We start from the raw sequence: 57,671 nt of genomic DNA, 5'->3' as shown, positions 1-57,671 counted from the left end.
CGGAATTGATCACATTATCTATTCTCCCTTTCCAAATGAATTTCTTGTAGGTAAGGATTTCAACCACATCATTTGTGGTAATATTTTCATCTGAAAGTTTAGGAGCTTTAATCACTAAACAACCTCTATCATCTTGTGAAATATTGATATTGGGTAAGACTTTAAAAGGCCGGGATTTTTTCTTGTTTTTTGAAGGATTTAGCCTTTTTGCCGCAATATGGGTAACAGTTTCAGTCATTCCATACGTTTCATAAACCTTGGTACTGACTTCCTTTACCATTTTTTGAAGCCTGGGAGAAACCGCTCCACCGCCAACAATAAGTTTTTTTATAAGATGCAATCGCCCAACCGAATTATCTAACTGAAACGGTGTCATTGCACAAAAATCGTAACGTTTAAAAACCTGGTCTAATGGATTTGATGAAGGCGGCACCATATCTAATTGCCAACCCAAAACCATGGCGCGAACCAGCATCATTTTCCCGGCAATATAGGTGGCTGGCAAACATAATAAAGCAGTGGTTTTCTCAGGGAGGTCAAAAAATCGCGAAGTTGCAATGGCAGAGTTGATCATCTGCTCTTTTTTGATCCTTATAATTTTTGGTTTCCCGGTAGAGCCAGAAGTTTTTACCTCAACATATTTTGAAGGCTTGATCCAATCTAATAGAAAACTTCCTATTTTCTCTTCAAATGCCTCTCCTTCTTTTATAAAGTTATAGGCCACTAAATGCAGTTCGGCATTGGTATAATGTCGTTTATTCAGCCTAAAATCGGGATGGGTTTCCGGTACTTTATATTTATCTGCCATATTTAAAACCAAATATGTTACATTTCTACATATTGAAAGTTAGCAAATTGTAATGATAAATTTAACTTTCTTCTGAAAGTTTTAAGGTTTCTGGATTTTCTACTTTTCCGAAAAGTTTATTTTTCCAATTACTCCAGCCATATTTTTTAGCCATTATGAAAAGAAAAAGCGGATAAATTATAAATACTGGAATAGCCACATCCCAGAAACCTGCTATGGGCGCAGATACGTCTTTAAATATAGATTCAGTTTGGAAAGCAGTCCAGTCGGCAGTAACCAGTAGCGCCGCAACCAAATTATTGGCGGCATGGAAACCAAGCGCCAGTTCCAGGCCTTCATCCATTAGCGTCATAATTCCCAGCATAAATCCGGTTCCAATGTAGTGTATCATAATTATATCACCCAGCTGGCCTACCTCCGGATTAAAATAATGAAGCCCTCCAAAAATAATAGAAGTTAGAAATAATGGAACCCAGCGATTTTTAGCAAACACACCCAGCCCCTGCATTAAATATCCACGGAACATATATTCTTCGAAGCTGGTTTGCAGCGGAATGAATATAACCGCAATTCCTACTAGAATAAGAAATGAAGTGGGTTCAAAATTTAACTGATAATCTTCCGGATAGAAAAAATAATACCCCAGGGTTGTTAAAATAGTAAAGATGGCGACCAGCGTGAAAGCAAAGAAAAACCGACTCCAGTCTATCTTTTTTCGGGTAGTGGTTAGTGTTTTTAATGGCTGCGAGTGAAGGTATTTTACGTTGAATAAAACCGCCACAAGCCCGGCTGCAAAAGGTAATAATAAAAAAAATAAGGTTATGTTAGAATCGAATACTTTTAAAACTGCAGTTTCGTCCATAGCGGCATCAATACCACCTTCTAAAAAAAGAGCTACAACAAACGGTATTTGGGCTATAAAAACCGCAATCATAATTAAAACTACCCCAATAATGTATCTCCATAATTCATGATGATACCTAAACGCCTGCGCTATATACATTTACTAAAAATTAAATTCCCAGCTCTTCGCCGGATTATATTGAATATTTCCTTTTTCTACCTCTAACGGACTTTGAATGTTATTGGTGTATAAATTTCCGGTGCCAAGTCCCTGGGGCATTTTATTGTTTTTGGTATAAGTAAATTGTGAAATTGCATTTAGCCCCACATTACTCTCTAAAGCGCTGGTGATCCACCAGCCAATATTGTTTTCTTCGGCTAAATCTATCCACTCCTGTGTGCCTTTAAAACCACCGATTAAACTAGGCTTTAAAATAATATATTGTGGTTCTATTGTTTGTAATACTTCCTGCTTTTTCGTTACATCAAAAACACCAATTAGTTCTTCATCTAAAGCAATTGGTAAAGGAGTTTTATGACACAAATTTGCCATCTGTTCCCACTGACCTTGTTTTATGGGTTGCTCAATACTATGTAATTGGAATGCACTTAATCGCTTCAGCTTTTCCAAAGCTTCATTTGGTTTAAAAGCTCCATTGGCATCTACGCGTAATTCTATTTCCCCGGAAGAAAATTCAGATCGAATATATTTTAAAAGTTCCAGTTCGGTTTCAAAATCTATAGCGCCGATTTTCATTTTAATACAATCAAACCCCGCTTCAATTTTCTCCTGAATCTGGGATTTCATAAATGATTTCTCCCCCATCCAAATCAATCCGTTTATAGGTACTGAAGCTTTTCCCTTAGTAAATTCAGAAGGAAATATTTCAAAAGGATTTTCCGCCTTTAAAGATCTAAAAGCCATTTCTACGCCTATTTGGATACTTGGAAATTCTTTTAACTCTGCCCAAAGCATCGTTTCGCCTAAATTAATATTGTTGCAAACCCATTGCAATTTTTCTTCATAATCTGGCCTATCGTCTACGCTTAAGCTTCTAAGAATACCACATTCACCGTACCCGACTTTATCGCCATCGGTGATTTTTAAAAACCAGGTTTCTTTAGTAGTAAGAACGCCCCGCGAAGTTCCGCTGGGGCGTTTGAAATTTAAGATATACTTTTTATAATCTGCCTGCATATATTTTTATTGGGAAAAAAGCCAATACTAAAGTTCCAGGCTCTCTCCTATTTCAAGAAGCATAAGGTCTTTACCTTCATCAAAAAACTTTCTTTTTGCTTCTTCGTGGTCTATTTCAATATAGCCAAAAGTATCATAATGACAACCCAAAACCTTGTCACATTCTACAAAATCACTGGCTACTATCGCATCTTCAACACCCATCGTAAAATTGTCGCCAATTGGGAGGATTGCAAGGTCTAAAGTAGTGCGTTGAGGAATCAATTTCATATCCATAGTGAGCGCAGTATCTCCGGCAATATAAATATTTTTGTGTTCTCCTTCAATTACAAATCCGCCGGGTTGTCCGCCGTATTTTCCATCGGGGAAAGAGCTGGTGTGAATTGCATTTACGTATTTTACTTTTCCGAATTCAAAATCCCAGCTTCCTCCGTGATTCATTGGGTGAACTTCAATACCCTTTTCTTCATAATGGTTAGCAATCTCAAAATTACTAATAATTACAGACCCGGTATTTTTGGCGATTTCTTCAGCATCTAAAGTATGATCCTGATGCGCGTGAGTAAGTAAAATATAATCGGCCTTAATATTTTTGATATTGATCTTATCTTTTGCGAGTTCGTTTCCGGTGATAAACGGATCTACTAAAACGTTGATATCTGCTATTTTAATTCCGAAACAACTTTGTCCGTAATACGTGATTTTCATAACTAAAATTTTAAGTTCGCCCTAATTTAAGGATTCGCTGAAAAAGGTTGGAAATGACCAAATATATAATTTTGTTAAACTTCTACCAGATCTGACCTAAACCAAAAAGTACAGCCGTGGCAAAGGTAGAAAGCGCTAAAATTTTAAGTTCGGGATCAAGTAAAGTAGCATTTTCGTTCTCTACTACCCTTTTAAGATGAAGAATTAAAGGAATAAGAGCCGGTATATAAAGAAAATCGTTTATACTTTCTAAAGTAAGTACGGTAAAAATCACCAGGCAAAGAATAGCACCAAGAATTAGCGCATAATGATAGTTTTTAGCATTTTTAGAACCAAGTTTGACCACGAGGGTATTCTTCCCCGCTTTTTCGTCTGAAATACGGTCCCGCATATTATTAAGGTTTAAAACCCCCATACTCAGAAAACCAATACTGAATGCCGGAAGCAGCACTAACCAATTCCAGTGATTCGCATATAAAAAATAGGAGCCATAAACGGCGACCAAGCCGAAGAAAATAAACACAAAAACATCGCCCAGTCCCCGATAACCGTAAGCCGATTTTCCCACGGTATATTTTATAGCCGCAGCAATTGCACCAACCCCCAGCAGGAAAAAGAATAAGGCATAACCTAATTTTTCCTTTCCGAAAGATGCATAAATAAGCAAAATCGCAAAAAGCAAAGTAACAATTGCGGTAATAACAATTCCCTGAAACATTTCCTTTTGGGAGATAAGTCCGCTTTGAATAGCTCGTTGCGGTCCTACTCTATCCTCATTATCTGTACCCTTTATGCCATCGCCATAATCGTTAGCAAAATTTGAAAGTACCTGCAAACCCAAAGTTGTAGCCAGCGCCAGACTAAAAATACTAATATTAAAAAAGCCCTGTTCTACCGCTATTGTAGTTCCAACAATGATTCCTGAAACCGATAATGGTAAAGTTCTTAACCTGGCAGCGCTAATCCACGAATTTATTTTACCCATTTTAGTTTAAGATCTTAACCATTAATTCTTTAAGTAAATCGCCGTGAGAAATATTTACCGCGCCAACGCCTTTTCCCTTTACATCACTTTCATGAAGCAGGCCAATAACCTGGCTCACCTTTTTCATCGGGTAATTCTTTGCAGCGGCTATATAATCGCCTACAAAATAAGGATGCACTTTAAGCTGTTTGGCAACATTAGCTTTAGATTTATCGGGGAGGCCGTGATATTGCATTATTTGTGAGAAATAAGAAAACAAAAGCGAAATGGTAACTACCATAGGATTGTCTTTCGGGTTTTGCGCGAAGTAATTTACAATGCGGTGTGCCTTTAAGGAATCTCGCATACCTATGGCTTTTCGCAACTCAAAATTATTGAAATCCTTGCTTATTCCTATATTTTGCTCAATAAGTTCGGGCGTAATTTGAGTCCCCTCCGGAGTTATAAGCTGAAGTTTATTTAATTCATTATCAATTTTACCAAGATCTATTCCTAAAAATTCTACCAGCATTTGTGCTGCCTTGGGTGAAATTGTATAGTTTCTTGCCTTCAGAGTTTTCATTATCCAATCGGCTACCTGATTTTCATACAGTCGTTTGCTTTCAAATAAAATCCCGTTTTTCTTCAGGACTTTTGACAGTTTCTTCCTTTTATCAAGGCTTTTGTATTTATAGCAAAAAACCAAAGTAGTGGTAGGCTGCGGATTTTCGGCATAAGCTACCAGGTTTTCAATTGTACGGGAAAGATCCTGGGCTTCTTTTACAATAATAACCTGCCTTTCAGCCATCATTGGGTAGCGCTTGGCATTGCTAATAATTTCGTCTACGCTTGTATCGCGGCCATACATTATAATTTGGTTGAAGCCTTTTTCTTCTTCGGCCAGTAAATTTTGCGCTATAAAATCTGAGATCCTGTCTATATAATAAGGCTCTTCGCCCATTAAAAAGTAAAGCGGCGAAACACTGCCTTTTTGAATATTATTTACAATCTCTTTTGCTTCTTCCATTAACCTGAAGGATTTTTTTAAATTTATACCGAAGCTTGCCGCGCTGTGGTTTTGTTTTTTACTTTTGGCCTATGTTAGCGCTAAATTTTCCAAAGTATAATTTTCGGTTCAAAAATAGTGAAAATAAAATAGCCGTTTTTGATGAACTCCGGAAAAAGTTTGTGGTCTTAACCCCCGAAGAATGGGTGAGACAACACGTGGTTAAATTCCTTACTTTAGATAAAAATTACCCCAAAAACCATATAAACGTTGAAAAGCAACTCAAACTGGGAAAACTCACTAAACGCTATGATGCCGTTGTTTTTTATCCCGACGGAGAAATAAAAGTCGTGGTAGAATGCAAAGCGCCGCATATAAAGATCACCCAGGATGTTTTTGACCAGATCGCACGGTATAACCTCAGCCTGAAAGCCGATTTTTTAATGCTCACCAACGGTTTGCAACATTATTACTGTAAACTGGATTATGAAAAGGAGCGATATGATTTTCTCACTGAAATTCCAGATTATATTTCTACTAAAACTTCTGAAAACCTATGACGACTGCAGTAGTAATACTAAACTGGAACGGGCGCCATTTGCTTCAGCAGTTTCTGCCTTCAATAATCAGTTTTTCTGAAGACGCCAATATTTATGTGGCCGATAATGCTTCAACCGATGATTCAGTAGTATTTGTAAAAGAGAATTTTCCGCAGGTAAAGATTATTCAGAATAAAGAAAACGGCGGCTTCGCCAAAGGATATAATGATGCACTCCACGGTCTATCCGAAGATATTTTCGTGCTGCTAAACAGCGATGTAAAAGTTACCGAAAACTGGTTAAAGCCTATTCTTGCGATTTTTGAGAATGAAACTAAAACAGCTGCTGTTCAACCAAAAATTTTGGACTTCAAGAAAAAAGATCATTTTGAATATGCGGGCGCGGCCGGTGGATATATAGATAAATACGGGTATCCGTTTTGCCGGGGGAGAATTTTTGAGACTTTAGAAGAAGACTACGGTCAGTATAACGACGATGTTCCTGTTTTCTGGGGCAGTGGCGCCTGTTTGGCAATTAGAAATACAGTTTACTGGGAAGCCGGCGCACTCGATGAAGATTTTTTTGCACACCAGGAAGAAATAGATTTATGCTGGAGAATTCATAATTTAGGCTACCAAATAAAATCTTCCGGGATTTCCAGCGTTTACCACGTGGGTGGTGCTACTCTGGATAGTATGAATCCCCGAAAAACTTTTTTCAATTTTAGGAACAGTTTATATATGCTTTTAAAAAACGTGCCTGCGCCAAATGTATATTGGATTTTGATTATTAGAATGATCCTGGATGGAATTGCGGGGATCAGGCTTTTAGCAAATGGGAAATTCTCACATTTGTATGCCATCCTTCAGGCGCATACTTCTTTTTACCGTAACTTTCAAAAAATCTTTAGAAAACGAACAGGAGTTCCAAAAAACCCTGGATATTATCAGGTGAAATCTATTATTTGGTCCTATTTTTGTTTAAGCAAAAAAGAATTTTCTAAATTAAAATAAAGTATTCAAACTTATGTTAAAGCTTCTTTTTCCGCTTTACATTTTTTTGATACTTTTGAATCATCTAACATTAATAACAATTACAAGATTATGAAACGAATTATGCTTTTATCGGCAACCGCCGTTCTTTTGTTCTCCTCTTGCGTATCTAATAAAAAATACGCCGAGCTGGAAGAAAAACAACAACAAACTCAGGATGAACTAAATACCGCGACTATTAAATTAAACGCGTGTTTAGAAGACAAACAAAACCTGAATCAGCAAATTTCAAGACTTAACAACACCAACGCGGCCTTGTTAAACAATGTAGGTGACCTTGCTACCCTTTCTAAGAAAGAAGCTGAAAACCTTGAGCGTTCTCTTGAGAGCATTAAAGAAAAGGATATGGCTATTACCAGAATGCGTGATGCTATTAACAAAAAAGACTCTGTAACTTTAGCTCTTGTAACAAGTTTAAAAGGAGCGTTAGGAAATATGGCTGACGAAGACATTGAGATAAATGTTGAAAAAGGGGTGGTTTACGTTTCTATTTCAGATAAACTTTTATTTGACAGTGGTAGATATAATGTAACCAATCGTGCTAAAGAAGTACTTGGTAAAGTAGCTACTGTAGTGAAAAACAAGCCGGACATCGAGTTTATGGTAGAAGGGCATACTGATGATAAAGCTATCAAAACTTCAATGTTTGAAGATAACTGGGATCTTAGTGTAAAAAGAGCTACTTCTGTAGTAAGAATTCTTCAGGACGAATTTGGTGTAGAGCCAGCTAGAATGACTGCCGCTGGTAGAAGTTACTACGTTCCTGTTGCTTCTAATGATACTGAAGAAGGGCGTGCTAAAAACAGAAGAACAAGAATTGTTGTACTTCCAAAATTAGACCAGTTCTACGGAATGATCGAAGAAGGAATGGAAGCTGCTGAATAAGCTGATTTATTTCCGATATATTATAAGAAAACCCCGCTATTGCGGGGTTTTTTGTTTCTAAAATATTTCTGCGATTAGGATTTCAAGAAACGCAATAATATTTCATTAAATTCTTTCTTATGCGTCATTACCAAGCCATGAGGCGCACCTTTAATTACTTCATAAGTACTATTCTTAATTAACTCCTTACTTTTCTTCCCGGCAAGCTCTATAGGAACAATTTCATCGTCATCTCCGTGAACAATTAAGGTAGGCACATCAAACTCTTTTAGATCTTCCCTAAAATCGGTTAAACCGAAAGAATCTACACAATCTAAGGTTGCTTTAGCCGAAGCTTTACAAGCAATACTCCAGTCATAATGTTTCTGGTCTTCACTAATACGATCTTTATTTTTGTTGAAGTTGTAAAACTTATCACCAAAACCAGCTAAAAAGCCTGCGCGATCTTTTCTAATTTCTTCTTTAAATCCTTCAAAAACTTCTTTGTTGACCCCATCAGGATTATCATCGGTTTTCAACATAAAGGGCGGGACGGCTGAAACCAACGCGGCTTTTTCAATATTCGCGGTTCCGTATTTTCCAATAAAGCGGGCTACTTCTCCTCCACCCATAGAGAAACCTACAAGAATTGTTTTTGAAAGTCCTAATACGGTAATAACATCGTTTAAATCTGAAGCCAAAGTATCGTAATCATAACCTTTCCAAGGTTTATCGCTGTCTCCAAAGCCGCGGCGGTCATAGCTTATACATCTAAACCCTGCATCTACAATTTTCTCTACCTGGTATTCCCACATTCTATGACTTAATGGCCAGCCGTGAATTAGAATCACCGGTTGCCCTTCACCATAATCTTCGTAGAAAAGTTTAATCTTATTTCCTTTCTCTTCGTTTTTAGTCTCTATATAATTCATAGCCTATTTTTTTATTAAGTTATGTACTAAAACGCGCTATAAAAAAGTAAAGCCTGCATTTAGCAGGCTTTTAACGTGTAATCAAAAATTTAAATTAAAAACTACATAATTTCAATGCTTCCTTTTCCTTCTCTTATTACTTCAGGTTCTGAATTTGTAAGATCGATAACAGTTGAAGGGATATTGTCACCATAACCACCATCAATTACCAGGTCTACGAGATGATCCCATTTTTCTTTAATTAATTCAGGATCTGTGGTGTATTCTATAACTTCATCTTCATCGTAAATAGAGGTAGAAACAATCGGATTCCCCAAAGTGGCGACAATACTTTTACAAATCGCATTATCGGGCACCCTAATCCCTACTGTTTTCTTCTTTTTAAAAACATTTGGAAGGTTATTATTTCCGGGTAAAATAAACGTATAAGGGCCGGGAAGATTTCTTTTCAGCACTTTAAAAGTTGCAGAATCTATTTGTTTCACATAATCTGAAAGATTGCTTAAATCTTCACAAATAAAAGAGAAATTAGCCTTTTCAAGTTTTACGCCCTTGATCTGGGCGATTTTTTCTAATGCCGAGGTATTGGTTATATCACACCCAAGACCATAAACAGTATCCGTTGGATAAATTATAAGCCCCCCTTTTCTTAGGACTTCTACTACTTTATTAATATGTTTCTGACTCGGATTTTCGTCATAAATTTTAAGTAATTCAGCCATAATTATAATTTTTTAGTAATTGAGAATTTACAAATTTTCGTGCAGATATTTTTGAAATAGACTAACTAATCTAATTTAGAAACTTCACTTTCCAGCTTCAGCACTTTACTTCCATCCTCCTGTTCTATGAAAAGTGCTTTATTGCCTTCTTCGCCTTTTCGGGTAATTTCAATGCCGGCTATTGTTTTGTTGATTTCCTTGGTGTAAGTTTCAGTGACTTTCCCTTCAGCCTTTCCATTTCCCCATTCCCAACTTACAGTGCTTCCTTCTCTAATCATTTTTTATTTTGAAGTTAAAAAGAAAGCCGCATGAAGCGGCTTTATATAACAGAAGTTTAACGAGTTTAAGAGATCAATTTCAGCTTGGCAAATCTTAAAAGTAATTTTTTAATTCCACCGTTTTCAAAATCAATTTCGGCTTTTTTGTCCTGCCCTACCCCATCTATAGCGAGCACTTTTCCTTTGCCAAAACGCATATGCTCTACCTCATTCCCAACTTCAAGTTTTATTGCATTTGTAGCTTTTTGAGGCTCGGGGCTGGCCGGTTTTAGTTTTCGAAGTTTTCTTAACTGCGATTCACTCGGTTTATGCGCCGGTGGCGGAGTTCCCTTTTTAGGTTTGCTCTGTCTTAATTTACTTTTATCAATATCATCACCAAAAATATCGGTATCAATAAGCGGCTTGTATTTATAATCATCCTGCGGAATCATATAATCCATATACTGCTCGTCTACCTCTTCAATAAACCTACTCGGTTCGGCATCTACCAATTTTCCCCAGCGGTATCGGGACTGAGTATAGGTTAGGTAAGCCTGTTTTTCGGCCCGGGTGAGTGCTACGTAGAATAAACGCCGTTCTTCTTCAAGTTCACTTCGGGTATTCATACTCATTCCTGAAGGAAACAGATCTTCTTCCAACCCAACAATATATACATAGGGAAATTCCAGTCCTTTTGCCAGGTGAATGGTCATTAACGCCACGCGGTCGTCATCACCGGTATCTTTATCCATATCAGTTGCAAGCGCGACATCTTCCAGGAATTCAGCTAAAGAACCATCAGCATCAGCCAGTTCTTTTTGGCCTTCCACAAAATCTTTAATCCCGTTAAGTAATTCTTCTATATTTTCAATCCTAGCAATACCTTCTGGAGTACCATCTTTCTTTAATTCCTGAACCAATCCTGTTTTTTTGGCCACAGTATCTGCAACAGTAAAGGCATCGGCATTTTCGGCTAAAATCGTGAAACTCTTAATCATATTCACGAAATTATTCAGCTTGGTCTGTGTACTTTTATTGATCTTTAGATCCAGATGATCTATATTTTCAATAATTTCAAAAATGGTTTTCCCATATTGATTTCCCGCAATGCTTAACCTATCCATGGTGGTCTGCCCAATTCCTCGAGCCGGATAATTAATTATCCTCTTTAAAGCTTCTTCATCTTTTGGGTTGATCAGTAATCTTAAATAAGACAGGACATCTTTAATTTCTTTACGCTGGTAGAATGAAAGTCCGCCATAAATTCTATACGGAATTTCCTTTTTCCTAAGCGCGTCTTCCATCGCCCTACTTTGCGCGTTGGTTCGATAGAGAATAGCAAAATCGCCATTACTCATCTGATTTTGCATTCGGTTCTCAAATATAGAACTGGCAACAAATCGGCCCTCTTCCCCATCGGTTAGCAAGCGATTCACCACGATTTTTGGCCCTTCATCATTAGCTGTCCAAACTATTTTTTCCAGTTTGGTTTTATTTTTTTCAATTATGGAGTTTGCTGCCTTTACAATATTTTTGGTAGAACGGTAATTTTGCTCTAACCGGTACATTTGTACGTTATCATAATCTTTCTGAAAGTTCAGAATATTGTTGATATTCGCTCCGCGGAATGCATAAATACTCTGCGCATCATCACCTACTACACATATATTCTGAAATTTATCTGAGAGTGCTTTTACAATTAAATACTGCGAATGATTGGTATCCTGGTACTCATCTACCAGAATATATCTAAAACGATTCTGGTATTTATGAAGCACTTCAGGAAAACGATTTAAAAGTTCATTGGTTTTCAGCAAAAGATCATCGAAATCCATCGCGCCAGCTTTAAAACAACGCTCCACATATTCCTGATAGATTTCACCAAGACGTGGCTTTTTAGACATCGCATCGGCCTCTTTCAATTCCGGATTTTGGAAATAAGCTTTTACGGTAATTAAACTATTTTTATAGGAAGAAATACGGCTGTAAACCTGTTTATATTTATAAACGTCTTTATCCAGGCGCATATCTTTAATAATCGCCCTAATCACGCTTTGAGAATCTTGAGTATCGTAAATAGTGAAGTTTGACGGATAGCCTAGTTTATCAGCCTCAAAACGTAAAATCTTAGCAAAAATAGAATGAAAAGTCCCCATCCAAAGATTTTTCGCTTCACTGTTACCCACAATTTTAGCGATACGGGTTTTCATCTCCCGGGCAGCTTTATTGGTAAAGGTGAGCGATAAAATATTAAAAGGATCTACTCCCTGGCTCATAAGGTAAGCAATACGGTAGGTAAGCACCCGGGTTTTCCCAGATCCGGCTCCTGCAATTACAATCATTGCGCCGTCCTTTTGCAATACCGGCGCGCGCTGTGCGTCATTTAATTCGGCTAAATAAGCTTCCAATCTCTTCAGTTTTTTAAATGCGTGAAATTAACCAAAATGATACAATTTATAAACCCGTAAACCTACTTTGTTTTAAACAAACTCAGATTAGCTTTGAGCAATTGTTTAAGTTTTTAATATCTTTAAAATTCTGCAATCCAATTGAGCGCGAAATAAAACTTACTATGAAAAAAATTATATTCAGCCTTCTCGGGCTTTTCAGCTTTAATTTAGCGGCGCAGGAAATTTATCCCGAAATCAATTCCGCGGCCGAAGAGATAGAAGAACAGGTAATTTCCTGGCGAAGGGATTTTCACCAAAATCCTGAACTTTCGAATCGCGAAACCGAAACCGCAAAAAAAATCGCAGCTCATTTAAAAAGTCTTGGAATAGAAACCACCACCGGCATAGCTAAAACCGGAGTAGTAGGAATTCTAAAAGGCGGTAATGAGGGAAAAACTGTCGCTTTAAGAGCCGATATTGACGCACTACCGGTAACCGAAAGAAATGACCTTCCTTTCAAATCTGAAGTGCGCACGGAGTTTTTAGGCTCAGAAACGGGGGTGATGCACGCTTGCGGACACGATACACATATTGCGATTATGATGGGCGTTGCAGAAATACTTTCAAAAAACAAAGACAAGATAAACGGAACGGTAAAATTTATATTTCAACCCGCGGAAGAAGGTCCGCCGCCGGGTGAAGAAGGCGGAGCATCCCTCATGATAAAAGAAGGCGTACTAAAAAATCCGGATGTCGATGCGATTTTCGGACTTCATATAAATTCAGAAACTCCTGTGGGAACTATTAAGTATAAGCCTGAAGGTACTATGGCAGCGGTGGAGCGTTTTGTAATAAATGTCAAAGGAAAACAAACCCACGGTTCAGCGCCCTGGAGTGGTACAGATCCTATTTTAATTTCAGCAAAAATTATCGATGGTTTGCAAACCATAATTAGCAGGGAATCTAAACTCGTTGATGCTGCGGCGGTGATTTCTGTAGGTAAAATCACCAGCGGTATTCGTTTTAATATTATTCCGGAATCCGCTGAAATGATCGGGACGATAAGAACTTTGGATCCTGATATGAAAGCATTAATTCTAAAAAGAATGAACGATATGGTTCCTGCAATTGCTAAAGCTTATGGCGGGGAAGCTACGGTTGAAATTCAGAATAATACCGCGATTACTTATAACGACCCCGAACTTACCAGCAAAATGCTACCGACTTTACAAAAGGTAGCAGGAAAAGAAAATGTGGTTTTGGCCAAAGCAACAACCGGTGGGGAAGATTTCTCTTTCTTCCAGGAAGAAATTCCCGGTTTCTATTATTTCCTGGGTGGAAAACCTTTAGATTCCAATGAACCGGCACCCCACCACACTCCCGACTTTTTCATAGATGAAAGCGGAATGTTAGTCGGGGTAAAAACAATGTCTCAACTGGCTATAGATTACCTAAACCAATAATTTATGGAAAGCATTTTAGATTTTTTAGCGAGCATTCCCTGGTGGGGATGGATTCTTATCGTTATTGTTTTAATTGCTATTAGAGATATTTTTTTCAATCGGGAACATACTATAAAACATAATTTTCCCGTGGTGGGACATTTGCGGTATTTTTTAGAAGGAATTGGTCCGGAATTACGCCAGTATATCGTGGCCAGCAACAGGGAAGAATTACCATTTAACCGGGTAGAACGCGGCTGGATTTATGCCTCTGCGAAAAATGAAAATAATTACGAAGGTTTTGGAACCGATCAGGATATTTTTTCGACGCATTATATTTTTATAAATAACGCGATGATTCCTTATAAACTGGACGAAAAGCATCCGAACAGAATAGACCCAAATTTCATTGCCTGTGCAAAAGTGATGGGCGAATTTAACAAAAGAAAACGTCCGTTTAGACCGGCCTCTATCATCAATGTTTCGGCTATGAGCTTTGGTTCACTTTCAGCTAGGGCAATAGAATCTCTAAACGCAGGTTGTAAAGAAGCCGGGGCCTACCACAATACCGGGGAAGGCGGACTGTCGCAATATCACCAAAAAGGAGCAGACGTGGTTTTTCATTTTGGAACCGGATATTTTGGAGTTCGGGATGAAAAAGGAAACTTTTCTATGGATAGGATGGTGGCGCTTGTAAAAGAGAATCCTCAAATCCGCGCTATTGAAATTAAACTTTCGCAGGGTGCAAAACCTGGAAAAGGCGGCGTGCTGCCTGCTTCAAAAATTACTAAAGAGATTTCTGAAATTAGGCACGTTCCTATGGGGCAGGACATTCTGTCCCCTCCAAATCATTCTGCTTTCGACAATATTCCAGAATTGGTAGATTTTATTGAAGATATCGCTGAAGCGACCGGCCTCCCGGTTGGGATTAAATCGGCCGTTGGTAGGTTAAATCAATGGGAAGAACTCGCAACGCTAATGGCTGAAACGAAAAGGGGACCCGATTTTATTACTATTGACGGTGGCGAAGGCGGAACCGGGGCCGCACCTCCAAGTTTTGCCGATCACGTTTCATTACCTTGGATCTACGCATTTACCGATGTTTACAAAATATTTCTGAATGAAGGGATTACCGATAGAATTGTCTTTATTGGAAGTGGGAAACTCGGGTTCCCCGCAAAAGCCGCAATGGCCTTTGCCCTTGGCGCCGATTGCATAAACGTGGCCCGGGAAGCAATGATGAGTATTGGCTGTATACAGGCGCAGGCCTGCCACAATAACACCTGCCCTACCGGCGTTGCTACACAAAACAAATGGTTGCAGGCGGGAATTAATGTAAAAGACAAAGCACGGCGGGTAAATTACTATTTCACCAAATTTAGAAAAGAGCTTTTAGAAATTACACACGCCTGTGGTTACGAGCATCCGTCACAATTTACTATGGACGATGTGGAGATAAATTTAAGCGATAAGAACCTAGCAAAAACCCTGGCCATCACTTTTGCATATCACAAAGAAAAAGTACCTTTCGGGGGTATTCAAACGCATATGGATAGCCCTCATCTGGGTGGAATTCATAAGCAAAAAGAAGTAACGACCAAAGAAGCCGAAACCGAAGAAACCGCACCCCATAATAAGAACGAATGAACCAGATAGAACTTTCACAAATACTTTTAGCTATTTTACCGGCTTTAATTGTTGGTGTAGTAGCCTTTTATTTTTTTAGTTCCTATAACAAAAATGAAGAAAACAGAAGACGTTTTCTTTTACATAGAGAAAATCAGAAAACTTCGCTTCCTTTAAGATTACAGGCGTACGAAAGAATGACCCTCTTTTTAGAACGTATTTCTCCCGGTAAACTCTTATTCAGGGTAAAACCCAATTCTAATGATAAAGAAGCCTATGAACGAGCCTTAATTAATACAATTGAACAGGAATTTGAACATAACCTGGCGCAGCAAATTTATCTTTCGGTTGAATGTTGGGATTATATTAAAACGGCTAAAAACGCTACTATCGGAATTATTAGAAAAGCTAACCAACAGGAAAGTGTTACTGATTCCGATAAATTAAGAGAGATAATTTTGAAGAATTTAATGGAAAAACAATCTCCAACTGAAGCTGCAATCGCTTACTTAAAAAATGAAGTAAAACGCTTCATTTAGAATAATCCGAAGAAACTTTTGCGTTTGGTTGCCAGGAATTGCATATGTTTTTCCTTGGCGTGGTCGTAACCTTGCTGCCACCATTCCCCCATTAATTTTTTGTTGAAAACCAGTGAGTTTTCAGTCAGTTTTGTAGGAGTGTAATAAGTATTCAGTTTTACTTTTTTGTTTAAAGCGGCCAGCTTCCCTTCTACAATATCGTGGTATTCTACCTGGTCCAGTAAAAATCCAAAAAGGTTGATCATTAACGAAAAAGGATTTTTCCCCAGCACTTTGTTATATTCCATATTTTCGGCTTCAAGGATAATCGCATCAACTTCAGTTGCACCGCGTTTTATGGCTTCACGTATAGGTACCACGCAACCCAAACCACCATCGGCATATTCAAATCCGTCTTTATTGGCAAGGCTCATAAACGGAATATAATTACAACTTATCCAGATCCAGTCGCAAAAATCTTCGTAAGAAAAATCGTTAATCGACTTATATTCTACGCGGTTTTTGGATAAATTGGAAACTGTTACAATTACATCTTCAACCTGGTTTTTAAGCTTATCAAAATCTTCTTCAGAAAAATTTCTTTTTATATGTTTTCTAAGGTTTTGGCTTTCGCCAAAAGTTCTTTTCTTCCGCACAAACTGCCAGAACATATTAAAGTAATTGATGGTCACATACTCCCTTCCTTCTTTTCGTTTAACCACAAAAGGATTAATGCTAAAAATCTTGCGCTGGTTTACGTTGGTGTAGATCTCGTAAACCTTATCTATATTTCCCATCGCGAGATGCGGAATAAGCAAGCTCCCGGTTGAAGTACCAAGAAACAAATCGTATTTCTTGCCCTCCTCCTGAATTAAATATTGAGCAACGCCTCCTGCGAAGGCGCCTTTACTGCCCCCGCCAGATATTACCAGTGCACGCATTAAGGTTCAATTTGATTAATTTCCTCGCTTTTTTCTTCGGCAAATTTATAACCGCTTTTCCACCAGGATTTCATTTGCTTTTCGTCAAAAATAAGGGAATTGGTAGTCAATACCGTAGGCGTGTAGTAAAAATTTATAGTTACATTTTTATTAGCAGCCGCAAACTTCCCTATTTTAATATTTTGAGATTCGATCCTGTCCAACATAAATCGAAACAAATTAGTGATGAGTCCAAAAACGTTCTTGGAAGGCATTCTATTATAAAAGGTAGCTTCAGTTTGTAAAATAATCGCGTCAATATGGGTAGCGCCTCGTTTTATAGCTTCTTCAATTGGCACCATTGTACCCAACCCACCATCGGCATATTCGCAACCATTTTTCTGTACAAGGCTCATAAAAGGAGTGTAATTACAGGAAATCCAGATCCATTCACAAAACTCCTCGTATTCAAAATCTTTAATCGATTTATATTCTACCGTATTTAAAGAGATATTAGAAACCGTTACCACAATATCCTTCTTAGCGGCCTGTAAACTCAAGAATTCTTCCTTGGTTAAAGTGGCTTCAATAAGTTTTTTAAGGTTTTTACTTTCGCCAAAAGTCTTTTTTCCTTTTAGAAAATTAAGAAGTACGTTTAAGTGATTTATGCTAATTTGATCGTAGCCGTGACGCCTTTTTATAAGAAAAGGGCGATTACTAAAAATACTACTTTGATTTACCGTAGTATAAATTTCTTTTATCTTTTCACACTTATTTAAAGCAAGATGAGAAATAAGTAAACTCCCCGTAGAAGTTCCTAAATATAGTTCGTAATCGCGTTGTAATTCTTCAATTAAATACTGGGCTACCCCACCGGCAAAAGCGCCTTTGCTGCCTCCTCCCGATATTACCAATGCCCTCATTAATTGAGTTTTGTTTGCAAATAATCCAGCTCTTTTTGAGAAAGACTATCCTCTAAAGCTAAGAATTTCTGCTGATATTCTTCGTTTTTAAGCAGCTCATTTAATAACTGCCGTGAATAGTTGCTAAACCTGTAAGTTGGGTGTTGTGTTCCCTGCATCAGGTCCAGCAGATTTTGATTGGTAAAACTATTTATCTGGTATAAATAACCAAAAGCATTTTCCCTAACCGCAATGGGAAAATGAACCGCGGTATAACCCGAAAGTTCGTTATATGTTTCCTGTTGTTTCTCAGGTTCATAATTTGGTGTCACCAGGTTTAAGGTCAGCCAAAGCATACGCACATTTTTATTGGTAAATCCTTCAATTCCTTTGGTTTGATCTAAATAGGTGGAAACTTCCTGGGGAAAATTCATCCATAATTTAAGCAGAGCGGCTTCTTTAGTAACATAGGATTCATCATTGAGCAGAGATTCAAATTTTGATTTTAATTCCTGCGGAATTCTCTCCATACTGGTTGCAATAGCCTGGCGAACATACATGTTGTTTGTTTCAAATGCTTTATTGTAAAGATTTATAGCTCTGGCAGAAGTTTCACCTTCTAATTGATAAACCACTTCCTGACCAGTATAATCGCTTACCGGGAAATCGAGTTCTGCACTTAAAAGTTCTTCCTTTTTTTCTAAAGCTGTTTCCCGAAGAGCCAGAATATTTAAATGATTTTGAATGAATTCTGAATTCTTTAAAGAATTTAAAGCTGCAAAACCCTGAAAAGCGGTTTGGTTTAACCATTTTGCCATAAAATCGGACAGACTTACATTCGCGGCAGATTCAACCTCAGCAATAAAATTCTCGGTTGTAGCGGTTTTGAATTTGTAGCGTTCCAAATAATTTTTCACCGCTTTTTTAAACACCTCATCTCCCACTCGCTCACGCAAAATATGCAAAACCCAGGCTCCTTTTTGATAATAAGTTAACGATGTTGCCCCGGCTTTAGTAACCGGTTCACCTTTTCCGTTATCGCTTATTTCCTTGAGTTTTTCCCCAGATTCATAAAGTTGCCAGTAATAATAATCATCTCCAAAAACCTCACGCTCGGCAAGCAGTGCGTAATAAGTAGAAAATCCCTCATGTAGCCAGTGATCGTTATTCGTTTCAGCAGTCACTAAATTTCCAAACCATTGGTGGGCCAGTTCGTGTGCGTTGACGCTCACGTAATTTCGGTCTGTAAAACCAATAGAATCTGTAATAAAAGCGTGGTCAAAAATAGTGGCTGTGGTATTTTCCATTCCCGAATAAAGAAAATCGCGCACGGGTGCCTGCTTGTAATTTTGCCACGGATAAGCTACCCCAATTTCATCCTCGAGAAAATCGAAAATCTTCTTGGTGTGCCGGTAAGTGGGTTCCATTTTCTCTTTTTCTGAAACCGGCATAAAATATTGCAAAGAAACCCCTGTAGCAGATTTGTTTTCGTCCACCGCGTAATTTCCTGCTGCAAAAGCCAGTAAATAACTGCTCATAGGCTGCTGCATATCAAAATTCCAAACTCTTAAAGAATCATTTATAGATGTGCCGGTGAGTTTTCCGTTGGCCATCAATTCTAAATCCTTCGGAAAATGATAGGTGATATTAAATTCTACTTTTTCCCGCTGATCGTCAAAAGAAGGCAACCAGTTAGAAGTATATTTTCCCTGCCCCTGCGTCCATATTTGTTTTGGCGCCTTTATAGAATCGGTAATATCCCAATTAATAAAATACACCGCTTCCTTTGGTTCTACTGAATATTTCAGTTGAAGGGAATTATTCTCTGAATGGTTTATTTCATTTTTTATCCAAATACGTGCTCGCGAATTCCTGAAGTTTTTTGGTTCCCCGTTCAGCAAAACCTCATCAAAATGCATATTGCGCGCATCAACATAGAAGGAATCGATGCTTTTTAAAATTTTGAACTCGTAATCAATCTCACCCCAAACCTCTTTGTTTGCCGGATTTACAAAAACTTCTGCATCAGCTTTTATAAAATCTATATTTTCAACTTGATTGAGGGAATCTGCAATGGGTGCCTGGCTATAAAAGTTCCAGCTACAACAAAAAAGGAGGGTGATAAAGGAATATTTCATATTTAAAAACTACGGCCCACAAATTACAAAAACTGAAGAAATTTAAACCCGGAAAATTTCAGGTTTAATTTTTAAGTGAAATTCAGCCTAAAAAACCTGATTTTAATATCTTCGTTTGCATGAACGCCAATATTTTGCAAACGCCCATAGATTATCTAAAAGGGGTCGGCCCAAACCGCGCAGATTTACTGCGTAAAGAACTTGGCATTTACACCTACCAGGATCTTTTAAATTTCTTTCCCAATCGTTACCTGGACAAAACCCGTTTTTATAAAATAAACGAGTTGCAAAGAAATTCGGCTGAAGTGCAGGTTGTAGGCAAGATCACCCATATAAGATCTGTAGATCAAAAACGCGGAAAACGTCTGGTCGCCGATTTTATTGATGATACCGGAAAGATGGAACTGGTTTGGTTTCGTGGGCAGAAATGGATTCGGGAAAATTTGAAGATTAATACACCTTATGTTATTTTCGGAAAAACCAATTGGTTCAACGGACTTTTTAGTATGCCTCACCCCGAGATGGAACCGGTTGAAGAATATAAAAAACAACTGCGTACCGCGATGCAACCGGTGTACCCTTCTACCGAAAAACTAGCGAAATCTGGTATTACCAACCGGGTTATCAATAAACTGATGCAACAGCTTTTTATTGAAACCAAAGAGAAATTTTATGAAACGCTTTCAGAAGAAATTACTACCGAATTAAAACTAATCCCAAAGCCTGAAGCTGTCTTTAATATTCATTTTCCGCAGAGCCAGGATTTGCTTACCAAAGCTCAATTTCGGCTCAAGTTTGAAGAACTGTTTTATATTCAGCTGCAATTGCTCATTAAAAATATGCTTCAGAAGCAAAAAATAAAAGGTTTTGTTTTTGAAGAAATCGGCCAAAATTTCAGCGAATTCTATAGCAACCACCTTCCTTTTGAACTTACCGGTGCACAAAAACGGGTGATTAAAGAAATTAGAGCAGATCTTGGAAGCGGCGCACAAATGAACCGTTTGTTACAAGGTGATGTGGGTTCAGGAAAAACTATTGTAGCCTTGATGTCTATGTTTATCGCCCTGGATAATGGCTTCCAGGCCTGTCTTATGGCGCCCACCGAAATCCTTGCAATTCAGCATTATAACGGACTCGTAGAACTCTGCAAAAATCTGGATACTAATATTTTTTTACTTACCGGTTCTTCCAAAACAAAAGCACGGCGTGAAATTCACGAAAAGCTCGAAAATGGCGAAATAGATATCCTTATTGGCACCCATGCTTTGCTGGAAGATAAAGTTCAGTTTAAAAATTTAGGACTGGCCGTTATAGACGAACAACACCGTTTTGGAGTTGCTCAACGGGCTAAATTATGGCGAAAAAATCAGGTGCCACCACACATTCTGGTTATGACTGCGACACCAATTCCTAGGACTTTAGCTATGAGCCTTTATGGCGATTTGGATATTTCGGTGATAGATGAATTGCCACCGGGCAGAAAACCAATTAAAACCGTTCATCGATACGATAGTAACCGGCTCAAGGTTTTCGCTTTTATAAAAGATGAGATTAAAAAAGGCCGTCAGGTTTATGTGGTCTATCCTTTAATCCAGGAATCTGAAAAAATGGATTACAAAGATTTGATGGACGGTTACGAAAGCATAGCACGCGAATTTCCTGATATGCAAATTTCTATTCTTCACGGCCAGATGAAATCGGACGCTAAAGATTATGAAATGGATCGGTTTGTAAGCGGCGAAACCCAAATTATGGTAGCAACCACAGTTATTGAAGTGGGTGTGAATGTGCCTAATGCAAGTGTTATGATCATTGAAAGCGCCGAACGTTTTGGTCTTTCTCAACTTCACCAGTTGCGGGGTCGTGTAGGCCGTGGTGCTGAACAGAGTTTTTGTATTTTAATGACAGGTCATAAATTATCTAATGATAGCAAAACCAGGCTGGAAACAATGACCGCAACCAACGACGGATTTGAAATTGCAGAAGTCGATTTAAAATTACGCGGTCCCGGCGATATTATGGGTACGCAGCAAAGTGGCGTTTTAAACCTGAAAATCGCAGATATTGTAAAAGACAACCAGATATTAAAATCTGCTCGCTATCACGCCATGAAGATCTTAAAAGAAGACCCTAACCTCTCTATGAAAAAGAACAAAGTGCTTCGTTTTACTTACGGGCAGGTGGCAAAACATAAAAATATCTGGAATTATATTAGTTAGGCTTAAGATTCCCTAAAAATATGATGAATTTGATCCCTAATTCTTAATTCTCCAGTCACCTAAAATAAGGCATAAAATTAAAATTTGAAATTATGCCAAAACTATTCGTAATACTATCTTTGCGAACTGAAAATATTGAGACATGAAAATTTCATATAACTGGCTTAAACAATTTATTAAACTTCCTGAAGATGCTGAAAAAACGGGAGAATTACTTACCGATCTGGGCCTTGAGATAGAAGGTTTACAGCCTTTTCAAAGCATTAAAGGTGGTCTTGAAGGTATAGTTGTTGGTCATGTACTGGAATGTAAAAGTCATCCAAATGCTGACAAATTACAACTCACCAACGTAGATCTTGGTAATGGCGAACAGGTACAAATTGTTTGCGGCGCACCAAATATTGCCGCAGGACAAAAAGTTCCTGTAGCAACAATTGGCACTACGCTTTATGATGAAAAAGGTGAAGCCTGGCCAATTAAGAAAGGAAAAATTAGAGGTGAAGCCAGTTACGGAATGATTTGTTCTGAAAAAGAACTTGGACTCGGCCAAAGCCACGAAGGAATTATGGTAATGCAAGACGATCTAATTCCCGGAACTCCCGTAGCAGAAATTTTTGATGTTGAAAACGACCAGGTTTTTGAAATTGGCCTTACTCCAAACCGCGCCGATGCTATGAGCCACTGGGGCGTTGCCAGAGATCTAAAAGCAGGTTACACCCAACAGGGGAAGAATTTAGAACTTATTACTCCTTCAGTTAGTAGTTTTCATGTAGATAACAGGAGCTTAAAAATCCAGATTCAGGTAGAAGATTCGGCGCTGGCACCAAGATATTGCGGCGTTACCATATCAGGTCTTAAAGTTGAAGAATCACCAAAATGGCTTCAGAATAGATTAAAAGCAATAGGTCTTGGCCCAAAAAACAACGTGGTAGATGCTACCAATTACGTGATGCACGAGCTTGGGCAGCCTTTACACGCATTTGATGCCGGTAAAATTGCCGGTAATGAAATCAATGTAAAAACCTTGGAAAAAGGAACGAAATTTACCACTTTAGATGAAGTAGAGAGAGAGCTTCACGAAGAAGATTTAATGATTTGTGATGCCGAAAAACCGCTTTGTATAGCAGGAGTTTTTGGCGGTGCTACCAGCGGGGTCACCCAGGCAACCACCCAGATTTTCCTGGAAAGTGCCTATTTCAATCCGGTGAGCGTAAGAAAAACTGCAAAACGACACGCTTTAAATACCGACGCTTCTTTTAGGTTTGAACGAGGAATTGATCCTAACATTACCGAATATGCTTTAAAACGCGCTGCACTTTTAATTACAGAAATTGCCGGCGGCGAAGTAACCAGTGATATTGATGATCTTTATCCTAAGAAAATTGAAGATTTCCAGGTTTTCCTAACCTTTGATAAAGTGAATAAATTAATTGGGGAAAATCTTGAAGAAGAAACTATAAAATCTATCCTTGCGTCGCTTGAAATTAGGGTAAACAATGTTACCGAAACCGGGATGGGACTTACCATTCCTTCTTATCGTGTAGACGTGCAGCGGGAAGCCGATGTGATAGAGGAGATTTTAAGAGTTTATGGCTATAACAATATTAAATTTGGCGAAAAACTAAATGCTTCAGTTGCTAATTCTTCAAAATATGAAGATTATAAACTTCAAAATATAATTGCCAACCAGTTGGTGGGTCAGGGTTTTTATGAGACTATGGCCAATTCTTTAACAACACCGGCTTATTCTGAATTGAGTGAACAAATTAAAGAATCTCAGAATGTAAAAATGCTAAATCCGTTAAGTCAGGATTTATCTGTTTTGCGACAATCTATGTTGTATTCGGGACTGGAGTCTGTGAGTTATAACATTAACAGGAAACGCAGCGATCTTAAATTATTTGAATTCGGAAAAACCTATCACGATTTCAACGGGAGCCGGGTAGAAAACAAACACCTCTCCATATTTATTAGTGGTAACCGAAATGCCGAACGTTGGAATTCAGTTTCAGCCAAAACAGATTTCTTTTTATTGAAAGGAGTAATTCAGTCAATTTTTCAAAGATTTGGGATTGAAAATTTAAAGCCTTCCGCAGTAAAATCTGATGTGTTTTCTGAAGGACTTATATTTTCTTCAGCAAAGAACAACCTGATTTCTTTTGGAGTGATTCGCAAAAAGGTATTAAAGCATTTTGATATTGAACAGGAAGTACTTTATGCCGATATTAACTGGGATGCTTTATTGGAAGTCGTAAAAACCAGGAAAACCAATTTTAGCACAATTCCTAAATATCCTGCCGTGAGACGTGATTTTGCCTTATTGCTGGATAATAATATTTCTTACGATCAAATTGAGGAAATCGCTTTAAAAACGGAGAAAAAACTTTTAAAGGAAGTTGATCTTTTTGATGTCTACCAGGGAAAAAATCTTCCTGAAGGCAAGAAAAGTTATGCAGTGAGTTTTAAGTTTCAGGACGAAAATAAAACCCTTACCGATAAGCAGGTAGATAAAATGATGAAAAAACTTCAGCAAAAGTTTGAAGATGAACTTCAGGCTGAATTGAGGTAATTATATATAAAATTGGCTGTTTGAATCCATTAGGTAACGTCACTCTGAACTTGTTTCCGAGTCTAACTTAAATCTAATTACAACCTGAAATAAATTCAGGTTGACGTGCTACAAGATTGAAATTAAACAGCCAATTTTTATCTTCAGCTTAAAAATTATGGAAACTTTTTAAAGATTTCGTCTACATAATTTCTTAGATCTCTTTCTAATCGTCTTGACCCAATTTCCTCATCGGCTGTTCCACGCCATAAGATTTGATTGGTTCTGCGGTCTATAAAATCTATAACGATAGACTTTTCTTTATAAGGTAATTGTTTAACGGCATCATCGGCCCCAATACGCTGAATCGTAAAATAATTCTCGTAGGTGTAATCTTCATAATATGGCCCTATATAAAGTCCCGGGCGATAATATGAAAAATTGGTGTACACAGGATTCGCGTTCACATCTACCTTTTCATCAAACATAGTGTGCACATAAATCAACACATCCGGTTGACGGTTATCTATTGCAAAATCCTCGCTGGACATATTATTATTTATGGTAGAGATAATAACTTCGTGCACGCGATCATTATCATAATCCCGATTCAAAATAGTGTCCTGATTTGGCAAATAAGAATAGGTGTCGTAGTTTTTTAATTTCCTGGCAGAATCTTTAGAGATATTGCTTCCAGAGCCACATGACATCAGAAAAGCAGCTGCAGTAATTGTGGTAATAAAAAGTTTTAATTTCTTCATAGGTTTCAATTTTGAATGAAAATAAGTCTTCCTTTATTCTTAGAAAAAGGATATTTCCTAATTGATATTTAATTAACAAACAAGAGCGGCCATTTAGACCGCTCTTAAGTTTTCTTTTTTAATAACAATTTATTTCCCAGGTAATACTACAGTATCAATTACGTGAATAACTCCGTTTGACTGGTTTACATTCGCAATGGTTACCGTTGCAACATTTCCTGAGGCATCTTTCAGTTTCACTTTTCCATCTTCCATCATAGCATAGAGTTTTCCTCCGCTTACGGTTTCAAAAGTAGCTTTTCCGTCAGCTTCTTTAATTGCTGCTACCACATCGTCAGCACTAAAGTTACCGGCTATTACGTGGTAAGTAAGTACTGCTTGTAGTTTTTCTTTATTCTCCGGTTTCAATAGCGCTTCCACAGTTCCGGCAGGCAATTTTTCAAAAGCTGCATTGGTAGGAGCAAAAACGGTGAAGGGACCATCACCCTGTAAAGTTTCTACCAAACCGGCAGCTTTTACCGCAGCTACCAAAGTTGTATGATCACTAGATTGTGATGCGTTTTCCACAATATTTTTGCGGGGGGACATTTCTGCTCCGCCGACCATTGTTGATCCGTTTTGGGCCATTAAAGTCCCTCCAATAAATAGGAAACAAAGAATTCCCAGGTGTTTTAATTTTCTCATAATAATTATTTTTTAAGTGTTTAATTAGATGAAAAGAACTCTATCATTTTTTTTAGAGACCTCTTAATCTAATTTTTGTCTAATTTAATTCTATTTTAGTTAAACAGTTTTTAAATTTAACCAATTATGATAGCTTTAACATCAACTCAGTGAAAAAATGGATTGGATGAATCATCTTAATTACTTAATTTAGTGATAGATGCTAAAGAAAAAGAAAATGAAGTTGAAGTTAGCCTTGCGCCGCACTAATCTGGAAGAGCAGTTATATAAATCCCGAAAACAAAGAATTTCTTCCGAAAATGTTTTGCAACAGGTACAGGAAATTTTTGAGCAGGAAGCTGTAAAAGCCGATAAAATTCTCGAAGAAATTCACAGCGGAAGTGCCGGAAATAACAATTTTAATCTTGATTTATTAGAAAGCAATAGAATTTTTCACCTTTCAGATATTGAAAAGCTTTGTATTGATTATCGATTGCGATTCTTAGACAGCGGTTATTTTAAAGGTGAAATTCCTTATGAAGCCGTGAGCAGGATTAAGGCTATTGAAAAAGAACAACAAATTAGCCTGAAAGGTTTTAAAATAGTTGCGCCGTCTAAGCTTTTTAAACTCGAAAATGCTGATGATCCCTTGCTTTTTGCTCCTATGGGGAACGATTATTTTTACCTGATTCACAAATGGGGCAATGACCTGCATCCTCTTAGAAAATTATTAATGTGGCCGTTTAGACATCTTGAGAATTTTATTGGTTCCCTGCTGGTGCTAAGCTTTATACTCGCACTCTTAATTCCTGACGGACTTTTCTCGCCACAGCAAACCACAACCCAATTTTTTATGATTTTCTTCTTTGTTTTTAAATGGGTGGCAGGGCTTGCCATTTTCTACGGATTTAAAAAAGGAAAGAATTTTAGTTCCGCAATCTGGCGAAGTAAATATTATAACGCGTAGAACGTTAAACTCAGTATAAAATACCCTGTAAGCTATATTGTTCTTCGTATTTTAGATAGGACTAAAAACTATTAAATATGAGTTCAGACGAATCTTACGAAAGAGTATATACGGGTTCGGAACCCAACGTACAATATTTACAGGAATTATTTGATAAAGCCAACATTTCTTCCCGGGTTAGAAACGATTTTGATTCAGGATTACGGGCCGGGTTTGGCGGTGGCTTGCGAGGGCAGGTACAACTTTTTGTAGTTAAAAATCATTATGATGAAGCTTTAAAAATTGCTAAAACCACTTTCCCAAAAGACTTTAAAGATGAGTAACCTCAAAGAAGGAGGAAGACGTAATAAATGGTATTTAATACTGGGAATTCTATTTCTGGTTTATGGAGTTTACCGGCTCTATTCGCACCTAACCGCAGAGGAAACCGATAATTTTGGTTCGGTGCTTGCAGTAGGTTTTATTGTTTTTGGGCTCTATGATCTATTCCGGTATTTCAGAAAAGTTTAAAGAGAATCAAACTGAATCACGTAGTATTCATTAAAAAGAGAGGTGGTCTGAAAAAATAAAGCCTCATTCTGAATTCATTTCAGAATCCAAGATGTTGATAATAAAAACATGTTAGAAGCTGAAACCAGTTCAGCTTGACGAAACTAGACTTTTGAGAGCACCTATTTTTTTATTTTAATCAATTTTCCTTACCAGCTAATCACTGCGCTTGCCCAGGTGAATCCGCTACCAAAGGCTGCCAGCACCACTATATCTTCATTTTTAATTTTTCCCTGCTCCCAGGCTTCGCATAGAGCAATAGGAATAGATGCCGCAGTAGTGTTACCATATTTCTGAATATTATTATGAACCTGCTCGTCACTGAGTTTAAATTTTTGCTGGACGTATTGTGAAATACGCAAATTCGCCTGGTGTGGGATCAACATATCAATATCCTTTACTTCGAGCCCGTTGGCTTTTAAGCCTTCCATGATTACTTCAGAAAAACGCTGAATGGCATTTTTGAAAACAAACTGCCCATTCATATAAGGATAATAAGGAATATCGTCTCCCTGAGGATTTTCAGCAATAATTTCAGGAACCCAGTGCTCTGTACTTGGGCCTTTTAAAGAAAGTTCTAAAGCGTGTTTTCCTTCAGAATGTAAATGGGTAGAAAGAATTCCTTCACCATTATGGTCGCTTCGGGTTAAAACCACTGCTCCTGCTCCATCGCCAAAAATCACAGAAACGGATCGGCCACGAGTGGTAAAATCGAGTCCACCGCTGTGGTTCTCACTTCCAATAACCAGCACGTTTTTATACATTCCGGTTTTAATAAATTGATCGGCAGTAGAAAGCGCATAGATAAATCCGCTGCACTGATTTCTCACATCTAAAGCCGGGCAGGTTTCTATATCTAACATTTCCTGAACCTGTACACCACAACCTGGGAAATAATAGTCTGGGCTCAGGGTTGCAAAAACTATCAGGTCGATATCGTCTTTATCAATTTTAGCACGTTCAATAGCAATTCTAGCCGCTTTTACGCCCATTATTGCCGTAGAATTTCCATCGCCTTTTTTAATATGTCGGCGTTCTTTGATACCGGTTCTTTCCTGAATCCATTCGTCGTTGGTATCCATTCTTTGAGCCAAATCATCATTCGTAACAACATTTTCTGGCACGTAACTCCCAACTCCGGCTATTTTAGATTGATACATATTCTATTGTTTAGTATATTTAGACCTTATTCAATTTCAATTTAAGCATTTAATAAAAAATGGGTTCGCAATATACTAAAGATTAGCATGACTGCGATTAAGACGCATTTTTATTTTCATTTCCTAAAACCACAATTTTATGAGAAAAATTATTTTAAGCATTTTTAGCCTTTTTAGCCTTTTGCTAAGTTTTCCGGCGCTTTTTGCCCAGGAAAATTTAACCTATCAAAAACCACCACAGGAGATCCTGGATTTGGTAGATGTACCTTTAGCGCCTTCGACAATTTTAGATAGTGATGGCGAAATGATGATTTTTTTATATCGCGATCAATATAAATCTATTGCTGAACTGAGCGAACAAGAATTAAGACTGGGCGGATTAAGAATTAATCCTGTAACTAATATTAGCAGCCGTGCTACTTATTTTAATAATCTGGAAGTAAAACCCATAGATGCTGAAACACCAATGCAGGTCACAGGACTTCCGGAAAATCCGCGTTTATCTAATTTTAGCTGGTCTCCAGATGAATCTAAAATTGCTTTTACCCACACCACCAATACCGGCGTAGAACTTTGGGTTTTGGAAGTGGAAAATGCACAGGCGCGAAAACTAACCGAAGCCAACCTCAACGCGAATATGCGGAATGTGGTTAACTGGTTTAAAGACAATGCTTCGGTTTTAGTAAAAATGCTTCCGGAAGATCGTAAAGATCTAATTGATACTGAAACCGCTGTTCCTACCGGGCCAACAATTTCTGTGAGCGACGGGAAAGAAGCGCAAAACCGTACATACCAGGATTTGCTTAAAAATCCTAACGATGAATATAACTTTGAACAATTAGCGCGTTCAGAATTGGTGAAAGTAAATTTAGACGGCACTTCAGAAAAATGGATGGACGCTAAAATGTACAGCAGCGTTTCCTTCTCTCCCAACGGTGAATATGTAATGGTGAATCACATTAAAAAACCGTTTTCATATTTAGTTCCTTATTACAGATTTCCTTCAGAAACAAACATTTATACACTTTCCGGCGAGCTGGTAAACCAGGTAAATGATGAGCCTTTATTAGAAGATCTACCCCAAGGTTTTATGTCTACTCAAACCGGTAGAAGAAGTGTGCAATGGAGAAACGACAAACCGGCCACATTGGTTTACGTAAAAGCTTTAGATGAAGGTGATCCTGAAATTGAAGTAGATTACAGGGATGAAGTTTATATATTAGAAGCTCCTTTCGAAGGCGAAGGAAAATCAATGTTTAAAACTAAAGATCGTTTTTCTGGTATTACCTGGGGGAACGATGAAATTGCTTTAGTCGATGACTACTGGTGGAATACAAGAAATACCCGAACCTATGTATTTAATCCGTCCGATGCTTCAGAAGAACCTGAAGTGATTTTTGACAGAAATTACCAGGATCGTTACAGTGACCCCGGAAGATTTGTAACCACTAAAAATGAATACGGTCAAAACGTACTGAAATTAGACGGGGAAGATGCATTTTTACTTGGTGCAGGTTATACCGAAGAAGGGCAGTTTCCATTTGCCGATAAAATTGATCTAGAAGATGGTGAAACCGAACGTTTATATCGATCTGAATACAACGATAAAAAAGAAACTCTTGTTGAAGCTTTAGATATTGAAGACGGTGAAATTCTGGTAAGAATAGAATCGGCAACCGAATATCCAAATTATTATATTCGGGATATAGACGATAATGAAGATCTTACACAAATCACTTCTTTTGAAAACCCTTTTAAAAGTCTTGAAAACGTAAGTAAAGAAGTAATTACTTACGAGCGTGAAGATGGCCTGGAACTAAACGGGACCCTGTATCTTCCTGCAGGTTTCGATAAAGAAAACCCCGAAGAACATCCTATGATCGTTTGGGCCTATCCTAGAGAATACAAGGATAAAAATTCGGCATCTCAGAATACATCTAACGCTAATGATTTTACCTATCCTTATTATGGTTCTCCAATCTACTGGGTTAACCGTGGTTATGTGGTGTTGGATGACGCATCCTTTCCAATTATTGGAGAAGGCGAAGAAGAACCAAACGATAGTTTTAGAAAACAATTGGTTGCTAACGGAAAAGCTGCCATTGACGCTGTTGCAGAAAAAGGCTATGTTGATCGTGACCGTGTTGCGGTTGGCGGGCACAGTTACGGTGCCTTTATGACTGCTAACCTGTTATCACATTCTGATCTTTTTGCTGCGGGAATTGCCAGAAGTGGTGCTTATAACAGAACGCTAACCCCCTTTGGTTTCCAGAGTGAAGAAAGAAATTATTGGGAAGCACCGGAGGTGTATTACAATATGTCTCCTTTTATGCACGCTGAAAAAATGAAAACTCCGTTGTTGTTAATTCACGGGGAGGCCGATAACAACTCAGGAACTTACCCAATGCAAAGTGAGCGCTATTTTAATGCGCTTAAAGGTCTTGGAGCAACCGCACGTTTGGTAATGTTACCAAAAGAAAGCCACGGTTACAGCGCCAAAGAATCTGTTTTACACGTGCTTTGGGAACAGGACCAATGGTTGGAGAAATATGTAAAAAATAAAGAAGAATCTGGAGACATTGAAACTTCCGCAGAATTGAAAGATTAAATTCTAAGTTGTAATAAGCTTATTTAGGCTGTTTGAGAGGTGTTTTTATCCGTCAGGCTGAACTTGTTTCAGCTTCTAACATGAGTACAGTAATCAACTTGTTAGATCCTGAAATAAATTCAGGATGACGTTTTTAAAAACTTTTCAAACAGCCTTTTTATTTTAAATGTCCTTAGTTTTTAAAACAGGAAAAGCGCCATTACCAGGGACGGTAATAACGCTTTTCCACAACCTAACCAATAAATAAAACCAACAATTATGACATATAATCGCGGAACTTGTTCACCTCGATCTTAGCCTCAAGATCGTGTAATAAATTATATAGACCGAAAAATGTTCTGTTGATGTAAAGGAAATGTTTGCTCCCCCGGTTTCCGTTCATTTTTCGCAATTCGGTATCTTTACTGTATTTTTCGCTCAATGCTGTTATTGAATTCCAAAATGTTTCATCGGCAAAATCAAAAGTTTCTTCGTGAAACGGACTCGTAAATAAATTCAGCATTTGATAAAATAATTCTGAAAAATATTTGATTTCCCGCTCAGAATCATCTTTCCTTAATATTTCCAATTCAAATAATTTCTCGTTGAAAAATTCAGGATTATTAATATTTTCTTTTTTTGCCAGTTCAAAATAAGGCACATAGAAATCTTCAGGAACCTGCTTTATGCAACCAAAATCTATGGCGATAAGATTAGCATTTTTATCAATCAGGAAGTTTCCCGGGTGAGGATCGGCATGTACTTCTTTTAAGCCATGCATTTGATACATATAAAAGTCCCAAAGCGCCTGCCCTACTTTATTTGCTTTCTCCTGATCCTTATTTTCCTTAGCAAATTCACTAAGGTGCTTACCGTCCATCCAATCCATAGTGATAATTCGCTCACTAGATAGATCTTCGTAATATCTCGGAAACTTCAGGTTTGGAATATGCGCACAGGCTTCAGAAATTTCTTTACTCTGTTTTACTTCCAAAATATAATCAGTTTCCTCTAAAAGTTTTCCTTCAACTTCTTTAAAATACTTAGCGGAATCCTTACCCTGAAGGTTAAACATCCTGGTAGCAATAGGTTTTACCATTGCAAGGTCTGAACTTATACTATCTGCTACGCCGGGATATTGGATTTTCACAGCAAGTTTTTTCCCATCTTTTTCGGCTCTGTGAACCTGACCAATACTGGCCGCATTCACAGATTCTGAAGCAAATTTATCGTACAATTCTTCAGGGTAGGCTCCGTTATATTTCTTAAAAGTTTTTCTTACCAAAGGTGCAGATAGCGGTGGCACACTAAATTGCGCCAGGCTGAACTTCTCTACATAGGCGTTTGGCAAAAGGCTCTTTTCCATTGAAAGCATTTGAGCTACTTTAAGCGCGCTCCCTTTCAGGCTCTTAAGGCCATCGTAAATATCATCGGCATTGCTTTGGTCTAATTCATCGCGGGTAAGTTCAGAATCAAAAGCTCTTTTACTGTAATATTTAAGGTAATTGCCTCCTAACTTCACCCCGGTTTGCACCAGTTTCGAAGTTCGGCCAATTTTGCCCGTTGGGATGTTATCTATTGTTTTCATGGTAATTGGGGTAGACTTTATTAAGCCATTTTTTCTTTCCAGAGGAATTTTCCTAAATCTATAACCCTTTCCAGCGGGGTATTATCAAACACATCAAAAACAGTATTAACCGATTTTTCTATTGCAACATCGGTGCTTTCAAATTGGGGAGAATTATCATCCATCCAAAATTTCATTAAAAACATCAATTGTACCCAGGTGGCTTCAGAAAATACTTTTTCTGACTGTTGTAATGCTGAGATCGCCTTATCCGAATTTCCATCCTGAATAAGTTCCGTGGCGAAAGATTTCACGTTTTTTCTCACACCTTTTAATTGCTGAAGATTTTTCAACTGGCTTTCGTGTTCTTTTAATGAGAACAACACATAACTTCTATTTGCGGTAAGCATTTCAAAGAATGTGTAATAGAAAGTGAGCATTTTTTCTCTATTGGAGAAACTTTCAAATTCAGGGCTTTTATTAATCGCATTCATTGTATGCTCATAAAAACGTTCCCAAATTCCTTTTTGCAATCCTTCAAAACTTCCGTAGAAATTATAGAATTCCTCTTCCTTAATCTTATTCTCCTTACAAAACTTATAAACGGTTTTAGGTCTATGCTCTTGCTCCAAAACATAATCCATATACATTGCAATAAGCTTATCCTTGTCTAAAACCTTTTTAGTCGTTGTTTTTTTACTGGTTGTGGCCATAACTTTTATTTGTTTTCCAAAGATAGTATTTTGTTTAAGTTTTAATTCATAATATTAAACAAAATGTTTGTTAAAAATATCTCTGTCTATTAAAATTGCAATTCAGAAGTTTAGACGAGAAAATATTTTATTAATTACAAGCTATGCCAGTTTGTCAGCGGAGTTTTAATGGTATTTTTTTTGACTGTAGGTAAGCAACAATAAATAGTATTAAAAACGAAAATATATGGCAACCGGAAAAATTAATGTCTCTGTAGAGAACATTTTCCCACTGATAAAGAAGTTTCTTTACAGTGATCATGAAATCTTCTTAAGGGAATTGATTTCAAACGCAACAGATGCGACTTTAAAATTAAAACACCTTACCGATATTGGGGAAACCGATGTAAAATACGGTAACCCGGTAATTGAGGTAAAAGTAGACAAGGAAGGAAAAAAACTCCACGTAATAGACCAGGGAGTTGGAATGACCAAAGAAGAAGTTGAGAAATACATCAACGAGGTAGCTTTCTCTGGCGCTGAAGAATTCCTTGAGAAATATAAAGATTCTGCTAAAGACAGCGGAATTATAGGCCATTTTGGACTTGGGTTCTACTCAGCCTTTATGGTCGCTAATAAGGTAGAGATCATTACCAAATCTTACAAAGACGAACCTGCAGCGCATTGGGTTTGTGAAGGAACAACCGAGTTCACTCTTGGAGATTCCGACAAACAAGAACGCGGAACTGAAATCATTCTTCATATAAACGAAGAAGATGAAGAGTTTTTAGAAGAAAACAGGATCCAGGAATTATTGGTGAAGTATAACAAGTTTATGCCAATCCCAATTAAATTTGGAACTAAAGAAGAAACTTTACCTCTTCCGGAAGACGCACCGGAAGATGCTGAAGCGGAAACCAAAACCGTAGATAATATTATCAATAATCCTGAACCGGCCTGGACCAAGCAGCCAACCGATTTGGAGGATAAAGATTATAAGAGTTTTTACCGCGAATTGTACCCAATGCAGTTCGAGGAGCCATTATTCCATATTCACCTTAATGTAGATTATCCGTTTAATCTTACCGGGATTCTTTATTTCCCTAAGATGACGCAGGATATGAATATCCAGAAGGATAAAATTCAGCTTTATCAGAACCAGGTTTATGTAACCGATAATGTTGAAGGAATTGTACCTGAATTTTTAACCATGCTTCGTGGGGTAATTGATTCTCCTGATATCCCGTTGAACGTTTCCCGTTCTTACCTTCAGGCAGATGGGGCTGTGAAAAAGATCTCCAGCTACATTACCCGTAAGGTAGCCGATAAGCTAAAATCTCTTTTCAATAATAATCGTGAGGATTTTGAGCAAAAATGGAACGATATAAAAATCGTTATTGAATACGGAATGCTTTCTGAAGATAAATTCTACGAAAAGGCTCAGAAATTTGCACTTTACCCGACGGTAGAGAATGAATACTTCACTTTTGAAGAACTTCAGGAAAAAATAAAAGACAACCAAACCGACAAAGATGGAAATCTGGTTGTGCTTTATGCTTCTAATAAAGACGAGCAACACAGTTATATCGAAGCTGCAAAAGCCAAAGCTTATAAAGTGCTGTTATTAGATTCTCCAATTATTTCTCACCTGCTTCAGAAGATGGAAGGTGAAAAAGAAAAGATCACTTTTGTTCGTGTAGATTCAGATCAGGTAGATAACCTCATTAAAAAAGACGAAGAGAAGATTTCTAAACTTTCTGAAGAAGAGAAAGAGAAATTAAAAGAAGATTTTGAAAAAGTAATTCCGAAGGAAAAATATACCGTTCAGCTGGAAGCGATGGACAGCGATGCTGCGCCATTGTTAATCACACAACCGGAATTTATGCGCCGTATGAAAGAAATGCAGCAAACCGGTGGCGGTGGAATGTTTGGAATGGGCAATATGCCAGAAATGTATAATCTGGTCGTAAATACCAACCACCCGTTAATTTCTGATATCCTAAATACCAAAACCGAAAAGAAACAGGAACGCTTAATAAAGCATTCTTTAGACCTTGCGAGATTATCTCAGAACCTGCTTAAAGGTGAAGAGCTAACCAATTTCGTAAAACGTAGTTTTGATATGGTAAAATAATTCCCGCATAGGAAATTTCAAAAAGGCCTGAAAAGCTGTTGAATTAGTCATCCTGAACTTGTTTCAGGATCAAAGCTGAACCATTTTTAGGGACAGCTACTAACGATAACAAGACTTTTCAGGCCTTTTATTTTATAATTTTTTGAACTGAAATATGAAGGAATTAACCAGCTTCCTTTAATCTTTAGAGCTTGTCTCTAAATTTGAACTTAGATTGCGTTTTATGGTTTGGTAAAAACGTTCTACATCATAAGGTTTTACAATAATATCGTTCATTCCTGCCGCATAAATTTCATTTCTTACTTCTTCAATTTCTACAGCCGTTAGAGCAACAACTGGGACATTTTTACTGATTTCTCTTATGCGTTTGGTGGTCTCCATACCATTAATCCCCGGCATATTTAGATCCATTAAAATAAGGTCAAAATTTTCAGCGGTAACTCTTTCAATGGCTTCCACCCCATTGCCGACAACCACGCATTCAAAGTTTTGTTTTTCCAAGATTCTTCGTGTTACCACCTGGTTAATCCTATTATCGTCTACTATCAGGATTCTTTGTTTTTCCTTTAGGTTATCTAAATAAACTTCGTGTGCAAACCCGGCTTTTTTTGTTGAAGATTTATCTTCTTTAAGACTTAAGCTAAAACAAAATACCGAGCCTTCTCCTTCTTTACTTTTTAAATGAATTTGAGATTCATATAATTGCAATAAGCGTTTAACAATAGGCAAACCTAAGCCGGTTCCCTGATAATTATAATTTGAAGGTTTAAGTTGCGAAAATTCTTCAAAAATTAATTTTTGTTTACTTTTTGGAATACCAATTCCATCGTCTTTTACTTCAAAATAAATCACCGCTCTATCTTCTACTTTCGTCTGTAACTCCACATTTATATGAATATTCCCATTTTCGGTAAACTTCACCGCGTTCCCCACCAGGTTCATTAAAATTTGGGAAAGCCTTACGGGATCTCCAATAAGATTTTCCGGTATTTTTTCATCGATATTATAATGAACTTTGTTCTTATTTTGCAGGCGCGTGAATTCAAATGTGTTCACAATACTTAAAATCAATTCTTTAATATTAAATGAAACATTTTCCAGCTTAACCTGTTTAGATTCCATTTTATTCATTTGGAGCACGTCATTAATTAACGCCAAAAGATAATCGGCTGAGAATTTCAGGGATTTTAAATCGCTTTCGTGCTTCTTTAGGCTTTTATCATCCAACAATAACGAGGTAAGCCCAACCACACCATAGAGCGGAGTTCGTAACTCGTGACTTACCGTGGAAAAAAACTGGCTTTTAAGCATAGATAAACGCTCAGCCTCATCTTTGGCTGTAATTAATTCGCTGTTTTTGTTTTTCAGTTGGGAGATTAATTTTTTCCGGGTACTGTTATTTTTAACCAGCAGAATTATAAAAAACAACATCACGATTAACGAAATAATCATGATTATAGAATTTTGCTGAGATTTGGCAATTACTTCATCTTTATACTTTTGTTCTCTTTTCGCTATTTCAAGATTCTCGCGATAGCGTTTAGTCTCAAAACGAGCCTGGGCAGTTTCCATTTGCTCCAGCTTTTCCTTTTCATAAAGTTCAGCATCGTATTCTATGTATTTATCTAAAGCATTGTAAGCTTCCTCAAATTCTTCATTTTTAAACAACGTTTCAGCATAACCGTCATAAGCGGTCACGGCCTCATAATACAGGGAATCTTTTTCAGCAATTTCTATAGCTTTCTCATAATATTCCTTAGATTTTTCGTAATTATTTTTTCCGGAATGATAATTTCCAAAAAGAGAAGCAATTTGACTTAGAATATAGGGGTCTTCAAAATCTTCTATGAGCTTTTGTACTTCTATTAGATAGGGATAGGCTTCATCGTACTCTTCCATATAAAGATGTGTCCATCCTTTATTTATAAGCGGTGTAGCCCTGCTATCTGGATCATCGAGGTTAGAAGCGGCTTTTATGGCTTGATCATAATATGCAAAACCCTGATCAATAGTTTCTTTGTTAGAAGTATACATATTGCCTAGGTTGTTGAAAGCCCACCAAAGCAGCGTATCATTTTTCACAATCTTGGCATACTTAAGGGCATTTTCATAACTTTCTTTAGCCCTTATGGTATCATACAATTCATCATAGGTAATTCCGAGGTTGTTATAACCATGGTAGAGGTGGTAGTAATCCTTTTCTTCCTCGGCGAGCTCAATTAAATTGAGGGAGTAATCGATGGCCTTAGTATATTCATAAGAATACATGGCATCTGTAGATAAGTCCAGGAGTTCCTTAATACTATCAGAGCTTTTACTTTCTTTAGACTGTGAAAAAGCAAGGCTGGATACTAGGAAAATTAGTAAAACAGTAACGTTTTTTATCCTCAATACTATTAATGTTAAGTTCTAACCTATGGGACACAGATCATGTTAAATTTAACGTTTTTTTAATGTTTAACAAACTATTGCTTTTCTTAATTGCATTATTCTTTTAAAACGGTAAAAATTTTATCAAATAGGGTATTTTCTACGTTTCTTGAAAATTTCGTTTAAAATAAATCCAATAATCTTGAGTATCGATCTTTTGCAAAACAGATCTACAATCAATAAAGCGATAAAAATTCCCGATTTATTAGCCTTACTTTTTAAGACAGAAACTGTGGAGAGATAATTCAAAATCAACCTTTCTTTTACAGAAGGCAAATTTTGAGCTATATAACTAAATAAACTACCTCGGACTAAGCCCAAAAAGCTTCATAGTGAGCGCTTTTTTAGTTTTTAGTGCCAGGCATTTGAGCATTTTAACCTCAATTATCCAGTAAAATTAGTAGGTAAATATGTTTCAAGATCGATTAAGTTTGGTTGTAAATTGGGAAGCGAAAATTACTCTATTTTAGTGAATTACACAAGATTATTAATTTCTACCGGCAATATTATTATAATTTTTATACCTCATTAAAATATATTTTTATCTTTAAATTATGCAATATCCCTGGCACCTTTATCTAATGGGCGCGATGTATATCGTGGCCGGAATTATTCACTTTATAAAACCAAAAATGTATATGCGCATTATGCCGCGTTATTTACCGGCGCATAAACCCCTGGTTTTATTAAGCGGACTGGCAGAAATATTTCTGGGGTTTCTCCTCTTTTTCCCTGAAACCAAAGCCCTGGCGATCTACGGAATAATTTTAATGCTCGTAATTTTTCTACTCGTGCATTTTTATATGCTCTCTTCAAAAAAAGCTGGTGCCGGAATCCCAAAATGGGCTTTAATTTTAAGAATCCCGCTACAATTTTTTCTTATGTACTGGGCCTGGTTCTATTTACAATTTTAAAGATGAAATCTGAAATTTTTAGTCTACCAGATGCAGAACTGCATTATTTCCCCGATTTTCTTAATACGGAAAAAGCCGATTTTCTAGTCGGAAAATTGCTAAAGGAAATCCCCTGGCAGCAGCAAAACATTAAACTCTTCGGAAGGGAAATTCCGCAGCCGCGTTTAACCGCTTTTTTTGCTGAAAAAGGAATTTCTTATACTTATTCAGGATTGCAATTAGAACCGGAAATTTTTTCAGCTGAAATTTTAGAACTCAAACAAAAAACCGAAGAACTTTCAGGGTTTGAATTTAACACCTGTTTGGCAAATCTTTATCGCGATGGAAATGACAGTATGGGCTGGCACGCCGATAATGAAAAGGTTTTAGGCAAAAACCCGGTTATTGCTTCCATAAGTTTAGGTGGCGTTCGTAGTTTTCAGTTTAAACATAAAACCAACAAAAACCTGAAGGAAAAGATTGAACTTCAACACGGTAGCCTTATAATGATGAAAGGTTGTATGCAGCATTTCTGGAAGCATCAGCTCCCAAAGACCAAAAAGAAAGTTTCACCTAGAATTAATCTAACGTTTAGAAAAATTCAATAAAAAAAACCATTGTAGAAGCTAATCCACAATGGCTTGTTTGAATGTTTGAAATCAAATTATCCGTAAATCTCGTTTAATATTTTTGCCAGACGAATTCCGCCTTTTTGTAATTGCTCCAACACGGTTGGTAAATGATGGTACATATATTCGTAACCCAGCTTCTCCCCTGTTTCAACAGAATCGTAAAGCTCGTTAGCCATAGCCCCAGACTCATAAACCCAATCTATAACTTCACCGTCTTCAATAGCTTTAATTTGAGCTCTGCTTAATTGTTTCGTATTTGCTGCAAGCTCAGTATAGCTCATTTGGTAAGAATCTATCATCTGGCTGTCCCAAACGCGGTGAATGTTAGATCCTTGATTATACCAACGCACCTGCACATCGTTTCCCCCTTTATCGGAAGCTCTTCCCACGTGGAATGGTTGGTGAAGGTCACCCACAAAATGAACCAGCATTTTCAAGTAAAACTGCCTGTCTTCTTTTGAGGCATTTTCATCTTTTAATACCTCCTTACATTTCAAAATAGCCTGGTAAAGATCTCCTTTAGGGTTAGCAGTTTCGGTATCATATTGAGTTTGACCTTCAGCCAGGTTCACATAATGCCAGGGACCGTATTGTCTAAAATCGGGATCACTTTTAATATCATCGGCATAATTGGCTACAAAGGCTAAACCCTGGCCGTTTAAGATTTTATCTATCGCTTTTTTAGCTTTTTTATTTAAATAATTTTCAGCGATTTCCCCGGTGGCACGGTGCCCGGTTTTACCCCAGTCATTATCATTAGAAAAGCCGGTGTTCCCTATTAAAACAACCAAAGCAAATAGCAGTAATTTTTTCATTTATTGAAATTTTAAAGTTTAAGGAGGTTAAAGTGAATCTCCTTTAGATTTTCGGCAAATATAGCGAAGCCCATATTTTTAATATGTTAAATTTTTTAATGTTATAAATTAATGTAATATATTTATGATATCATTTTAATATCAACCAATTTTAAATATTATGACTCAGGAAAAAGATCTCAATGCTTCAAACGGCTATATTATGTTGTTTGTATTTTTATTATTATTCTTCGGAAGCATTATCGGTTTCATTATTTTAAGCAATGCGTGGTTTATTTTAGGAATTATTATCTCGCTTTTTATCCTTCCCGGCTTAATCCTGGTAAACCCAAATGGTTCAAGGGTGCTTTTACTGTTTGGAGATTACAAGGGCACTGTAAAAAAGAACGGCCTTTTTTGGGTGAACCCATTTTACACCAAAAAGAAAATTTCCTTACGTGCCAGAAACTTTGACAGCGAACGCCTAAAAGTGAACGACAAACTGGGGAACCCGGTAATGATAAGTACCATCCTGGTTTGGCGGGTTCGTGATACCTACAAAGCTTCTTTTGATGTAGATAATTATGAGAATTTTGTGGTGGTACAAACCGATGCCGCGGTAAGAAAACTTGCCAGTCTTTATCCTTATGATAATTTTGCAGACGAAGGTTTAGACGAAGATATCACCCTGCGCTCCAGCGTAAATGAAGTTAGCGATGCCCTGGAAAAAGAGCTCGAAGAACGCTTACATATTGCCGGAATTGAAGTTTTGGAAGCTCGAATTGGTTACCTGGCTTATGCGAATGAAATCGCCAGCGCTATGCTTAAACGCCAGCAAGCCACGGCAATTGTGGCGGCTCGTCATAAAATTGTTCAGGGTGCCGTGGGTATGGTAGAAATGGCGCTGCACCAGCTAAGTGAAAAAAATCTTGTAGATCTTGATGCCGAACGACGTGCTGCTATGGTAAGCAATCTAATGGTAGTGCTTTGTAGCGACAAAGATGCTACGCCAGTGGTAAACGCCGGAACTTTAAATCATTAGAAGAAACTGTATGAGAAATTTAATACTCAGCTTATTCTTAATTTTCTTCGGAAGTTTTATAGCTTTTCCACAAGAGCAGACATTTACCGAAGAAGAAATTGCTGTGGATAAATTTACCGACGGAACTATCGTTATTCCATCGAGTCTAGAAAATCCTCCATTGTTGATTTTAATACAGGGCTCCGGACCTACTAACCGCGATGGGAATTCTCCAGCGGGGATGAATAATAAAAGTGATTTTGCTAAAAAAATCGCTTATGAACTAGCCGATGAAGGAATTGCAAGTTTCAGGTTTGACAAACGCAGCATAAAAGCAAAGGAATTAAATTTAGATTCAATTTCGTTTAATGATCTCGTAATGGATGTTGAAAATATCTTAATTCATTTTAAAGAAAAAAGAAACTTCAGCCATTTAATTATCGCGGGGCATAGCCAGGGTTCTTTAATAGGAATTTTGGCTGCAAAAGATAATGCCGATGCTTTTATTTCAATTGCCGGCGCGGGAGAAAGTATAGACCATATTCTAGCTGCACAACTTTCGGTACAATTACCGCAGTCTGAAGATGAAATTAAGCAAAGCTTTAAGGAAATTAAAGAAACCGGAAGCACTGATAAATATCCTCAAATATTAGGTTCGCTTTTTACTCCCGAAAACCAGGCTTTTTTAGCTTCGTGGATAAAGTATGATCCTTCGGAAGAAATTGCAAATCTGCAAATTCCTGTTTTGATTATCAATGGAACAAATGATGTCCAGATAAAAGAAGAACAGGCCGAAATGCTACATAAAGCAGCCAAAAATTCCGAATTGGTTTTATTGAAAGATATGAACCATGTTATTAGAGAGGTGAGTTCTAATGATTTGACTAAGAACTATCAAACTTATAACAATCCTGAATTAGCCTTGCATCCCGAAATAATTCCGGTTTTAACCGATTTTATTAAAAACCTGGAAAATAAATAAAATGAGTAATAAAAAAGCATTCGCCCTTAGAGTCGATGAGAAGATGCTGAAAGCCATTGAAAAATGGGCTGCTGATGAATTCAGGAGTACCAATGGGCAGATCGAGTGGATGCTAAATAAAGCCCTAAAAGAAGCAGAACGCCACCCAAAAAATAAAAAAGAAGAAGAATAATGCAATACAAGATCGTTTTCTCAGACATAGATGGAACTTTACTAAACCACGATCGGGAATTATCTCCCACCACAATTTCAACAATAAAAAATTTAAAAGACAAATTACCCTTCGTACTAATTTCAGCACGAATGCCCGCCGCAATGCGTCATTTACAAGCCGATCTTGAAATAAATGAGCAACCCATTATTTGCTATAACGGCGGATTAATTTTGGTTGACGGAGAAGCAATAAGCTCTACCGAAATTCCTTTAAATACCCTTGAAAATCTTGCCGATTTCAATAAAAATATGAACTGTCACTTAAGTTTATATAATAGTGACGAGTGGTATGTTCCGCAATACGACCAGTGGGCCGCAAGAGAAGAAAACAATACCAAAGTTAAACCCGAACTTAGATCTAATCGGGAAGTAATTTCAGATTGGAAGAAGGATAATAAAGGTGCTCACAAAATTATGGCAATGGGAGACGAAGCTCATATTGATAAAATTAAAGATTACTTATCAGAGAATTTCCCTGGACAACTTCATTTATACCGTTCGAAACCGACTTATCTGGAAATTGCCAACAAAGAGATTTCAAAACTCACCGCGATTAAATTATTATTGAAAAATCATTTCAATTTAACTCCCGAGCAAAGCATTGCTTTTGGAGATAATTACAATGACGTAGAAATGATAAAAGGAGTAGGAATGGGCGTTGCTGTTAGGAATGCAAGAAAAGAGGTTCTGGAAGTTGCCAATATTGTAACCGAAAGTGGAAAGGAAGACGGCGTAGCCAATAGCCTAAAAGAATTGTTCAAAATCTAACAATAGGATTCCCCCGATTCTTTAAGAAGAGTTTAATAAAAATTGTATTTTGGCGCCGCTTATAACATTTTTCTATGGAAGATACTCCTGTTTTCACCAATGACGCTATAGTCTTCGGGCTTTTAATGCTCGCTTTGGGTTTTGTGTTTTATACCTCTTCTAAAGAAGGTGGTTTCTGGAAAAAATTCTATGGCATTGTACCGGCCCTCTTAATGTGCTATTTAATCCCCGCGATCTTTAATTCCCTGGGATTAATAGATGATGGTACTTCCCAACTTTATTTTGTAGCCAGCAGGTTTTTATTACCCGCTGCTCTGGTGCTGATGACCTTAAGTATAGATCTTAAAGCCATATTTAATCTTGGTCCTAAAGCGCTCATTATGTTTTTCGCGGGTACTGTAGGAATTATTGTAGGCGGGCCTTTAGCTTTAATTATTGTGTCAGCCATTTCTCCCGAAACCGTTGGTGGCGTAGGCCCTGATGCAATTTGGCGTGGTCTCTCTACCATTGCCGGCAGTTGGATTGGTGGCGGAGCAAACCAGGCTGCAATGCTGGAAATATACGAATACAACCCCGAGCTTTACGGCGGAATGGTATTGGTAGACATTGTAGTCGCTAACCTGCTAATGGCCGGGCTTTTAATGGGAATTGGTAAAACCGAAAAAATTGATAAATGGCTAAAAGCCGATAATTCAGCAATTACTGAACTTAAAAATAAGGTTTCCAATTACGCTGAAAGTGTTACAAGAAATCCCCATCTACCCGATTATATGATCATGCTGGCCTTGGCTTTTGTAACCGTGGGAATTGCACATTGGGGAGCCGATGAAATTTCGGTATATCTTTCATCTAATTTTGAAGTTTTTAATGACAGTAAAAGTGCACTTTCCTCCTTTTCATCTTCTTTTTTCTGGATGATTACCATTGCTACTGCTATTGGAATAGGTCTTTCATTTACCAGGTTTAAAACCTACGAAGGAGCGGGAGCCAGTAAATTGGGTAGTATTTTCATTTATATCCTAGTGGCCACCATAGGAATGAAAATGGACCTTGGGATGGTTTTCGATAACCCGGGGCTTATTGGCATCGGACTTATATGGATGTCTATTCATGTTATTTTTCTGTTTGGCACAGCAAAACTTATTAAAGCTCCTTACTTTTTCCTCGCCGTGGGAAGTCAGGCCAATGTTGGCGGTGCGGCTTCGGCCCCTGTGGTAGCTGCGGCATTTCATCCTTCCCTGGCAACAGTTGGAGTTTTACTTGCAGTCTTTGGATATGTAGTTGGAACCTACGGCGCAATTCTTACAACTATTTTAATGCAAATCGCCGCCGGGAGTTAGTTTAAAATAGAAAATTATAAGATATTTGCCGCCTAAATCAGCGCGTTGCTGGATACGAAAAATGGGAGTACGCAGGAAGAATTATAAGCTTGTGATAAATTCCCACTACTAGAGAAAATTATAAAACACATGAAAAAATTAAGCATTCTTTTCCTGGCTATTATCGCCCTTACTTCGTGTAACAATAAAGAAAGCAACTTAATAGTAAATGCCAGTATTGACGGATTAAAAAAAGGAACCGTTTATCTTCAAAAGATAGATGATACCCTTATGGTAGATATGGACTCCGTTGTGGTTAATGGCGATGCCAATATTAGCCTGGAAGCTTTTATTGAAAGCCCGCAGGTATTGTACCTTTATCTTAAAAAAGTTGATAATTCCCAATACGACGACCGTATAGACTTTTTTGCCGAGGAAGGAGAAGTAACTATCAATACTACTTTAGAGAATTTTGTTACCGATGCTGAAATAACCGGGGCAAAGAATCAGGAAAAATTAGAAGAATATCGAACAATGATGCAACGCTTCAACGATAAAAATCTGGAACTTATTCAGATGAATTTTGAAGCTCAACGAGATGAAAACGAAGAACAGTTGATTGATGTGAATAAGCAATATGAAAGTTTACTCAAACGAAAATATCTCTATACTGTTAATTTCGCAATTAATAATAAAGACCTGGAAGTAGCTCCTTATCTAGCTCTTTCTGAAGTTTTTGATGCTAACATCAAATATTTAGATACTATTTATAAATCTTTAGAGCCGAAGGTAAAAAAATCCATGTACGGAAAAGAATTGAAAGATTTTCTGAAAGAAAGACGGGATGAAGAAGAAGCAAGCGACAACGTTAAGCCTGTAGAAACTGAAGAAAATGCTGAAGATATAAGTTAACCCAGCCTCCTCACCAAACAATCTTAAAGCCCGAAATATAAATTTCGGGCTTTTTTATTATCTCCTTCATAATACTGCAGGTAATTCATTTATATTTCCGCAATAAAAACTTATACTTGTTGTCGTATTCAGTTTAATATTAAAATAACCTTACAAAATTCTTTAAAATGAGTGCTCCAAACAAAAACCGATGGCTTATTGCCGCTTCGGCAGTTTTTATTCATATTTCAATAGGCGCTGCTTACGCATATAGCGTTTATACGCAACCTCTTGTAGAAACTAAGGGGTGGTCTATGGCTTCGGTTACCACCGCATTTACAATAATGATGGTTTTGGGGGGAGGTTCTGCTGCCCTATTCGGAAAATTTGTAGAGCGAAGCGGCCCAAAGAAATCGGCTATGCTAGCTGCAGTTTTATTTGGTTTAGGCCAGGCCGGTTCGGGATTCGCAATTTCAATGGATTCGTTAACAGGATTCCTCCTTTCCTACGGTTTATTAAGCGGACTCGGCCTGGGAATTGGTTATATAGCCCCGGTTTCCACCTTAGTAAAATGGTTTCCAGACAAAAGAGGTTTAGCAACTGGAATGGCTGTCTTGGGATTCGGTACAGGAGCTTTAGTTACTGCCCCAGTTGCGGCGAGTTTAATAGAATCTATTGGCATTAGCACTACTTTTTACATTTTAGGAGCTTCTTATTTCGTCTTAATGATGATTGGCGCTTCCTATATCGCACCACCTCCAAAAAACTGGATGCCGGCAGGAATGGAAGCAGCGGTAAAAGCAGGCACCAAAAAAATAAAAAAAGACCTAACCCAGGCAACATCTGGTGAAGCCGTTAAAACCAAACATTTCTGGATGCTCTGGACGATGATGCTTATAAATACCAGCGCAGGTATTATGATGATTTCTGTAGCTTCGCCCATGGCTCAAAATATCGTTGGTCTATCGGCCGGTGCCGCAGCTACTATGGTAGGCATCATGGGAATATTTAATGGCGGTGGAAGATTAGGCTGGGCTGCCGCTTCAGATTATATTTCACGCCCAAAAGTTTTTATTATTTTCTTTATAATTCAGCTTGTTGCTTTTATCAGTCTGCCAATTATTACAAGTGCTATTATTTTCCAAATATTTATTTTTCTTGTAGTAAGTTGTTACGGCGGCGGATTTTCAAATCTTCCGGCTTTTATAGGTGATCTCTTCGGAACTAAAGAACTGGGTGCAATTCACGGCTATTTATTAACTACCTGGTCACTGGGCGGACTTATTGGCCCAACCCTTGTTTCACAAATTTATACCCGAACCGGAAGTTATATCCCGGTTTTCTACGTTTTTACTGCTTTAATTATTGTGGCATTAATTATTAGTTTATTACTAAACAGGAGTGTAAAAAAAGTAAGAACCGAGCATAAAGAATTCGAATATAAAACCTCAGCATCAGACTAAAAATAGCTACAGATTAATTAAATCTCCAGAGCTTTAATATTTTTTTGGGTAAGATTGGCTTTGTATTTTTCTAAGTTTGAGAAAAACCAGGCTATGAATCAAAAAGTACTCAAAGAAAATAACTACGATCTAATTTGCGTGGGTGGTGGCATTATGAGCGCTACTCTCGCATTAATGCTGAAGTTAATAGATCCTGAAATCAAAATAATTATTTTTGAAAAGCTGAGAGAAGTTTCTAAAGAAAGTTCCGGCGCCTGGAATAATGCCGGTACCGGGCATTCGGCACTTTGCGAACTCAACTATACCCCTGAAAATTCTGATGGAAGTATAGATATTAGTAAAGCAATAGAAATTTTTAGTCAGTTTGAAACCAGTAAACAATTTTGGGCCTACCTGGTAGGCCAAAAACTTATAAAAGACCCTCAAAATTTTATTCATTCAGTACCTCATCACAGCTGGGTACAGGGAGAAGATAATATTCAATTTCTAAAGAAACGCTTTGAAGCTCTTTCCCAAACTTCATTGTTTGAGGAGATGAAATTTTCTGAAAATCCAAATAAATTAAAAGAGTGGATCCCCTTAATTGCGCAAGGCCGTGAGAATGAGAAAATGGCTGCAACGCGAATGGAAATTGGCACCGAAGTAAATTTTGAAGAACTCACGCAACAATATTTTAAAGTTCTGGAAGAACAATTTGATGTTCCCGTTTTAAGAAATACCGATGTTTTAGATGTAGACCCTGATGAAACCCTGGAATGGACGGTTGAAGCTCAAAATTTAGATTCGGGAAAAGTTACCTATTATGATGCCGAACATGTTTTTATAGGAGCCGGTGGCGGCGCATTGCCTTTACTTCAAAAAGTAGAAATAGAAGAAAAAGACGGCTATGGCGGATTTCCTGTAGATGGCCAATGGTTGGTTTGCAAAAACCGGGAAATTATAGAGCAACATTGGGCTAAGGTCTACAGTAAAGCAGGACCTGATGCTCCTCCTATGTCTACTCCTCATCTGGACACGAGGTATATAAACGGAAAAAAAGAATTGCTTTTTGGTCCCTTTGCAGGATTTACTACTAAATTTCTAAAAGAAGGTTCAAAAATGGATCTGCCTAAAAGTATAAATAAAGAGAATATTCCTTCTATGTGGGGAGTTTTTTGGCACAATTTGCCGCTTACCAAATACCTGATGAAGCAGGTCACTATGGATCATTCTGACCGGATGGAAGATCTAAGGGTTTTTATAAAAGATGCCAGGCCGGAAGACTGGGAATTAAAAGTTGCCGGAAAACGGGTGCAAATCATTAAAAAGGATGAAGAACAGGGCGGAATTCTGGAATTTGGAACCGATGTAGTTCACAGCAAAGATGGAACCATTACCGCTCTACTCGGTGCCTCGCCGGGAGCTTCAGTAGCGGTTTCTATTATGCTTAAAGTAATTAATATTGCCTTCCCCGGGAGAATTAAATCTAAGGAATGGCAGGAAAAGCTTTCAAAAATGATTCCTCTCTGGGATAAAAAAATTGAAGAAAATATTCCTGAATTTAAAGAAGTGCAGGCAAATTCTTCTGAAAAACTTGAACTGGATGTGTTGCATTAGAATACTCTAAAAAATCGTCATTTTGAATTTATTTCAGAATCAAACTTTTTGACAACCTCAACATATAAGAATCTCAATAAACGGACTCAGGACAGGCTTATCGTCCTCAAATAAACCCATAAAAAAAACCTCTCAAAAATGAGAGGTTTTTTTAGAGCCGATGGAGGGACTCGAACCCACGACCTGCTGATTACAAATCAGCTGCTCTAGCCAGCTGAGCTACATCGGCAACTACTATTTATAAAGCGTTTATTTTCGCAATTAAGGCTTCAGCTTTTGCTTCCAGCTCTTTTGATACTGCTTTAAAATGTTGCTTTTTATTCTCTACATCTTTTTGGTTGATCTTGGTGATTAATTCATCAAAATCTGCAATGGCTTCGTCAACAATCGCTTCAGTTTTAGATGCGTCGTCAGGGTTAGCCATTTGATGTATGTATGCGGCATCAATAATGTCTCCCATTACGTAATTCACATCTCTTTTTAATAATCTCTTACTTGCCATATCACTTAAATTTCGGCTGCGAATTTAGACTATTTTTCAATACAAATTACAGCAAGACTAAAATTATTTTTCCTGAATTTTCTTAAGGGAATTAAGCGCTTCGGGAATATGCTGGGAAGCTCCCATACTATTGAACCTGTGAATCAATTTTTTATTCTTATCAAAAATAAAAGTTTCCCTCCCGGGAAGTAAACCCATTAAGCCAGGTTTAACGCCAAAAGCTTTACGGGCACGCTTTTCTTTATCTGAAAGCAGCACAAACGGAAGTTGGTGTTTAGTGGCAAATTTTTTGTGAGAGTTCTCATTATCGGTACTTATGCCTATAACCTCAGCTCCCAAATCCTGAAATTCTTCATAATGATCTCTAAAACTACAGGCTTCCTTTGTACAACCGGGAGTAAAATCTTTTGGGTAGAAAAAGATGACCAAAGCTTTATCTTCTACCCGGGAAAAATGGTAGTTTTCACCATCCTGATCTTTCAAGGTTAACCTGTTAACCTTGGTAATTTATCGCCAATTGTAAGTGCCATCTATTCTCCTTTATAGGTTACGTAATTTCTTGGTGTTTCGTACAGAGTGATCTCCAAATCAAGCTCAGGTTTTAATTTCTCCCTTATTTTATTCCAAATTACTACCGCAATATTTTCAGCCGTAGGATTGAGTTCGTTAAAAGGTGGCACCTCTTCATTTAAGTTCTTATGGTCAAAAGGAACTTCAACTTCTTCATAAATAAGATCTTTGAGTCGCTTTAGGTCCATGACAAAACCTGTTTCCGGGTCTATTTCACCGGTAACCTTTACAATTAGATCATAATTGTGCCCGTGATAGTGCGGGTTACTGCATTTCCCAAAAACCTGCAGGTTCTTCTCATCACTCCAGTCTTTGCGATACAACCGGTGCGCAGCATTAAAATGAGCTTTTCTGTGTACGCTTAATCTCATTTTTGAATACTTGAATAATATTTATCAAAAATAATCTTGAACCATTCGGTATAAACACCCGGGTTTACTTCCATATCAGATTTTATCGCATCCAGGCTCATCCATTTCCAATTAGCCACTTCATCTGGATTGGGATTGGGGTCATCTTCATAATTCCCAATCATAATATAATCAAATTCGTGCTCTGTAAGTCCGTTATCAAAAGGTGCCTTATAAATAAAAGACATAATTTCCTTTAAATCTGTGCTAAAGCCCATTTCTTCCTGTAGTCTTCTTTTTCCCGCAGCAACATTACTCTCCCCTTCCCTTTGGTGACTGCAGCACGTGTTGGTCCACAAGCCCGGAGAATGATATTTAGCGTGTGCGCGCTGTTGAATCATTAACTCGCCCTTATCATTAAAAACAAAGACTGAAAACGCACGATGGAGTAAAGCTTTTTCGTGAGCTTCTATCTTCTCCATCACGCCAATTTGCTCGTCTTTTTCGTTTACCAATATTACTTTATCTGTTCCCATTTTTTTCTTTGAGTGCCAAATGTACGAAATGAAGAGGGGGTTTTACAAGTCTACATTTCCTAAAATTATGTTGGATTATTTAGGAAGAAAAACCTTTAAAATTCATTTTTTGCATAAATATCACAATCTATTGCCAGAATAAATTCTGAACGCCTGTTTTCTTCGTGCCCGGCTTCAGTACATATACTGTAATTCCCGCAATTATTTAAGAGCTCTGTTTCTCCATATCCTCTTCCGGTAATTCGGCCTTCAGAAATTCCACTTTCCGTTAAATACTTAATTGTGGCCTCGACTCTTCTTTCTGAAAGTTGCAAATTGTAGGTGTCATTTGCCCGGCTATCAGTATGCGACCTAATATCCAGCAATAATTCGGGGTGGGTTTTCATAAAAGTGACAATACTATCCAGGGCCGGTTTATCGTTTTTTCTAATTTCAGCTTTATCCAAATCAAAATGAATAGGTTTCAGGCGCAAAATTCCTGCAAGGTCATCTCCCACTTTAGCATCAAGAACAGGCCGACCTTCCAGGTTTCCAAATTCCAGCACATTTTTTCTTCGTTTAATCTCTGCAGCATAAAAACTCCAGTTAAAGAAAGGACGTAATGCTGCGATATTTGAAGGTTTCTTCCCATAAATACTATGCCCTGCCTGGTACATTACCAGGCCATTTTCAGGATTCCCAAAAGCGTGGCCATAGGCCGTAACTACCGCGGTATCTTCAGCAATCTCTGGAATATCCGGTGCATCTTCATCTATTACAATTTTGTTTGTTTCTCTTCGCCATCTGTTTATCTTCTTCGGAAGAAAAATTCTTTCAGATCCGTTTAAATGAGCTTCATCTGGCCTGCCGATATATTGCGCAACAGGGTCGGCCGGTAATAAATTTAGATAAGGCGGCGTTCCGTGCCGATGATCTTTATAATGAATTAAACCTGCACTTTGCGCCCCGGGAAAACCTGAACTCAAAAAATTTAATTGAATAAACGCTGTACTATCCTCATCCTGAAGTTTAATATTTCCCGACAGGTTTTCAAGTTTACTCACGGCATGACAACCGGCCCAAATGGCACCTTTATATTTATTATTCCACTTATAAAGATTTTTATGGGTTGAAAAAGAAGGATCGGCGTGAGGCATTACAAAAATATCGTCGCAAACTCCAAGGTCTTCCGGAGCCTTCCAGTTTTTACTGGTATTGCCTCCATAAGCTTCTTCAGGAATTGCAGCTGCTTTAAAAAATGGTAAGGCTATATAACCATTTTCCCTATCTAAGGTCCATCGGGGTGCCACCGATAAGCTAGTGAAAACCGGAACATCAATAGCTTCTTCTAAAAAAAGACCTACAATTCCTTTCTCTTCCCAGGCTAAAATTAAATTTTTAATATCCTCTGTGATATAAGAAACCGGAATAACAAAGGCACTTCCTTTAAAATCAATATCCTTATAAGTAAAATCGGTCCCGTCTTTTTCTTTCCGCGGATTAATAATCCATTTTACTTCAATTCTTTCATTTTTCAGTAAATTATAGATCAAGCCGTAAACCTGTAAAGAATTTTCTGCGGTCTGAGGATTTGAGCCCATATTTATTACATAAGCGCCGGGTGCTATCACCTGTTCGTTTCGCTGGCCAAAGCAGTTGTAACCGGTAAATAGGAAACTCAAAATAACTATTGATCTTCTAAAATACTGCCCCATAATTGTAAAATTACTGAATGTTTTTAAAGCGGTAAGTTTTTAACAGATTTTTACTGAAATCCTGCAGACCCTACGCTAAAGGAGCAAATAAATTATCCTTAAATTTCCTCAAAATAATAGTACTTTTGCAGCTCTAAATTACCAGGCATACAAGCTTGCGTATATCCATTTACCAAGAGGGCTTTTGTATCGTAGCAACTGAAACAAACTAAGACCCCGTTAATATTTTTATAGATGAAAAGTTTTCAGAAAGAACTAAAACGAAGAAGAACTTTTGGGATTATTTCTCACCCCGATGCCGGTAAAACAACGCTTACCGAAAAATTACTGCTTTTTGGTGGTGCTATTCAGGAAGCCGGGGCGGTAAAATCTAACAAGATTAAAAAAGGCGCGACCAGTGACTTTATGGAAATTGAACGCCAAAGGGGAATTTCGGTTGCGACTTCGGTTTTAGCTTTTGAATATAAAGATATTAAGATAAATATCCTGGATACGCCGGGGCACAAGGATTTTGCTGAAGATACTTTTAGAACTTTAACGGCGGTAGATAGCGTGATCGTGGTAATAGATGTTGCTAAAGGTGTGGAGGAGCAAACCGAAAAACTGGTAGAGGTTTGTAGAATGCGAAATATCCCGATGATCGTTTTTATCAATAAAATGGACCGGGAAGGTAAAGACGCTTTTGAATTACTTGATGAAATTGAACAAAAACTAAACCTTACCGTGACCCCTTTAAGCTATCCCATCGGAATGGGTTACGATTTTAAAGGAATTTATAATATTTGGGAGAAGAATGTAAACCTGTTTACCGGCGATCCTAAAAAAGATATTGAAGATACTATTGAAATTTCCGATTTAACTTCTAATGAATTAGATGAACTTATTGGAAGCAAAGCCGCCGATAACCTAAGAGAAGAACTGGAACTTGCCCAGGGTGTTTATCCTGAGTTTGACGAAGAAGCTTATCTTGAAGGAAGATTACAACCCGTATTTTTTGGTTCGGCATTAAATAATTTTGGAGTGCGGGAACTATTGGATTGTTTTATAAATATCGCTCCTACCCCAAGACCAAAACAAAGTGAAGAACGACTGGTAAAACCCGATGAAGATAAATTTACCGGATTTGTTTTTAAGATTCATGCCAATATGGATCCTAAACACCGCGACAGGCTGGCATTTATTAAAATCGTTTCGGGAAAATTTGAGCGAAACAAGGCTTATCTGCACGTAAGGCATAATAAAAACCTGAAATTCTCGAGTCCGAATGCTTTTTTTGCCGAAAAGAAAGAAATTGTAGATGTTTCATATCCTGGTGATATTGTAGGACTTCACGATACCGGGAATTTTAAAATTGGAGACACCCTTACCGAAGGTGAAAATTTAAACTACCGCGGAATTCCAAGTTTTTCCCCGGAACATTTTAGATATATCAACAACGCCGACCCAATGAAATCGAAACAACTCGCCAAAGGAGTTGACCAGTTGATGGATGAAGGGGTGGCACAGCTCTTCACTTTAGAGCTAAACGGAAGAAAAATTATTGGAACGGTGGGAGCACTTCAGTTTGAAGTTATTCAGTACAGGTTGGAGCACGAATATGGCGCAAAATGTACCTACGAAAACCTAAACGTTTACAAAGCCACCTGGGTAGAGGCTGAAGATGAAAAAAGCGAGGAATTTAAAGATTTTAAGCGTTTAAAAGCTAAATTCCTGGCCAAAGATAAAAAGGGACAATTGGTATTTTTAGCAGATTCCCAATTCTCGTTGCAAATGACGCAGGATAAATATCGTTCAATTAAATTCCACTTTACTTCAGAATTTTAAGTTTCTGATTTTAAACCAGTAATGCTTAGTTTAAAAGAAACCTATTAGCACGCTGTGTTTAATAGGACTTAATTTCATATATTTTCAGCATAATTAAGGTTTTATGAATCAATTAGATGAATTTGTTTCCCAGTTCGCCTCGGCGGTTTGGGGACTTCCCTTGGTAATTTTATTAATTGGTGGCGGACTTTATCTGCTTATTTTATCTAATTTTCTTCCATTTCGATACTTAGGGCATTCATTAGACCTTTTGCGCGGAAAATATAATAACCCCAACGATCCGGGGGAAATAAACCATTTTCAGTCCCTCTCTACCGCCCTCTCCTCCACCGTGGGAATGGGAAATATTGCGGGAGTGGCAGTGGCTATCGCTTTAGGTGGTCCCGGGGCGATTTTCTGGCTTTGGGTAAGCGCGGTGGTTGGAATGGCTACTAAATTTTTCACCAATACGCTTGCGGTAATGTACCGTGGCATAGATACCCAGGGAAATATCCAGGGTGGAGTAATGTATTTTATTGAAGAAGGACTTGGTAAAAAATGGAAGTTTATGGCCATTTTTTTTAGTGTAGCCGGGCTTATTGGAGCCTTACCGGTTTTCAATGTAAATCAACTTACACAGGCTATTAATTTTATACTTTTAGAGCCGAATAATATTCCTACCGGTTTTGGCACAAACCTTATTATCGGGATTATCCTTGTTATCCTTACTTCCGTAGTGATTCTTGGAGGATTACAGCGGATTAGCAAAACTGTTTCCAAGTTGGTACCGGCTATGGTAGCCCTTTATTTTGTTTCGGTAATTATTATTTTGATCGTCAATTACGATGTTGTTCCTTATTACTTTTCAACGATTTTCACCGATGCTTTTGCTGCGGAAAATTATAAAGGTGAACCCATGCTTGGCGGCGTACTGGGCGGACTAATTATCCTAGGCGTACGAAGAGGTGCTTTTTCTAATGAAGCGGGCATAGGGACAGCGACAATGGCTCACGGAGCGAGTAAAACATCAGAACCTGTTCGGGAAGGACTAGTGGCGATGTTGGGTCCTGCGATTGACACCCTTGTGGTCTGTACCCTAACTGCACTTTGTATCCTGGTAACTGGTATTTGGCAAACTTCAGATGTAAACGGTGTGAGTTTAACCGCAGCCGCTTTTGAAGATTCTATTCCCTATGTTGGGGATTATCTTTTGTTACTTTGTATTGCGGCATTTAGTATTTCCTCTTTGTTCTCATTTTCTTACTACGGAACAAAATGTCTCTCTTACCTGGCCGGGGCGGAAAACAAGCATTATTACAATTATTTTTATATTATCAGCATTCTTTTAGGGGCCACAACTTCTCTGAGTATGATGATTAACCTAATTGATGGCTTTTTCGCATTAATGGCGATCCCAACGATGATCTCTACTTTAATTCTTGCACCACGAGTGATGAAAGCAGCAAGGATTTATTTCAAGAAATATAAAGATTAATTTCAATTAGCTGAATCTACTTCTTCTCATTTTCAACAACGTGAAAAACTTCAAGTTTCTTATCTGTTAATTTTTCTAACAAATCACCCTTTCTTAAAGTTCCCCATATTTCGAGTTCGGGATCACTATGCGTAGTGATAATTAGTTGAATTTTGTTCTTCTTATTATTGATTTCCAGTTTTTCTACATTTTGATAATGACTCCTGTCCAAACCATCGGCAACCCTTAATAGTGCAGAAAGTTTCTTCACTCTCTTTCGTGATTTTTTATTCAACTGTTTGTAAGGCTCATGGCGTTTATGAGGTGTGGACTTTCTATGATACCTGGCTACATTTGCCATAATGTTTATCTCATCTTCTTTGAAACCCAGTAAATCTGAATACCGAATAAGGTACAAGGCGTGTTTATGGTGCTTTCTATAAGAAATATAATAACCAATATCGTGCATTAAACTGGCATATTCCAGCAATTCCCTGTCTGATTCTTTTAGTTTTAATTCTTCCTTGAATTCGTCAAAAAGCTGCAACGCAAAGTTTGAAACGTGCCGGGAATGCTTCTCCGGCCAGTTGCATTTTCTTAGCAACTCATAAATACTTCTACGACGTGGGTCTTTAAAATTTGCCACAAGATCCAGGTTGAGTTGCTCCTTTTGATTATTGATATAATTAAGGATCATACCTTCCCGAAGCGCGCCTTCAGAAATTTTAATGTTTTCAATCTTAAATTTATCTATTAAAAATTTTAGTAATACCATTCCCGGGTTTATAATATCAACCCTCTTTTCTTCCAGCCCTTTTTCTTTAAGACGATCTTTTTTATTCAGCTTAATAAAGTCCTTATATAAATCTTTAAAATCGTCTGCATTCAATTCTAATTCGTTGAGGCTTCTTTTAGCAGTAATAGAATTTCTATTGGCTACCATTTCGCCAATATTCTCCATAGTACCCGAAGAACCAATAATAGTCTTTACTTTATGCTTTTTGGCTAGTTTCAATACTTCAGCAAGCTCTTTGGCAAAATGCTTTTGTAACTTTTTTATATCTTTTTCCTCAATAGGATCTGAATCCACAAACGCGGCTGCCATTCTCGCAACCCCCAACTTCAAACTATTATAGTAGATAAATTCTTTTTCGTTACCAATGATAAATTCAACACTACCGCCACCAATATCGGCCATAAGTACCATTTCTTCTCCTAAAACAATACTGTGTCTTATGGCCAAACCAATCATTTCGGCTTCCATTTTTCCTGAAATAGCCCGTACTCTTATCCCTACATTTTCTCCCACTTCTTTAATGAAATCGCCCCCATTTTTAGCCTCCCGTATTGCACTGGTGGCGAAAGCGAGAATATTTTCCACTTTATGACTGTCGCATAAAAATTTTATCCGTTTAAGTGCTTCCAGGCCGCGGTCCATAGCATCACGGCTTAATTTATCTTCCAGACCTTTCTCAGCGAGGATAACCATCTCTTTTAATTTATTCACGGTACGGAAACTGCCATCGGGATAAATATCTACCAATACGGCGTGAAAGGAATTGGTACCAAGGTCTATTGCCGCGATGCGCTTTTTGGGTTTGGAGTTTGAAGTATTTTTTGCCATTTCAGGTTATTTTAAGCTGGAGAATCTTTTCAGGTTGCTATACTTCTAAGTTAGGTAATATTTTATAAAATCTTTTCGGTTACTTTAGGTATCGGGTAGAAAGGTAAGGATTATTTCCCTACCTGTCCTCCCACACCACCCAGCATACGGTTCCGTACTGGGCGGTTCCCTAATTTACGTTCTAACTTTAAGGTAATAGTCCAGAAGAGAAGTGTAACCAGCCTGTCTCAGTCTGTGGATGGTAATAGTCCTTTTGAGGATAAAGCTGTTAGCTGTATGCCAGTAGCTTTTCCTCGTGTTGGCATATTCCCACGCTTTCCACTTGTTCAGGCCAAGCTTGATAAGCATCTTTCCTTTCGTGCGGATGCGTTTCCATTGTTTCCAGATACACATCCTTAGACGTCGACGGTACCAGCGATCTATGTTTCTCAGCAGGCTTT

Annotated in this window: 51 protein-coding genes and 1 tRNA gene (1 of these 52 running past the window's edge); 25 read left to right on the top strand and 27 right to left on the bottom strand. The window is 37.7% G+C overall.

Going from position 1 to position 57,671, the window contains the following annotated elements; all coding sequences use genetic code 11:
- From B5X53_RS16530 to holA, 6 genes are all read right to left on the bottom strand, one after another.
- Positions 1 to 808, bottom strand: partial view of an AMP-binding protein gene (locus B5X53_RS16530; RefSeq protein WP_079714336.1) — the 5' portion only. The gene continues 290 nt to the left of window position 1, outside the view; the window shows 808 of its 1,098 coding nt (coding positions 1-808); its start codon is at positions 806 to 808; its stop codon lies beyond the left edge, outside the window.
- A 61-nt stretch (positions 809 to 869) separates the two neighbouring features.
- Positions 870 to 1,811 (bottom strand): CPBP family intramembrane glutamic endopeptidase, encoded by a 942-nt coding sequence (locus tag B5X53_RS16525; RefSeq protein ID WP_079714335.1) that lies wholly within the window; start codon positions 1,809 to 1,811, stop codon positions 870 to 872.
- A 3-nt stretch (positions 1,812 to 1,814) separates the two neighbouring features.
- The gene (locus B5X53_RS16520; protein WP_079714334.1) at positions 1,815 to 2,849 is read right to left on the bottom strand and encodes an o-succinylbenzoate synthase; all 1,035 of its coding nucleotides are present in this window, start codon (positions 2,847 to 2,849) and stop codon (positions 1,815 to 1,817) included.
- A 27-nt stretch (positions 2,850 to 2,876) separates the two neighbouring features.
- Positions 2,877 to 3,557 carry a metal-dependent hydrolase gene (locus tag B5X53_RS16515; protein ID WP_079714333.1) on the bottom strand — a complete coding sequence of 227 codons (681 nt, stop codon included), beginning with the start codon at positions 3,555 to 3,557 and terminating at the stop codon, positions 2,877 to 2,879.
- 82 nt (positions 3,558 to 3,639) lie between these two features.
- Positions 3,640 to 4,542: a 1,4-dihydroxy-2-naphthoate octaprenyltransferase gene (gene menA / locus B5X53_RS16510; protein WP_079714332.1), complete on the bottom strand. Its 903-nt coding sequence runs from the start codon at positions 4,540 to 4,542 to the stop codon at positions 3,640 to 3,642.
- A 1-nt stretch (position 4,543) separates the two neighbouring features.
- Positions 4,544 to 5,548, bottom strand: coding sequence for a DNA polymerase III subunit delta (gene holA, locus B5X53_RS16505; protein WP_079714331.1), 1,005 nt, complete (start codon positions 5,546 to 5,548; stop codon positions 4,544 to 4,546).
- 71 nt (positions 5,549 to 5,619) lie between these two features.
- Between holA and B5X53_RS16500 the strand changes: the two genes are divergently transcribed.
- The 3 genes from B5X53_RS16500 (at position 5,620) to B5X53_RS16490 (ending at position 8,003) form a co-directional block, all read left to right on the top strand.
- Positions 5,620 to 6,087 (top strand): type I restriction enzyme HsdR N-terminal domain-containing protein, encoded by a 468-nt coding sequence (locus B5X53_RS16500; protein ID WP_079714330.1) that lies wholly within the window; start codon positions 5,620 to 5,622, stop codon positions 6,085 to 6,087.
- The gene (locus B5X53_RS16495) at positions 6,084 to 7,079 is read left to right on the top strand and encodes a glycosyltransferase family 2 protein (RefSeq protein ID WP_079714329.1); all 996 of its coding nucleotides are present in this window, start codon (positions 6,084 to 6,086) and stop codon (positions 7,077 to 7,079) included. Before B5X53_RS16500 ends, B5X53_RS16495 begins: the two co-directional genes overlap by 4 nt.
- A 90-nt stretch (positions 7,080 to 7,169) precedes the next feature.
- The gene (locus B5X53_RS16490; RefSeq protein WP_079714328.1) at positions 7,170 to 8,003 is read left to right on the top strand and encodes an OmpA/MotB family protein; all 834 of its coding nucleotides are present in this window, start codon (positions 7,170 to 7,172) and stop codon (positions 8,001 to 8,003) included.
- 74 nt (positions 8,004 to 8,077) lie between these two features.
- On the opposite strand, the gene B5X53_RS16485 is transcribed toward B5X53_RS16490, so the two are convergent.
- The 4 genes from B5X53_RS16485 to B5X53_RS16470 all read right to left on the bottom strand — a co-directional run bounded on the left by B5X53_RS16485 (position 8,078) and on the right by B5X53_RS16470 (position 12,301).
- Complete coding sequence (locus B5X53_RS16485; RefSeq protein ID WP_079714327.1) at positions 8,078 to 8,914, bottom strand: alpha/beta fold hydrolase; 837 nt, start codon at positions 8,912 to 8,914, stop codon at positions 8,078 to 8,080.
- Positions 8,915 to 9,015: 101 nt separating this feature from the next.
- Positions 9,016 to 9,636 (bottom strand): L-threonylcarbamoyladenylate synthase, encoded by a 621-nt coding sequence (locus B5X53_RS16480; protein ID WP_075326045.1) that lies wholly within the window; start codon positions 9,634 to 9,636, stop codon positions 9,016 to 9,018.
- A 65-nt stretch (positions 9,637 to 9,701) separates the two neighbouring features.
- A complete protein-coding gene (locus B5X53_RS16475; RefSeq protein WP_079714326.1) occupies positions 9,702 to 9,914 on the bottom strand; it encodes a hypervirulence associated TUDOR domain-containing protein in 213 nt (70 codons plus the stop codon).
- Between the two features lie 65 nt (positions 9,915 to 9,979).
- Positions 9,980 to 12,301 carry an ATP-dependent helicase gene (locus tag B5X53_RS16470; RefSeq protein WP_079714325.1) on the bottom strand — a complete coding sequence of 774 codons (2,322 nt, stop codon included), beginning with the start codon at positions 12,299 to 12,301 and terminating at the stop codon, positions 9,980 to 9,982.
- A gap of 164 nt (positions 12,302 to 12,465) precedes the next feature.
- On the opposite strand from B5X53_RS16470, the gene B5X53_RS16465 reads away from it, so the two are divergent.
- The 3 genes from B5X53_RS16465 to B5X53_RS16455 are packed head-to-tail and all read left to right on the top strand — an operon-like array spanning position 12,466 to position 15,890.
- Entirely contained in the window at positions 12,466 to 13,746 is a 1,281-nt protein-coding gene (locus B5X53_RS16465; RefSeq protein ID WP_079714349.1) for an amidohydrolase, read from the top strand.
- 3 nt (positions 13,747 to 13,749) lie between these two features.
- Positions 13,750 to 15,372, top strand: a complete 1,623-nt coding sequence (locus B5X53_RS16460; protein WP_079714324.1) for an FMN-binding glutamate synthase family protein — start codon at positions 13,750 to 13,752, stop codon at positions 15,370 to 15,372.
- Positions 15,369 to 15,890 carry a DUF7935 family protein gene (locus tag B5X53_RS16455; RefSeq protein ID WP_079714323.1) on the top strand — a complete coding sequence of 174 codons (522 nt, stop codon included), beginning with the start codon at positions 15,369 to 15,371 and terminating at the stop codon, positions 15,888 to 15,890. The genes B5X53_RS16460 and B5X53_RS16455 overlap by 4 nt, the downstream gene beginning before the upstream one ends.
- Here B5X53_RS16455 and B5X53_RS16450 read toward each other — a convergent pair.
- From B5X53_RS16450 to B5X53_RS16440, 3 genes are read right to left on the bottom strand one after another with little or no spacing between them, the layout of a single operon-like run.
- On the bottom strand, positions 15,887 to 16,810 hold the full coding sequence (locus B5X53_RS16450; RefSeq protein WP_079714322.1) for a patatin-like phospholipase family protein: 924 nt from the start codon (positions 16,808 to 16,810) through the stop codon (positions 15,887 to 15,889). The two genes, B5X53_RS16455 and B5X53_RS16450, sit on opposite strands and share 4 nt — an antisense overlap.
- The gene (locus B5X53_RS16445; RefSeq protein ID WP_079714321.1) at positions 16,810 to 17,712 is read right to left on the bottom strand and encodes a patatin-like phospholipase family protein; all 903 of its coding nucleotides are present in this window, start codon (positions 17,710 to 17,712) and stop codon (positions 16,810 to 16,812) included. The genes B5X53_RS16450 and B5X53_RS16445 overlap by 1 nt, the downstream gene beginning before the upstream one ends.
- Positions 17,712 to 19,829 (bottom strand): M1 family metallopeptidase, encoded by a 2,118-nt coding sequence (locus tag B5X53_RS16440; RefSeq protein WP_079714320.1) that lies wholly within the window; start codon positions 19,827 to 19,829, stop codon positions 17,712 to 17,714. Before B5X53_RS16440 ends, B5X53_RS16445 begins: the two co-directional genes overlap by 1 nt.
- A 119-nt stretch (positions 19,830 to 19,948) precedes the next feature.
- On the opposite strand from B5X53_RS16440, the gene recG reads away from it, so the two are divergent.
- Positions 19,949 to 22,048 (top strand): ATP-dependent DNA helicase RecG, encoded by a 2,100-nt coding sequence (gene recG / locus B5X53_RS16435; RefSeq protein ID WP_079714319.1) that lies wholly within the window; start codon positions 19,949 to 19,951, stop codon positions 22,046 to 22,048.
- Between the two features lie 142 nt (positions 22,049 to 22,190).
- Positions 22,191 to 24,617: a phenylalanine--tRNA ligase subunit beta gene (pheT, locus tag B5X53_RS16430; protein WP_079714318.1), complete on the top strand. Its 2,427-nt coding sequence runs from the start codon at positions 22,191 to 22,193 to the stop codon at positions 24,615 to 24,617.
- Positions 24,618 to 24,772: 155 nt separating this feature from the next.
- Here pheT and B5X53_RS16425 read toward each other — a convergent pair whose 3' ends face one another.
- Positions 24,773 to 25,357: a DUF4136 domain-containing protein gene (locus B5X53_RS16425; RefSeq protein ID WP_079714317.1), complete on the bottom strand. Its 585-nt coding sequence runs from the start codon at positions 25,355 to 25,357 to the stop codon at positions 24,773 to 24,775.
- A gap of 129 nt (positions 25,358 to 25,486) precedes the next feature.
- Positions 25,487 to 26,041: a fasciclin domain-containing protein gene (locus B5X53_RS16420; RefSeq protein ID WP_079714316.1), complete on the bottom strand. Its 555-nt coding sequence runs from the start codon at positions 26,039 to 26,041 to the stop codon at positions 25,487 to 25,489.
- A 217-nt stretch (positions 26,042 to 26,258) separates the two neighbouring features.
- Here B5X53_RS16420 and B5X53_RS16415 point away from each other — a divergent pair, with 217 nt between their 5' ends.
- From B5X53_RS16415 to B5X53_RS16405, 3 genes are all read left to right on the top strand, one after another.
- Positions 26,259 to 26,987 carry a hypothetical protein gene (locus tag B5X53_RS16415; RefSeq protein WP_079714348.1) on the top strand — a complete coding sequence of 243 codons (729 nt, stop codon included), beginning with the start codon at positions 26,259 to 26,261 and terminating at the stop codon, positions 26,985 to 26,987.
- Positions 26,988 to 27,064: 77 nt separating this feature from the next.
- Complete coding sequence (locus B5X53_RS16410; RefSeq protein ID WP_079714315.1) at positions 27,065 to 27,310, top strand: putative signal transducing protein; 246 nt, start codon at positions 27,065 to 27,067, stop codon at positions 27,308 to 27,310.
- Entirely contained in the window at positions 27,303 to 27,497 is a 195-nt protein-coding gene (locus tag B5X53_RS16405; RefSeq protein WP_079714314.1) for a hypothetical protein, read from the top strand. The genes B5X53_RS16410 and B5X53_RS16405 overlap by 8 nt, the downstream gene beginning before the upstream one ends.
- 188 nt (positions 27,498 to 27,685) lie before the next feature.
- On the opposite strand, the gene B5X53_RS16400 is transcribed toward B5X53_RS16405, so the two are convergent.
- Entirely contained in the window at positions 27,686 to 28,696 is a 1,011-nt protein-coding gene (locus B5X53_RS16400) for a 3-oxoacyl-ACP synthase III family protein (RefSeq protein ID WP_079714313.1), read from the bottom strand.
- 139 nt (positions 28,697 to 28,835) lie between these two features.
- On the opposite strand from B5X53_RS16400, the gene B5X53_RS16395 reads away from it, so the two are divergent.
- Positions 28,836 to 31,304, top strand: a complete 2,469-nt coding sequence (locus B5X53_RS16395; protein ID WP_079714312.1) for a S9 family peptidase — start codon at positions 28,836 to 28,838, stop codon at positions 31,302 to 31,304.
- A gap of 256 nt (positions 31,305 to 31,560) precedes the next feature.
- On the opposite strand, the gene B5X53_RS16390 is transcribed toward B5X53_RS16395, so the two are convergent.
- Both B5X53_RS16390 and B5X53_RS16385 read right to left on the bottom strand, forming a co-directional pair.
- Positions 31,561 to 32,871 (bottom strand): ABC1 kinase family protein, encoded by a 1,311-nt coding sequence (locus tag B5X53_RS16390; RefSeq protein ID WP_079714311.1) that lies wholly within the window; start codon positions 32,869 to 32,871, stop codon positions 31,561 to 31,563.
- A gap of 20 nt (positions 32,872 to 32,891) precedes the next feature.
- Entirely contained in the window at positions 32,892 to 33,563 is a 672-nt protein-coding gene (locus tag B5X53_RS16385; protein ID WP_079714310.1) for a TetR family transcriptional regulator C-terminal domain-containing protein, read from the bottom strand.
- 226 nt (positions 33,564 to 33,789) lie between these two features.
- Between B5X53_RS16385 and htpG the strand changes: the two genes are divergently transcribed.
- A complete protein-coding gene (htpG, locus tag B5X53_RS16380; RefSeq protein WP_079714309.1) occupies positions 33,790 to 35,676 on the top strand; it encodes a molecular chaperone HtpG in 1,887 nt (628 codons plus the stop codon).
- Between the two features lie 177 nt (positions 35,677 to 35,853).
- Here htpG and B5X53_RS16375 read toward each other — a convergent pair whose 3' ends face one another.
- Positions 35,854 to 38,067, bottom strand: a complete 2,214-nt coding sequence (locus tag B5X53_RS16375) for a tetratricopeptide repeat-containing hybrid sensor histidine kinase/response regulator (RefSeq protein ID WP_232764094.1) — start codon at positions 38,065 to 38,067, stop codon at positions 35,854 to 35,856.
- A gap of 593 nt (positions 38,068 to 38,660) precedes the next feature.
- Here B5X53_RS16375 and B5X53_RS16370 point away from each other — a divergent pair.
- Both B5X53_RS16370 and B5X53_RS16365 read left to right on the top strand, forming a co-directional pair.
- Positions 38,661 to 39,020 (top strand): DoxX family protein, encoded by a 360-nt coding sequence (locus B5X53_RS16370; protein ID WP_079714308.1) that lies wholly within the window; start codon positions 38,661 to 38,663, stop codon positions 39,018 to 39,020.
- Positions 39,021 to 39,022: 2 nt separating this feature from the next.
- Positions 39,023 to 39,607 carry an alpha-ketoglutarate-dependent dioxygenase AlkB family protein gene (locus tag B5X53_RS16365; protein WP_079714307.1) on the top strand — a complete coding sequence of 195 codons (585 nt, stop codon included), beginning with the start codon at positions 39,023 to 39,025 and terminating at the stop codon, positions 39,605 to 39,607.
- Between the two features lie 56 nt (positions 39,608 to 39,663).
- On the opposite strand, the gene B5X53_RS16360 is transcribed toward B5X53_RS16365, so the two are convergent.
- The gene (locus B5X53_RS16360) at positions 39,664 to 40,446 is read right to left on the bottom strand and encodes a S1/P1 nuclease (protein WP_079714306.1); all 783 of its coding nucleotides are present in this window, start codon (positions 40,444 to 40,446) and stop codon (positions 39,664 to 39,666) included.
- A gap of 160 nt (positions 40,447 to 40,606) precedes the next feature.
- Between B5X53_RS16360 and B5X53_RS16355 the strand changes: the two genes are divergently transcribed.
- The 8 genes from B5X53_RS16355 to mqo all read left to right on the top strand — a co-directional run bounded on the left by B5X53_RS16355 (position 40,607) and on the right by mqo (position 48,678).
- Complete coding sequence (locus B5X53_RS16355; protein ID WP_079714305.1) at positions 40,607 to 41,467, top strand: SPFH domain-containing protein; 861 nt, start codon at positions 40,607 to 40,609, stop codon at positions 41,465 to 41,467.
- Between the two features lie 10 nt (positions 41,468 to 41,477).
- A complete protein-coding gene (locus B5X53_RS16350; RefSeq protein ID WP_079714304.1) occupies positions 41,478 to 42,428 on the top strand; it encodes an alpha/beta hydrolase family protein in 951 nt (316 codons plus the stop codon).
- Position 42,429: 1 nt separating this feature from the next.
- Entirely contained in the window at positions 42,430 to 42,600 is a 171-nt protein-coding gene (locus tag B5X53_RS16345) for a type II toxin-antitoxin system antitoxin (protein WP_079714303.1), read from the top strand.
- A complete protein-coding gene (locus B5X53_RS16340) occupies positions 42,600 to 43,409 on the top strand; it encodes a Cof-type HAD-IIB family hydrolase (protein WP_079714302.1) in 810 nt (269 codons plus the stop codon). The genes B5X53_RS16345 and B5X53_RS16340 overlap by 1 nt, the downstream gene beginning before the upstream one ends.
- Positions 43,410 to 43,483: 74 nt before the next feature.
- Positions 43,484 to 44,749 carry a DUF819 family protein gene (locus B5X53_RS16335; RefSeq protein WP_079714301.1) on the top strand — a complete coding sequence of 422 codons (1,266 nt, stop codon included), beginning with the start codon at positions 43,484 to 43,486 and terminating at the stop codon, positions 44,747 to 44,749.
- Positions 44,750 to 44,878: 129 nt separating this feature from the next.
- Positions 44,879 to 45,640 (top strand): DUF4369 domain-containing protein, encoded by a 762-nt coding sequence (locus tag B5X53_RS16330; protein WP_079714300.1) that lies wholly within the window; start codon positions 44,879 to 44,881, stop codon positions 45,638 to 45,640.
- 167 nt (positions 45,641 to 45,807) lie between these two features.
- Positions 45,808 to 47,082, top strand: a complete 1,275-nt coding sequence (locus B5X53_RS16325; protein ID WP_079714299.1) for an L-lactate MFS transporter — start codon at positions 45,808 to 45,810, stop codon at positions 47,080 to 47,082.
- A 60-nt stretch (positions 47,083 to 47,142) separates the two neighbouring features.
- Complete coding sequence (gene mqo, locus B5X53_RS16320) at positions 47,143 to 48,678, top strand: malate dehydrogenase (quinone) (RefSeq protein ID WP_262507304.1); 1,536 nt, start codon at positions 47,143 to 47,145, stop codon at positions 48,676 to 48,678.
- A gap of 155 nt (positions 48,679 to 48,833) precedes the next feature.
- On the opposite strand, the gene B5X53_RS16315 is transcribed toward mqo, so the two are convergent.
- From B5X53_RS16315 to B5X53_RS16290, 6 genes are all read right to left on the bottom strand, one after another.
- Positions 48,834 to 48,907: transfer RNA gene (locus B5X53_RS16315), tRNA-Thr, on the bottom strand.
- A 9-nt stretch (positions 48,908 to 48,916) separates the two neighbouring features.
- The gene (locus B5X53_RS16310; protein ID WP_079714298.1) at positions 48,917 to 49,180 is read right to left on the bottom strand and encodes a hypothetical protein; all 264 of its coding nucleotides are present in this window, start codon (positions 49,178 to 49,180) and stop codon (positions 48,917 to 48,919) included.
- 63 nt (positions 49,181 to 49,243) lie between these two features.
- A complete protein-coding gene (locus B5X53_RS16305) occupies positions 49,244 to 49,687 on the bottom strand; it encodes a peroxiredoxin (RefSeq protein WP_079714297.1) in 444 nt (147 codons plus the stop codon).
- Positions 49,688 to 49,710: 23 nt separating this feature from the next.
- Positions 49,711 to 50,121: a 6-pyruvoyl trahydropterin synthase family protein gene (locus B5X53_RS16300; protein ID WP_079714296.1), complete on the bottom strand. Its 411-nt coding sequence runs from the start codon at positions 50,119 to 50,121 to the stop codon at positions 49,711 to 49,713.
- Positions 50,118 to 50,636 (bottom strand): isopentenyl-diphosphate Delta-isomerase, encoded by a 519-nt coding sequence (gene idi, locus B5X53_RS16295; RefSeq protein WP_079714295.1) that lies wholly within the window; start codon positions 50,634 to 50,636, stop codon positions 50,118 to 50,120. The genes B5X53_RS16300 and idi overlap by 4 nt, the downstream gene beginning before the upstream one ends.
- 95 nt (positions 50,637 to 50,731) lie before the next feature.
- Positions 50,732 to 52,330: an OmpA family protein gene (locus B5X53_RS16290; protein ID WP_079714294.1), complete on the bottom strand. Its 1,599-nt coding sequence runs from the start codon at positions 52,328 to 52,330 to the stop codon at positions 50,732 to 50,734.
- Between the two features lie 234 nt (positions 52,331 to 52,564).
- On the opposite strand from B5X53_RS16290, the gene B5X53_RS16285 reads away from it, so the two are divergent.
- Positions 52,565 to 54,154: a peptide chain release factor 3 gene (locus B5X53_RS16285; protein ID WP_079714293.1), complete on the top strand. Its 1,590-nt coding sequence runs from the start codon at positions 52,565 to 52,567 to the stop codon at positions 54,152 to 54,154.
- A 103-nt stretch (positions 54,155 to 54,257) separates the two neighbouring features.
- The gene (locus tag B5X53_RS16280) at positions 54,258 to 55,628 is read left to right on the top strand and encodes an alanine/glycine:cation symporter family protein (RefSeq protein ID WP_079714292.1); all 1,371 of its coding nucleotides are present in this window, start codon (positions 54,258 to 54,260) and stop codon (positions 55,626 to 55,628) included.
- Between the two features lie 16 nt (positions 55,629 to 55,644).
- On the opposite strand, the gene B5X53_RS16275 is transcribed toward B5X53_RS16280, so the two are convergent.
- A complete protein-coding gene (locus B5X53_RS16275) occupies positions 55,645 to 57,231 on the bottom strand; it encodes a Ppx/GppA phosphatase family protein (RefSeq protein ID WP_079714291.1) in 1,587 nt (528 codons plus the stop codon).
- Positions 57,232 to 57,671 lie beyond the last annotated feature (440 nt).

It is taken from the genome of Salegentibacter salinarum (assembly GCF_900168115.1).
GTDB lineage: Bacteria > Bacteroidota > Bacteroidia > Flavobacteriales > Flavobacteriaceae > Salegentibacter > Salegentibacter salinarum.
This window is presented reverse-complemented; position numbering and strand designations above follow the sequence as displayed.

Coding starts and splice junctions, on each gene's coding strand:
- B5X53_RS16360 (WP_079714306.1), bottom strand. CDS start 40,446: ATGAAAAAATTACTGCTATTTGCTTTGGTTGTTTTAATAGGGAACACC.
- B5X53_RS16475 (WP_079714326.1), bottom strand. CDS start 9,914: ATGATTAGAGAAGGAAGCACTGTAAGTTGGGAATGGGGAAATGGAAAG.
- menA (WP_079714332.1), bottom strand. CDS start 4,542: ATGGGTAAAATAAATTCGTGGATTAGCGCTGCCAGGTTAAGAACTTTA.
- recG (WP_079714319.1), top strand. CDS start 19,949: ATGAACGCCAATATTTTGCAAACGCCCATAGATTATCTAAAAGGGGTC.
- B5X53_RS16300 (WP_079714296.1), bottom strand. CDS start 50,121: ATGAGATTAAGCGTACACAGAAAAGCTCATTTTAATGCTGCGCACCGG.
- B5X53_RS16445 (WP_079714321.1), bottom strand. CDS start 17,712: ATGAGGGCATTGGTAATATCGGGAGGAGGCAGCAAAGGCGCTTTTGCC.
- B5X53_RS16280 (WP_079714292.1), top strand. CDS start 54,258: ATGAATCAATTAGATGAATTTGTTTCCCAGTTCGCCTCGGCGGTTTGG.
- B5X53_RS16490 (WP_079714328.1), top strand. CDS start 7,170: ATGAAACGAATTATGCTTTTATCGGCAACCGCCGTTCTTTTGTTCTCC.
- B5X53_RS16520 (WP_079714334.1), bottom strand. CDS start 2,849: ATGCAGGCAGATTATAAAAAGTATATCTTAAATTTCAAACGCCCCAGC.
- B5X53_RS16415 (WP_079714348.1), top strand. CDS start 26,259: ATGAAGTTGAAGTTAGCCTTGCGCCGCACTAATCTGGAAGAGCAGTTA.
- B5X53_RS16290 (WP_079714294.1), bottom strand. CDS start 52,330: ATGGGGCAGTATTTTAGAAGATCAATAGTTATTTTGAGTTTCCTATTT.
- B5X53_RS16500 (WP_079714330.1), top strand. CDS start 5,620: ATGTTAGCGCTAAATTTTCCAAAGTATAATTTTCGGTTCAAAAATAGT.
- B5X53_RS16515 (WP_079714333.1), bottom strand. CDS start 3,557: ATGAAAATCACGTATTACGGACAAAGTTGTTTCGGAATTAAAATAGCA.
- B5X53_RS16310 (WP_079714298.1), bottom strand. CDS start 49,180: ATGGCAAGTAAGAGATTATTAAAAAGAGATGTGAATTACGTAATGGGA.
- B5X53_RS16405 (WP_079714314.1), top strand. CDS start 27,303: ATGAGTAACCTCAAAGAAGGAGGAAGACGTAATAAATGGTATTTAATA.
- B5X53_RS16370 (WP_079714308.1), top strand. CDS start 38,661: ATGCAATATCCCTGGCACCTTTATCTAATGGGCGCGATGTATATCGTG.
- holA (WP_079714331.1), bottom strand. CDS start 5,548: ATGGAAGAAGCAAAAGAGATTGTAAATAATATTCAAAAAGGCAGTGTT.
- B5X53_RS16450 (WP_079714322.1), bottom strand. CDS start 16,810: ATGCGTGCACTGGTAATATCTGGCGGGGGCAGTAAAGGCGCCTTCGCA.
- B5X53_RS16335 (WP_079714301.1), top strand. CDS start 43,484: ATGGAAGATACTCCTGTTTTCACCAATGACGCTATAGTCTTCGGGCTT.
- B5X53_RS16285 (WP_079714293.1), top strand. CDS start 52,565: ATGAAAAGTTTTCAGAAAGAACTAAAACGAAGAAGAACTTTTGGGATT.
- B5X53_RS16325 (WP_079714299.1), top strand. CDS start 45,808: ATGAGTGCTCCAAACAAAAACCGATGGCTTATTGCCGCTTCGGCAGTT.
- B5X53_RS16455 (WP_079714323.1), top strand. CDS start 15,369: ATGAACCAGATAGAACTTTCACAAATACTTTTAGCTATTTTACCGGCT.
- B5X53_RS16330 (WP_079714300.1), top strand. CDS start 44,879: ATGAAAAAATTAAGCATTCTTTTCCTGGCTATTATCGCCCTTACTTCG.
- B5X53_RS16495 (WP_079714329.1), top strand. CDS start 6,084: ATGACGACTGCAGTAGTAATACTAAACTGGAACGGGCGCCATTTGCTT.
- B5X53_RS16425 (WP_079714317.1), bottom strand. CDS start 25,357: ATGAAGAAATTAAAACTTTTTATTACCACAATTACTGCAGCTGCTTTT.
- B5X53_RS16400 (WP_079714313.1), bottom strand. CDS start 28,696: ATGTATCAATCTAAAATAGCCGGAGTTGGGAGTTACGTGCCAGAAAAT.
- B5X53_RS16460 (WP_079714324.1), top strand. CDS start 13,750: ATGGAAAGCATTTTAGATTTTTTAGCGAGCATTCCCTGGTGGGGATGG.
- B5X53_RS16365 (WP_079714307.1), top strand. CDS start 39,023: ATGAAATCTGAAATTTTTAGTCTACCAGATGCAGAACTGCATTATTTC.
- idi (WP_079714295.1), bottom strand. CDS start 50,636: ATGGGAACAGATAAAGTAATATTGGTAAACGAAAAAGACGAGCAAATT.
- htpG (WP_079714309.1), top strand. CDS start 33,790: ATGGCAACCGGAAAAATTAATGTCTCTGTAGAGAACATTTTCCCACTG.
- B5X53_RS16410 (WP_079714315.1), top strand. CDS start 27,065: ATGAGTTCAGACGAATCTTACGAAAGAGTATATACGGGTTCGGAACCC.
- B5X53_RS16355 (WP_079714305.1), top strand. CDS start 40,607: ATGACTCAGGAAAAAGATCTCAATGCTTCAAACGGCTATATTATGTTG.
- B5X53_RS16440 (WP_079714320.1), bottom strand. CDS start 19,829: ATGAAATATTCCTTTATCACCCTCCTTTTTTGTTGTAGCTGGAACTTT.
- B5X53_RS16480 (WP_075326045.1), bottom strand. CDS start 9,636: ATGGCTGAATTACTTAAAATTTATGACGAAAATCCGAGTCAGAAACAT.
- B5X53_RS16420 (WP_079714316.1), bottom strand. CDS start 26,041: ATGAGAAAATTAAAACACCTGGGAATTCTTTGTTTCCTATTTATTGGA.
- B5X53_RS16485 (WP_079714327.1), bottom strand. CDS start 8,914: ATGAATTATATAGAGACTAAAAACGAAGAGAAAGGAAATAAGATTAAA.
- B5X53_RS16350 (WP_079714304.1), top strand. CDS start 41,478: ATGAGAAATTTAATACTCAGCTTATTCTTAATTTTCTTCGGAAGTTTT.
- B5X53_RS16385 (WP_079714310.1), bottom strand. CDS start 33,563: ATGGCCACAACCAGTAAAAAAACAACGACTAAAAAGGTTTTAGACAAG.
- B5X53_RS16525 (WP_079714335.1), bottom strand. CDS start 1,811: ATGTATATAGCGCAGGCGTTTAGGTATCATCATGAATTATGGAGATAC.
- B5X53_RS16345 (WP_079714303.1), top strand. CDS start 42,430: ATGAGTAATAAAAAAGCATTCGCCCTTAGAGTCGATGAGAAGATGCTG.
- pheT (WP_079714318.1), top strand. CDS start 22,191: ATGAAAATTTCATATAACTGGCTTAAACAATTTATTAAACTTCCTGAA.
- B5X53_RS16275 (WP_079714291.1), bottom strand. CDS start 57,231: ATGGCAAAAAATACTTCAAACTCCAAACCCAAAAAGCGCATCGCGGCA.
- B5X53_RS16395 (WP_079714312.1), top strand. CDS start 28,836: ATGAGAAAAATTATTTTAAGCATTTTTAGCCTTTTTAGCCTTTTGCTA.
- B5X53_RS16465 (WP_079714349.1), top strand. CDS start 12,466: ATGAAAAAAATTATATTCAGCCTTCTCGGGCTTTTCAGCTTTAATTTA.
- B5X53_RS16340 (WP_079714302.1), top strand. CDS start 42,600: ATGCAATACAAGATCGTTTTCTCAGACATAGATGGAACTTTACTAAAC.
- B5X53_RS16390 (WP_079714311.1), bottom strand. CDS start 32,871: ATGAAAACAATAGATAACATCCCAACGGGCAAAATTGGCCGAACTTCG.